Origin of the sequence: uncultured Cellulomonas sp. (genome assembly GCF_963527515.1) — a bacterium.
GTDB lineage: Bacteria > Actinomycetota > Actinomycetes > Actinomycetales > Cellulomonadaceae > Cellulomonas.
In genome coordinates, this window is sequence record NZ_CAURTV010000010.1 from 1 (window position 1) to 55418 (window position 55418).

Below are 55418 nucleotides of genomic sequence, written 5' to 3' on the forward strand. Positions count from 1 at the left end.
CCGGTGGCCGTGGCGTCGTCGGCCAGCTGCGCGGCGATGTCCGCGGTGCCGGCGCGCCCGCCGGTGACCAGCGAGGTGAGCAGCTCCCAGCGCAGGTCGGTGTCGATCGAGAGCCCGTCGAGCGTGGCGTGGCCGTCGAGCAGGTCACGGACCGCGTCCAGCTGCTCGGTGGTGGCGGCCCGGCCGGCGAACGCCTTGACCAGCTGCAGCTGCGTGTCAGACCCCGCCTCGGCGGCGCGGGCCAGGGCCAGCAGGCGGTCGGCCGCGGCGATCTCGGTGGCGGACCGGTGCTCGGGTGCCACGTACAGGTCGAGCGCGGTGGACAGCTGGCGCAGCAGGACCAGCACCACGGAGGAGTCGGTCTCGTGCGCGATGTTGAGCAGCACCAGGTCGACGAAGTCCCTGGCCGGCGTCTCGCCGTCGCGCGTGGCGTCCCACGCGGCGGTCCACACGAGCGTGCGGGGCAGCGAGTCGTCGAACTTGCCCAGGTGCTCGATCGACGCGGCGAGCGACTGCTCGTCGAGCCGGACCTTGGCGTACGCGAGGTCGTCGTCGTTGACCAGGATCAAGGCGGGGCGCTGCACGCCGACCAGCTCGGGCACCTCCGTGCGCGGGCCGTCGATGTCGAGCTCGACGTGCACGGTCCGGACCAGGCGGCCGGTCGTGGCGTCGACGTCGTACCCGCCGATCGCCAGGCGGTGGGGGCGCTGCACGGGGTGCTCCTCGGGCACCTCCTGCAGGACCGCGAAGGCCGTGATGACGCCGGCGTCGTCGACCTCCAGAGACGGGCGCAGCAGCGTGACGCCGGCCTGCTCCAGCCACAGGCCGGACCACGCGGACAGGTCCCGGCCGCTGGTGGTCTCCAGTTCGGTGAGGAAGTCGCGCAGCTCGGTGTTGCCCCAGGCGTTCTTGGCGAAGTAGGCGCGCACCCCGTCGAAGAACTTCTCCTGGCCCACCCAGGACACCAGCTGCTTGAGCACGCTCGCGCCCTTGGCGTAGGTGATCCCGTCGAAGTTGACCTCGACGTCCTCCAGGTCGCGCATGTCCGCGACGATCGGGTGCGTGGACGGCAGCTGGTCCTGCCGGTAGGCCCAGTTCTTCTCCAGCGAGGAGAACGTGGTCCAGGCGCTGGTCCAGCGGGTGGCCTGGGCGGTCGCGAGGGTCGACATGTACTCGGCGAACGACTCGTTCAGCCACAGGTCGTCCCACCAGCGCATGGTCACCAGGTCCCCGAACCACATGTGCGCCAGCTCGTGCAGGATCGTCACCGCGCGGCGCTCGATGGTGGCCTCGGGGACCTTGGAGCGGAACACGTAGGACTCGAGGAACGTCACCGCGCCGGCGTTCTCCATCGCGCCCGCGTTGAACTCCGGGACGAACAGCTGGTCGTACTTGGCGAACGGGTACGGGACGGCGAACGCGCGCTCGTAGAAGTCGAACCCGGCGCGCGTGATGTCGACGATGTTGTCGGTGTCCAGGTGCTCGGCAAGGGAGCCGCGGCAGTACACGCCCAGGGGGATGGTGCGTCCGTCCTGGCTGGTGAGCTCGCGGTGCTCCGCGTGGTACGGCCCGGCGATGACCGCCGTGATGTACGAGGAGATCCGCGGCGTCGTCTCGAACGTCCAGGTCGCGGTGCCCTTGTCGACGCCGCCGTTGCGGTTCACGCCGTCCTCGACGACCTCCGGTGCGCCGACCTGCGGGTAGTTGGACACCACCGTCCAGTGCGCGGGGGCGGTCACGGTGAACGTGAAGGTGGCCTTGAGGTCCGGCTGCTCGAACACGGCGAACACGCGGCGGGAGTCGGCGACCTCGAACTGCGAGTACAGGTAGACCTCGTCGTCGACGGGGTCGACGAACCGGTGCAGCCCCTCGCCGGTGTTCATGTACGCGGCGTCCGCGACGACCACCAGCTCGTTGCTCGCCGCCAGGTCGTCCAGGCGGATGCGGGAGTCGGCCACCACGTCGGCGACGTCCAGGGGGCGTCCGTTGAGCGTGACCTCGTGCACGGTCGGCGCGACCAGGTCGATGAACGTGCTCGCACCCGGGGTCGCCGCGAACCGTGCCACGGTGCGGGAGGCGAAGGTCGTCGGACCGGTGGTCAGGTCGAGGGTGACCTCGTACGACTCGGTGCGGACGACGCCGGCACGCTCGCGCGCCTCGGCACGGGTGAGGTTCTCTCCAGGCACGCAGGTACTCCTCGGGACGCGATCGGTCGGGCTCTTTACCGGGGTCGATCATCGCACGCAGGTGCGTGCGGCCTAGGGTCGATCCGTGCACGCGACCTACGACGCCGTCATCGTCGGCGGGGGCCACAACGGCCTCACCGCCGCCGCCTACCTCGCGCGCGCCGGCCGGTCGGTGCTCCTGCTGGAACGCGCGGACCACCTGGGTGGCGCGACCCTGTCCGCACGGGTGTTCCCGGGCGTGGACGCGAACGTGTCCCGCTACTCCTACCTGGTCTCGCTCCTGCCCCGGCAGGTTCGCGACGAGCTCGGCCTCGACCTCCGGCTCCGCCGTCGACGGGTGTCGTCCTGGACGCCGACCGCGGACGGCGGCGGTCTGCTGGTGGACACCGCCGACGACGCCGCCACCGCAGAGTCCTTCGCGTCCGTCGGCGCCGCCGCGGACCTCCCGGCGTGGCGTGCGTTCGGCGCCCGCACCGGCGCGCTCGCGGCCCGGCTCTTCCCGACGGTCACCGAGCCGCTGCTGTCCGCCGCAGATGCCCGGCGGCTGCTCGGCGAGGACGACTGGCGCGACGTGGTCGAGCGGCCCGTCGGTGAGCTGGTGGAGGCGACGTTCGGCTCGGACCTGGTCCGCGGGATCGTGCTGACCGACGCCCTGATCGGGACGTTCGCCCGCGCGCACGAACCGGGTGGGCGGCCCAACCGCTGCTGGCTCTATCACGTCATCGGCGGCGGCACGGGGGACTGGGACGTGCCCGTGGGCGGCATGGGCGCGGTGGCCGGTGCCCTCGAGGCCGCGGCGCGTGCGGGGGGTGCGGAGCTGGTGACCTCGGCGGGGGTCACGGCGGTCGATCCCGGCGGCGGAGGTCCCGCCGAGGTGGTGTGGACCGAGGCCGACGGCGCCGAGCACCGCGTGGGTGCCCGTCACGTGCTCGCCGCCTGCGCGCCCGCGGTCCTCGACCGGCTGCTCGGGCGCGACCCGGGGCCGGCTCCGGAGGGGTCGCAGCTCAAGCTCAACATGCTGCTGACCCGGCTGCCGCGGCTCCGCTCGGGGATCGACCCCCGGGTGGCGTTCGCCGGGACGTTCCACGTGCACGAGTCGGCCACGGAGCTGGAGGCGGCGTACCAGCAGGCGGCGGCCGGTCGGGTCCCCGACCTCCCGCCGGTCGAGACGTACTGCCACTCGTTGACCGACGACTCCATCCTCGGCCCGGTCCTGCGGGCGAGCGGTCACCACACGCTGACCGCGTTCGGCCTGCACATGCCGGCGCGCCTGTTCACCGCCGACCCGGACGGCGCCCGGGAGGCGGCGCTCGCCGCCACGCTGCGGTCGATCGACAGCGTGCTGGCCGAGCCGCTCGCGGACTGCCTGGCGCGCGACCAGGACGGCGCGCCGTGCCTCGAGGTGCGCAGCCCCGTCGACCTGGAGTCCGAGGTGGGGCTGCCGGGCGGCCACATCTTCCACCGCGACCTCGCGTGGCCCTGGGCGGAGCGTGACGACGAGGTCGGCACCTGGGGGGTCGAGACCGCCGACCGTCGCGTGCTGCTCGCCGGTGCCGGCGCCCGCCGCGGCGGAGGGGTCAGCGGCATCCCCGGCAGGTCGGCCGCGATGGCGGTGCTGGGGACGACCTGAGGAGTCGCCGAGGAATACCGCGGCGTGTCCGTATGGTTGCGCGAGGCATCGACCATCCCGGAGGACACCTGTGACGAGCACGCCCACCACCCGCCCCGTCGTCGACCTCTGGTTCGACCCCGCGTGCCCCTGGGCGTGGATGACGTCACGCTGGATGGACGAGGTGAGCGCGACCCGTGACGTCGAGGTGCGGTGGCACGTGATGAGCCTGTCCGTGCTCAACGAGAAGCGCGAGCTGCCGGACAGCTACCGCGAGCTGATGGACGACTCCTGGGCGGCCGTGCGCGTGATCGTCGCCGCGGCGCGCGACCACGGTGACGCGGTCGTCAAGCCGCTGTACGACGCCATGGGCACCCGTCGCCACCCCGGCGGCCGCCGCGACACCGCCGCGATCATCGCCGAGTCGCTGGCCGAGGTGGGCCTGCCCGCCGAGCTGGCGGAGGTGGGTGGCACGGAGGAGGTGGACGCCCTGCTGCGCGAGTCGCACGGCGAGGCGATCACGCTGGTCGGCGACGACGTCGGCACCCCCGTGGTCGCGATCGACGGCGTGGGCTTCTTCGGCCCGGTCGTCACGCCCGCACCCACCGGCGACGCGGCGGGACGGCTCTTCGACGGGCTCGTGCTGGTGACCTCGGTGCCCGGCTTCTACGAGCTCAAGCGATCCCGGACGGCCGGCCCCTCCTTCTGACCGCGGGGACGCCGCGATTGGCTCGTCCGGTTCGTCCCGTGTGATCCTGGACGGCGACCCCGCCCGGACCGGGTGGGCGACGACACCACGGGACGGACGGAGCAGCATGGAATCGGCGCGCACCATCCGGCTCCTCGTGATCGTCGACGCGCTGCTCGTCGCCATCCTGGCGGTGCTCGCCATCGTGTTCGTCGTCAACGGCGCTGGCGCAGGCCGTACGCCTGACGGCGCGTCGGCCGGGCCCTCCGCCAGCAGCGCTCCGACGTCGAGCTCGTCGGCGACGTCCACCGAGCCGGTCACGTTCGCGTCGCCCACCGGCAACATCTCCTGCACCATGTCGGTCGACGGCGTCACCTGCAGCATCGCCAGCTACACCTACGCGCCGCCGGTCGTGGCGGGGTGCGCGGAGACGACCGGGCACGTGCTCGTCCTCAACCCGGACGGCGTCGCCTTCGACTGCGAGAGCGGTCCGCCTCCCGCGGTGGCCGGGGAGGACGTGCCCGTGCTGGAGTACGGGCAGTCCACCAGCGTGGGCGACTACTCGTGCCGGAGCGCCACCGACGGCGTGCAGTGCACCGACGGGTCAGGGACCGGCTTCCGGCTGGCCCGCGCCAGCTGGACCGAGCTGCCCGCCTGAGGGCGGGCAGCCCGAACCATTACCCCGCGTCACCAGATGCGCACGCGGTCCTCGGGGTCGAGGTACAGGGCGTCGCCCGGCTGCACGTCGAACGCCGCGTAGAACTCGTCCACGTTGCGCACGACGCCGTTGCAGCGGAACTCGTTGGGCGAGTGCGGGTCCGTCGCGAGGCGGCGGATCATCTCCTCGTCGCGTCCCTTCGCCTGCCACACCTGCGCCCAGCCCAGCAGCACGCGCTGCGCGCCGGTGAGCCCGTCGATCACCGGCGCCTCCTCCAGCGGCGTGCCCAGCGCGATCCGGTAGGCCGTGAACGCGATCGACAGGCCGCCCAGGTCGCCGATGTTCTCGCCGATCGTCAGCTCGCCGTTCACCCGGTGCGACCCGTCCAGCTGCACCGGGGAGAACGCGTCGTACTGGTCGATCAGCGCCTTGGTGCGGGTCTCGAACTCCGCACGGTCGTCGGACGTCCACCAGTCCTCCAGACGCCCGTCGCCGTCGTACTTGGACCCCTGGTCGTCGAAGCCGTGCCCGATCTCGTGCCCGATCACCGAGCCGATCCCGCCGTAGTTGACGGCGTCGTCCGCCTCGGCGTCGAAGAACGGCGGCTGCAGGATGGCCGCGGGGAAGACGATCTCGTTCATGCCGGGGTTGTAGTAGGCGTTGACGGTCTGCGGCGTCATGAACCACTCGTCGCGGTCGAGAGGCTTGCCGATCTTGCCCAGCTCGTGGTCCTGCTCGAACGCGTAGGCGCGGCGGACGTTGCCCAGCAGGTCGTCCGCAGAGACCTCCAGCGCCGAGTAGTCCCGCCAGCGGGCGGGGTAGCCGATCTTCGGGGTGAACGCGTCGAGCTTGGCCAGCGCCTTGGCGCGCGTCTGCTCCCCCATCCACTCCAGCTGCGAGATGGACTCGCGGTAGGCGGCGACGAGGTTGCCGACAAGCTCCTCCATCCGCGCCTTGTGCGCCGGCGGGAAGTGCCGCTCGACGTAGACCTTGCCGACCGCCTCGCCCAGCACGCCCTGGACCAGGGAGACGCCGCGCTTCCAGCGGTCGCGCAGCTCCTGGGCCCCGGTGAGCGTCCGGCCGTAGAAGTCGAAGTTCGCCTCGACGAGCTCCTGGGAGAGGTAGGGCGCCCGGTCCGAGACCACGTGGTACGTGAGCCACGCCTTCCAGTCCTCGAGCGGCTCGCTTGTCCACAGGGCCGCGAACGCCTCCGCGAACGACGGCTCGCGCACCACGAGCCGGTCGAACGACCCCGCTGGCGCGCCGAGCGCCAGCACCCACGCGTCCCAGTCGAACCCGGGCGCACGCTGCACCAGCTCGGCGAGGGTCAGCGCGTTGTAGGTGAGGTCGGCGTCGCGGTCGGTGACGACGTCCCAGTGCCCGGCGGCGAGCTTCGTCTCGAGTGCCACGACGCGGTCGGCCAGACCGGCGGCCTGCACCTCGTCCGCGGCGACCCCCGCGAGGGCCAGCATGCGTGCGACGTGCGGCCGGTAGGCGGCCAGCACGGCGGCGTGCTGCGGCTCGCGGTAGTAGGCCTCGTCCGGCAGGCCCAGCCCGCCCTGGACCAGGTGCACCACGTACCGGGTCGGCTCCTTGGCGTCGTTGTCCACGTAGACCCCGACCGCGCCGCCCGCTCCCGTGCGCTGCAGCGCACCGAGGGCACCGGTGAGCTCCGCCTGGGTGGTGGCCGCGTCGATGAGGGCCAGGTCCGTGCGCAGCGGGGCGACGCCCGCCGCCTCGACGGCTGCCGTGTCCATGAACGACGCGTAGACCGCGCCGACCTTGGCCTCCACGGGGTCCGTCGCGGTGCCTGCCGCGGCCGACGCCCCCGCGTCGGTGATGATGTCCCGGACCTGCTCCTCCGCCTGGTCGTGCAGGGCGCGGAACGAGCCGTCCATCGCCCGGTCGGCGGGGATCTCGTGCGACGCGATCCACCGTCCGTTCACGTAGGCGTAGAGGTCGTCCTGAGGGCGGACGTCGGGGTCGAGGGCGGTCAGGTCGATGCCACTGCGCGTCATGCGCCTCAGCCTACGGACGCGTGGAGCCGCCACCACTCCGGTTATGCCGAGGGCGGACCGGGTGCGGCAGGATGACCCCATGCGCATCCACGTCGCCTCCGACCACGCCGGCTACGAGCTCAAGGTCGCGCTCGTCGAGCATCTCCGGACCGCCGGCCACGACGTCGTGGACCACGGCGCGGACACCTACGACGCCCTCGACGACTATCCGCCGTTCTGCTTCGCCGCGGGCGAGGCGGTCGTCGCCGACCCCGGCTCGCTCGGCGTCGTGATCGGCGGGTCGGGCAACGGCGAGCAGATCGCCGCCAACAAGGTCACCGGGGTGCGCGCCGCGCTCGCGTGGAACCTGGCCACCGCGCAGCTCGGGCGCCAGCACAACGACGCCAACGTGGTCGCGATCGGCGCCCGCCAGCACTCGCTCGACGAGGCCCTCGCGCTGGTGGACGCGTTCGTGGCCGAGCCGTTCAGCCACGACCCGCGCCACCAGCGCCGGATCGACCTGCTCGCGGCCTACGAGGCCTCCCGCTAGCTCACCAGACGTAGGTGCACATCGGGGCCACGGGCCACAGGAACGCCGCCGACGCCGTGTGAGCCGCCCCGGGCGTCTTTTCGTGGACCAGGCCCGCGCGGGCCTGCGCGACGAAGGAGCGCCCGCCGAGGTAGGCGGCGCCGAGCTCGCGGACGTCGAGCCGCAGGTCCGCCGGGTCCTGCGTCCGCGTGACCTGCGCCGGGTAGGCGCCGTCCGCCTGACGGTCGCCTGTCGTCAGCCGCCACCGGCCGGCGTTGTCCGGCAGTCGCGCGTCGGTGACCTCGAGGACCACGTCCGCGGGCGCCGCGTACCGGCGACCGGCCAGCGCGACGGGCAGGTCCAGCAGCCGGACCCACAGGTTGTCGTTGACCTTGGGCACCACGGCGCGCGGGTTCTCCAGCAGGAGCAGCACGGTGTCGTCGACGGGGAGCATGGGGCCCTCGACGGTCGCCGTGAGGTCGAGGTCGAGCAGGAAGGACCACAGCCGGTGCGTCGCGGCGGCATCGATGGCGACCGCCTCGCGGACGTGGACCGTGCCCGCGGGTCCGCCTTCCGCCCAGCTCTCCTTGCGCCGGAACAGCGCGTACGCGAGGGCCTCGCCAGAAGCGTCGTGGACGGTCGCGATGCGCAGCGGCTCGCCGCCGTCGCGCCAGGCGGGCGGGTCGACGAGCACCCGCGTGCGCCACACCTCGGAGTCCCGCGTGGTCCAGCCGGGGCGTCCGGCGCCGGCGGCGCGGTGCAGCCGGTCCACCAGCGCGCTGTGCCGAGAGACGTCGACGGTCGCGAGCCGGACCGTGAGCTCGGCCGACCCGGGCACGTCCCGCAGCGCCGCACCCCGGGCGATCTTCACCCGGACGTCGTCGGCGGCGGACCCGTAGCCGTAGCGGCCGTAGATCACGTGCTCGGCGGCGAACAGTGCCGAGATCGGCTCTCCGCGTCCGAGAGACCGCGTGAAGTGGGAGTCGATCATGGCGGTGAGCAGGCCGCGGCGTCGCTGGTCGGGCCGCGTGCCCACCCACGTCAGCCCCGAGCACGCGATGCTCGCGCCCGGCACCGGCATCGTGTGCGCGTACGACGCGTGCACCGCGGCGAGCGCCCCGTCTCCGTCCTCGACCGCCTGCGCCCGGTCCCACTCGAACGTGATCGGCACCAGGGCGTCCGTCTCCGGGGTGGTGTCGAAGGCGAACGCGAGCCGGTCGACCTCGAGGAACTCGTCCTTGCGGGTCTCGGGCACGTCGACGAGGCGGTAACTGTCGGGCAGGGGGCTCATGGGCCCATCGTGGTCCAGCCGTCCCCGTCCGAGCACCTCTATTCCGGTGGCTGATCTCCCGCTCGCGCCCGTGGCCTGCGGATACGCTCGCCCGTGTGCGGGGGTCGGGATGGGTGCCGGAGCGGGGGCTGTTCACGCGCGCCTCGCACGCGCTGCGCTGGTGGAGCGCGCGGTCGCAGCTGGTGCTGGGGGCCGCGTTCGTCATGTGCGCGCTCGTGCTGGCCTTCGGCATCGACCGGGAGCCCGAGTGGGTGCCGCCGGCCGCGTTCCTGCTGGTCGTGGTGGTGGCGGTCTTCGTCCTGCGGCTCCGCTCGCTCGTGGTGCTGGGAGCGGTCGTGGTGGGCTGCTCGTGGTTCCTCTGGTGGCGCGGCGCGCCGACCCTGATCCCCGGGGTCCTCCTGGTCGTGACCGTCGCGGTCGCCGCCAGCATCGCGTTCGTGCGCGAGCGAGAGCGGCTGGGCCTGCAGGGCGCGCCGGGCGACCTCATGCTCGTCGACCTGCGCGACCGGCTGGCCGCGCACGGGCGCGTGCCGCGCCTGCCCCCGGGGTGGCGGGTGGACGTGGAGATCCGCGCCGCCCACGCCGACGGGTTCTCCGGGGACTTCATGGTCGCGGGCACCCGGGCGGGCGGGTCCACCCTCGAGATGGTGCTCGTCGACGTGTCCGGCAAGGGCCTGGAGGCCGGTGTGCGCTCGCTCCAGCTCTCGGGTGCGTTCGGGGGGCTGCTCACCGCCCTGCCGCGCACCGGCTTCCTGACCGCGGCCAACACCTACCTGCTGGCCCAGGCCTGGGAGGAGGGGTTCGCCACCGCGATCCACCTGGTGGTCGATCTGTCGTCCGGCGACTTCTGGGTGTCCTCCGCCGGCCACCCGCCCGCGGTGCACCTGCATGCCGGATCCGGTCGCCTGGACCTGCTCGACTCCATCGGCAGCCCCGCGCTCGGGGTGGTGGACGACCTGCACGTGACCAGCCGCGCGGGCCGGCTGGAGCGCGGGGACGCCCTCATGCTCTACACCGACGGGCTGATCGAGGCGCGCGGCGGCGACCTGGACCAGGGGATCGACCGGCTGATGGGCGTGGCGGACCGGGTCCTGAGCCCGGGCCACGGTTCGGCGGCGGCGGTGCTGGCGGGCGTCCGTGCGGGCGACGACGACGACCGGGCGGTCGTCCTGGTGCGTCGGGACTGACCTGGTCAGTCGCCGGGGAACCAGATGGCCCGACGCAGGGCGACCCGGGTCCCGTCCGCCGACAGGGGAGTGCCCTCGTCGGCCAGCAGCGCGAGTGCGCGGGTGGCGTGCCGGGCGGGCGGGCTGCCCGCCGCGTTGACCACCCGCCACCAGGGCACCCCGGACCCGGCCCGGCTCATGACCTGGCCGACCTGTCGTGGACCGCCCCGCCGGACCCCGTCGCGCGCCTCCAGCAGGTCGCCGACCACCTCCGCGACGGTGCCGTAGGTCATGGCCCGCCCCGCGGGGATGGCAGCCACGAGGTCGAGCACGGCCTCGGCGTAGTCGTCGTCCACCGGCCGACGCTCAGCCCAGCGCGCGCTTCGAGCTGATGACCCCCGTGTCGAAGCCGGCCAGGTGCAGGCCGCCGTGGAACCGGGCGTGCTCGATCTTCACGCAGCGGTCCATCACGACCGTGAGCCCCGCCTCCTCGCCGCGCCGCGCGACCTCCTCGTGCCACGAGCCCAGCTGCAGCCAGAGCGCCTTCGCGCCCACGGCGATCGTCTCGTCGAGCACCGTCGGCAGGTCGTCGTGGCGCCGGAAGACGTCCACCAGGTCCGGCACCACCGGCAGCGACGCGAGCGACGGGTACACCGGCCGGCCGAGGATCTCGTCGGCGCGCGGGTTGACGAAGTACACGTCGTACGGCGAGCTGGACAACAGGTAGGTGGCGACGAAGTAGCTCGCACGCGACGGGTTGTTCGAGGCGCCGACGATCGCGATGGACGTCGTGCGGTGCAGGAGGGCGAGGCGCTCCGGGGCGCTCGGTCCCTGCCAGGTGCGCGCGGTCATGCGGCCACCCCCGTCCGGGTGCGACCGGTGGCGGCCGTGAGGGCCTGGTCGAGGTCCCAGAGGATGTCCTCGCCGTCCTCGAGCCCGACGCTGATCCGCACGAGGTCGGCCGGCACGCCTGCCGCCGCCAGCTGCTCGGCGTTCAGCTGCTGGTGCGTGGTGGACCCCGGGTGGATGACGAGCGTGCGGGCGTCGCCGACGTTGGCCAGGTGGCTGGCCAGCTGCAGGTTCTCGATGAATGCGCGGCCCAGGGCGCGACCGTCCTGGTCGCCCGTCGCGCGCAGGCCGAACGCGAACACGGCGCCAGGGCCGAGCGGCAGGTAGTGGTTCGCGCGCTCATGGTGCGGGTGGCTGGGGAGCCCGGCCCAGTTGACGTACGACACCCGCGGGTCGGCCTCGAGCCACTCGGCGACCAGCCGGGTGTTCACGAGGTGCGCGTCCAGCCGCTGGGGGAGCGTCTCCACGCCCTGCAGCAGGTTGAACGCGGACTGCGGCGAGAGGGCAGGTCCGATGTCGCGCAGCTGCTCGGAGCGGAGCTTGGTGAGGAACCCGTACTCGCCGAAGTTCTCCCACCAGCGGACCCCGCCGTAGGACGCGACGGGCTCGGTCATCTGCGGGAACCGGCCGGAGCCCCAGTCGAACCGCCCGGACTCGACGACGATGCCGCCGAGCGTCGTGCCGTGGCCGCCGAGGAACTTGGTCACCGAGTGGATGACGATGTCCGCGCCGTGCTCGATCGGACGGACCAGGTAGGGCGTGGCCAGCGTCGCGTCGACGACGAAGGGGATGCCGGCGGCGTGCGCCACCTCGGCCAGCCCCGCCAGGTCGGCGATCTCCCCGGACGGGTTGGCGATGACCTCCGCGTACAGCACCTTGGTCTCGGGCCGGATCGCCGCGGCGTAGTCGGCGGGGTCGGTACCGGGCACGAACGTGGTGTCGACCCCGAACCGGCGCAGCGTCACGTCCAGGGCGGTCACGGTGCCGCCGTACAGCTGCGACGAGGCGACGATGTGGTCCCCGGCGCCGACCAGCGCGGCGAAGGTGATGAACTCCGCGGACATGCCCGATGCCGTGGCGACCGCGCCGATCCCGCCCTCGAGCGAGGCGATCCGCTCCTCCAGCGCGGCGACCGTGGGGTTGCCGATGCGGGAGTAGATGTTCCCGTACTTCTGCAGCGCGAACAGGTTCGCGGCGTCGGCGGTGTCCTGGAACACGAACGACGTCGTCTGGTAGATCGGCACCGCGCGGGCACCGGTGGTCGCGTCGGGGATCCCGCCGGCGTGCAGCGCCCGCGTGCGGAAGCCGAAGCGGTGGTCGGGGCTGGTCATGCGGACTCCTCGGCGGGCGTGTTGCGGGCGGTCGGCAGCACGGTACGCCGTGCGGCCAGGGCGGCGATCTCGTCGACCGCCCAGGGGTTCTGCAACGAGGTGACGTCGCCGAGGGGCGAACCGTCGAGGATCTGTGCGAGCAGCCGGCGCAGGATCTTGCCCGACCGCGTCTTGGGCAGGTCAGGCACCAGCAGCACGTGCTTCGGTCTGGCGACGGGTCCGATCTCGCGGGCCACCTGAGCGCGCAGCTCCTCGCGGAGCACGTCGGTGGCGGCCAGCCACGCGTCGAGGTCGTCCACCGGCCCCGGAGCGACCGCGGGCACGACGAAGGCTGCGACGGCCTGCCCGGTGAGGTCGTCGTGCACACCCGCGACGCCGGCCTCGCCGACCGCGGGGTGGGCGACGAGCGCGGACTCGATCTCGATCGTCGACAGCCGGTGACCCGACACGTTCACCACGTCGTCGAGCCGGCCGAGCAGCCAGATGTCCTTGTCGGCGTCGTAGGACGCGCCGTCGCCCGCCAGGAAGTACCCGCCGTGCTCGCCGTGCCCGGCGAACCGCCGCCAGTAGGCGTCGAGGTAGCGCTGGGGGTCGCCCCAGATCGTGCGGGCCATGCCGGGCCACGGGCGGTCGACGACGAGCAGCCCGCCCTCGCCCGGACCCACCTCGACGCCGGCGTCGTCGACGACCTTCGCCGAGATGCCCGGCAGGGGTCGCGTCGCCGACCCGGGCTTGAGCACCGTGCTCCCGGGCAGCGGCGCGATCATCGCGGCGCCGGTCTCCGACTGCCACCACGTGTCGACCACCGGAGCGGTCCCCGCACCGAACGTGCGGCGGAACCACACCCAGGCCTCGGGGTTGATCGCCTCGCCGACCGTGCCCAGCAGCCGGATGCTCGACAGGTCGTGCCCGCCGGGCAGCTCGTCGCCGAACCAGGTCATGAACGTCCGGATGAGGGTCGGCGCCGTGTAGTACGTGGTCACGCCGTAGCGCTCGATGATCTCCAGGTGGCGCTCGCGGTGCGGGCTGTCCGGCGTGCCCTCGTAGATGACCTGCGTGAGCCCGTTGGCCAGCGGGCCGTAGATCTCGTAGGTGTGGGCGGTGACCCAGGCGAGGTCCGCGGTGCACCAGTGGACGTCGTCGGGCTTGGCGTCGAAGTGCGTCCAGTGGGCCCAGGCGGCGTGCGTGAGGTAGCCGCCGGACGTGTGCACCAGACCCTTGGGCCGCCCGGTGGTGCCGGAGGTGTAGATGATGAACAGCGGGTGCTCGGCGTCGAAGGCCTGCGCCTCGTGCACGTCCGGGGCGGTGTCGACGACGTCGTGCCACCAGACGTCGCGGCCGTCGGTCCACGGCACGTCCTGCCCCGTCCGGCGCACGACGAGCACGTGCTCCACGTGGTCCAGCCCCGCGACCGCCTCGTCGGCGGCGGACTTCACCTCGACGGCCTGCCCCCGGCGGTGCTGCCCGTCGCTGGTGACTAGCAGCTTGGCGCCCGTGTCCTGCACCCGGAACCGCACGGCCTCCGCCGAGAAGCCCCCGAACACCAGGGAGTGCACGGCACCGATGCGGGCGATCGCGAGCGTGACGATCACGGTCTCGGCCAGCACCGGCAGGTACACCACCACGCGGTCGCCGGGGCCGATGCCCAGGGCGGTCAGGGCGTGGGCCGCCCGGGACACCTCGCGCTGCAGGTCCGCGTAGGTGAGCGTGCGGCGGTCGCCGGGCTCGCCCTCGACGTGCAGCGCGACCTTGTCCCCGCGGCCGGCCGCCACGTGCCGGTCCACGCAGTTGACGGCCACGTTGAGCCGCCCGCCGACGAACCACTGCGCCTCCGGGACGGTCAGTCCGCCCCCGCCGTCGTCGACGGGCGGAGACCAGACCAGTGGTGTGTGCCACGGGGTCGCCCAGTCGAGCCGGTGCGCGGCGTCCTCCCAGAACGCGATCGGGTCGGCCTCGGCGCGGTCGAACGCCTCGGGTCCGACGTTCGCGTGGAACTCGGTGGGCGGGTCGTAGGTGCGGTCCTCGGACTGCAGGGTGGAGATCGTGGAGGTCATGCCCATCTCTTCAGCAGGTACTTCTCGGCCAGCCCGATGAGGCTGTCGGTCAGCTTGCCCAGCAGGGCCAGCAGGATGATCGCGAGGATGATCCGGTCGACGCGCCCGTTGTTGCCGGAGTCCATGAGCAGGAAGCCCAGGCCCATGGAGGACGCGATGAGCTCGGCGGCGACGAGGAACAGCCACGACTGCGCGAGCGCGAGCCGCAGCCCGGACACCACCGAGGGCAGCACCGCGGGCAGCTGGACGGTCGAGAACAGCCGGATGCCGCGCAGCCCGTACGCGCGGCCGACCTCGACCAGGTGCGGGTCGACGTGCCGCAGGGCGGCCGCGACGGTCGTGTAGACGGGGAAGAACGCGCCGATGGCGACGAGCGTGATCTTGGAGTCCTCGCCGAGCTTGAGCCAGAGGAAGATCAGCGGGACCCAGGCGAGCGACGGGACGGCGCGGACGGCGCCGAGCGTGGGAGCGAGCAGGGCGTCGCCGAGGCGCGACAGCCCCACGACCGCGCCGAGCAGCAGCCCGAGGGCGCTGCCGATGGCGAACCCGATGAGGACGCGCTGCGTGGAGATCGCGACGTAGGGCACGAGCAGGTTGCGCTCGGCCAGGTGGACGGCGGCGTTCCACACCGATGCCGGGCTGGGCAGCTGGTAGGGCGCGACGATCCCCGCGCTGGTGACCCACTGCCAGAGCGCCAGGAGCGCCAGCGGAAGCAGCAGCCCGAGGACCGTCCGCGTGCCGCGCCGGGCGAGCGTGCGACGGGAGGGGCGCAGGGTGTCGGGCGTGGCCGGCGGGACCCGATCGTGGATCACGCCCGACGTGCCGGCGACGGAGACGGCACCCGTGGCGACGGTCTCGGACATCTCAGCTCCTGGGGTCGGAGGACCGCCGCCCCGGGGAGTGCCCGGGGCGGCGGCGTGGATCAGGACGGGTCGGCGTTCTCGGCGAACGACGGCTCGAACAGCTCGTCGAGCGCCTTGTCGACGGCGGCCTGGGTGGGGACGTCACCGTTCGCGACGAAGATCGGGCCGACGACCGCGAGCACCTTGCGCTGCGCGTCTCCGGGGACCGGGTCGAGCTTCAGCGTGGTGCGCTCGGAGATGACGGTCGTCGCCACTGCGGGGTCGATGCCGGCAACCTCGGCGAGGATCGACGCGACCTCCTCGGGGTTCTCCTGCGCCCACGCCCGCGCCCTCTCGTACGTGTCGACGACCACCTGCGCCAGGTCGGGGCTCGTGCCCAGGAACGCCTCGGTCGCGTTGAGGAACCCATAGGTGTTGAAGTCGACGTTCCGGTAGAGCAGCGTCGAGCCTGCGGTCGCCTCGCTGGCGGCCATCAGCGGGTCCAGCCCGGCCCACGCCGCGACCGAGCCGTTCTCCAGAGCCGCCTTGCCGTCCGCGTGCTGCAGGTTCTGCACCTCCACCTGGTCGAGCGGCACCCCGGCCTCCTCGAGCGACTGCAGCAGGAAGAAGTACGGGTCCGTGCCCTTGGTGGCGGCCACGGACTTCCCGGCCAGCTGGCTGACGTCGGTGATGTCCGAGCCCTGCGGCACGACGATCGCCGACCACTCCGGCTGGGAGTAGATGTCGATGGCCTTGATGGGGGAGCCGTTGGCGCGGGCGAGCAGCGCCGCCGAGCCGGCGGTCGAGCCGACGTCGACCGCGCCGGCGCGCAGCGCCTCGTTCGCCTTGTTCGACCCGGCCGACTGGATCCAGTTGACCGTGACGTCCTCGCCCAAGGCCTCCTCGAGCCAGCCCTGGTCCTTGATGACGAGGCTGAGCGGGTTGTACGTGGCGAAGTCGATGTTGAGCGTGTCGGCGCTCCACTCGACGGGGGCGTCGCCCGACGCGGTGGTGTCGGGCTCGGGTGCGGCGGCGGGCGTGTCCTCGCCGGCTACACAACCGGTGAGCGCCAGGGCGGTCGCGAGTGCAACTGCGGTGACGGACACGGCGGTGCGGATGCTCATCGTCTCTCCTGAGGTGGGTGGTGCTGGGGGGACTAGATGGAGTGGTGCAGGTCGCGGTCGGCGGGGCCGACGTGGTGCGTGGGGACGCCGAGGCCCTCGAGCAGCTCGGCGCGCAGCTCGGCGAAGGTGGAGTCGGCGCGGTCGCGCGGGCGGGTGCCCGGGACCTGGATGACGCGGGCGATGCTGGCCTCGCCGGCGGCCGGGGCGCGCAGCAGCACCACGCGGTCGGCCAGGTAGAGCGCCTCTTCGACGTCGTGCGTGACCAGCAGCACGGTGGTCGGCTCGGCGGCGTGGATCTCCAGCAGCAGCTCCTGCATGCGCAGCCGGGTCAGCGCGTCGAGCGCGCCGAACGGCTCGTCCAGCAGAAGCACCCCGGGGTTGCGGGCCAGCGCGCGGGCCAGCGACGCCCGCTGCGCCATGCCGCCGGACACCTGACGCGGTCGGAGCCCCGCCGACTCCGCCAGTCCCACCAGGGCGAGGAGCTCCGCCACGCGGCCGGCGCCCTCGGCGCGACCCGTGCCGGGCGGCAGACCCAGCGCGATGTTCTGCGTCAGCGTCCGCCACGGCAGCAGCCGCGGCTCCTGGAACGCCACGGCGGTGCGCGGGTCGGTGCCGCGCACGGGGGAGCCGTCGATGAGGATCGCGCCCTCGTCCGGGGTGTCCAGGCCGCTGACCTGGCGCAGGAGCGTCGACTTGCCGCAGCCGGAGGGACCGACGAGCGCGACGATCTCGCCGGCGGCGAGCTCGAGGTCGACCCCGGCCAGCACGGTGCGCGCGCCGGTGGGGGTGTCGAAGGTGCGACGGACACCGCGCAGGGTCACCGGGTGGGCGACGTGCGGGGGAGCCGCGGTGGAGGCGGTCATGAGGGTCGTCCTGGGGGATCGGGCGCGGCCGATCGGGACGGGCTGGGGGAGCCGGTCGGCCGCGCGAGGGGCGGGCACCGGCGGGGCCTCGGCTCAGGCCGAGGGGGAGACGCGGGGAGGCGTCAGGAGCCGGTGCGCTGCTGGGAACAGCAGGCGGGCCGACAACACATCAAGGAGGACGGGCGAGCAGTCATGGCGGTCCGTCCCTCCGTCGATCGTCGAGTGTGGAGGTCGGGGATTCTCATATGTTGAGACCGTCCATCCACCACGTGGGCACGACAGTAGCGGTTCCCGACGGCTGTCGGCAACGGACGTCCATCGACGTCGCGAGAACGGCCACCGCCAAACGTGGCGTCGGCGGCGAGATCGTGGGTTCGGCATCAGTTCGTGGGTGCGTTCACCCGATCTCGCGTCAAACCCACGATGTGACCATGCACCGCCCGCGGCGCCGGAGGGAGCGTCGCGGGCGGCTGTCTGGCGGGTCAGGCGGAGGGTCGCAGCGCCTCGGCGATCGCCGGGAGGGTGCGGGGGTCGGCCTGGACCAGCATCGTCGTGATCGCCGTGGACTCCCACGCGGAGAGCTGAGCGCGGACGTCGTCGACGGTGCCGACCAGCGCGATGTCCCGCACCAGCTCCAGCGGCACCGCGGCGGTCGCCCGCGCGCGGTCCCCGGCCAGGTAGTGCGCCTGGATCTCGTCGCAGGCCTCGGTGTACCCCAGCCGGTCGAGGACGGCCCGGTGGTAGTTCGCGCCCTTCGCGCCCATGCCGCCGGCGTACAGCGCGATGAACGGCCGGACGCTGTCCGCCGCGGACTCGACGTCGGTCCCGAGCACGACCGGGACGGTGGCGACGACCTCGAACGCCTCGATGGGGCTCAGTCCTGCGTCGCGCCGGGCGAAGCCGTCCGCCAGCAGGGCGCGGTACTCGCCGTCCATGCGCGGGGAGTAGAAGAGCGGCAGCCACCCGTCGGCGATCTCCGCCGACATCGCGATGTTCTTGGGGCCCTCGGCCGCCAGGTGGATGGGCAGGTCCGCACGCAGCGGGTGCACCGTCGAGCGCAGCGCCTTGCCCAGCCCCGCGCCCTCGCCCGCCGGCAGCGGCAGCCGGTAGAACTGCCCGTCGAACGTCACGGGAGCCTCGCGGGCGAGCACCTGGCGGACGATCGACACGTACTCGCGGGTGCGGGCCAGAGGCCGGGGATACGGCTGGCCGTACCAGCCCTCCACCACCTGGGGGCCGGACGCGCCGAGCCCGAGGATGAACCGCCCGCCGGAGAGGTGGTCGAGCGTGAGAGCGGCCATGGCCGCTGCGGTGGGCGTGCGGGCGGAGATCTGGGCGATCGCGGTGCCGAGCCGGACGCGCGAGGTACGAGCACCCCACCACGCGAGCGGGGTCAGGGCGTCGGAGCCGTACGCCTCGGCCGTCCAGACGGAGTCGAACCCGAGCTGCTCGGCGCCGAGGACAGCCTCCTGAGCACCCGGCGGGGGACCTGCCGACCAGTAGCCCGTGTGGTACCCCAGCCGCATGGTCAGTCCTCCTGGTCCGGCGTCGCCGTCGACGCCCGCGCCAGGCTACCTGCTACCGCTGGTATCGCGAGTCGCGTCGCGCTGGTCGCCTGCCGGTCGGGGCGCCGGGAGACAGAAGGATCCGGCCCGATCCGGACCGGATCCTTCTAGTTCGTGCGGTGCCGACGCGCGGTGTCAGATGTAGATCGCCGGGTCGTCGATCTCGACGTCGAACGGCGCCGCCGCCGTCCGCAGCCGGATCGTGGCGGGCACCCCGACCGCGATCGCACCGGCCGGCACGTCGTGGATGACGACCGCGTTGGCGCCGATCTGTGCGCCGTCACCGATCCACACCGGACCGAGGATCTTGGCGCCGGCCCCGACCACCACGTTGTCGCCGACCGTCGGGTGCCGCTTGCCGTGCCGCATGGACTTGCCGCCCAGCGTGGAGCCGTGGAACAGGACCACGTCGTCGCCCACCTCGGCGGTCTCCCCGATGACGACGCCCATCCCGTGGTCGATGAACAGCCGGCGCCCGAGGCGCGCGCCGGGGTGGATCTCGATGCCGGTGGCCGCCCGCGCGAGCTGGGAGATCAGTCGCGCGGGCAGCCGCAGGCCGGGACGGTGCCACATCCGGTGCGCCAGCCGGTACACCCACACCGCGTGCACCCCGGGGTACCCGAGGGCGACCTCGGCGAGCGACCGGGCCGCGGGGTCGCGGTTCCGGGCGGCCTCGAGGTCCTCCCGCAGGGTGGCGAGGAAGTGCAGGTGGTCGGACACAGGTGCCTTCGTCCTGTCGGAGGGGTGCGGCGGGCTCGGGACGGTCAGTCGACCAGGTCCGCGTACAGCACGGTGGACAGGTAGCGCTCGCCGAACGACGGGATGATCGCGACGATGAGCTTGCCGGCGTTCTCCGGACGCTGGGCCAGGAGGGTGGCGGCGTGGAGGGCGGCGCCGGAGGAGATGCCGACCAGCAGGCCCTCCTCGGCGGCGGCGCGACGGGCGACCTTGACGGCCGTCTCGGCGTCCACGTCGATGATCTCGTCGTAGACCGTGGTGTCCAGGATCTCGGGGACGAAGTTCGCACCGATGCCCTGGATCTTGTGCGGGCCGGGCGCGCCACCGTTGAGGATGGGCGACTCGGCCGGCTCGACGCCGACGATCTTCACGCCGGGCTTGCGGGCCTTGAGCACCTGGCCGACGCCCGTGATGGTGCCGCCGGTGCCGATGCCGGCGACGAGGATGTCGATCTCGCCGTCGGTGTCCGCCCAGATCTCCTCGGCGGTGGTCGTGCGGTGGATCTCGGGGTTGGCCTCGTTGGCGAACTGCCGCGCCAGGATGGCTCCCGGCCGCTCGGCGACGATCTCGTCCGCCCGGTTGACTGCCCCGCGCATGCCCTCGGAGCCCGGCGTGAGGATGAGCTCGGCGCCGAACGCGCGAAGCAGGAGCTTGCGCTCCTTGGACATGGTCTCCGGCATGGTCAGGACGACCTTGTACCCGCGGGCAGCGCCGACGAACGCGAGCGCGATGCCGGTGTTGCCGCTGGTGGCCTCGACGATCGTGCCGCCGGGCTTCAGCTCACCGGAGGCCTCGGCCGCGTTGATGATCGCCACGCCGATGCGGTCCTTGACCGAGTTGGCGGGGTTGTAGAACTCGAGCTTGCCGACGACGGTCGCGGGGGCACCGTCGGTGATCTTGTTGATGCGGACGAGCGGGGTGTTGCCGATGAGCGCCGTCGCGTCGTCGTAGATGCGTGCCATGGTTCCTCTTCGGTCGCGGCTGCCGGACGGCAGCGGGTGGGGGACTAGCGGGTCCCGACGGCGCGCGGGCACGGTCGGGTGGCCCGGAGCAGCAGGGGAGGTCCGGGCCGGGTGCGGGGCGAGCGCTGGCGCGGGAGATGGTCCCCGGTCAGGGGTTCCTCGCGCGTAGGAGCAGCCAGCGCTCTACAGACAGCGACAACAGGGCAGCGCCACGCGGGCGCGGCCGAGGACGGCGGGAGCGGCAAGGTGCACGCGCATCGCTTCGTCCTCCGAGACCGGTCGGTCGGTTGCTGCCCGCGAGCGCGGGACCGCAATCGGCCACGACGCTAGCGTCAACGCAGGGGGCGCGCAAAGCCTCCCCACCTGACGGACGCGTCAGCTCAGGCCCACGGCGTCCAGCCAGGCCTCCGCGAGCAGCCCGTGGCCCGCCGGCGTGGGGTGCACACCGTCGAAGGCCCAGGTCTCAGGCCCCGTCCGGGCGGCCGCCGCGGCGAACAGCCCGTCGGCCGGCACCAGCACCGCCCGGCGCTCCGCGGCGAGCCGGCGCACGACCGCGATCCGCGGGTCCAGGTCCTCGCGCCAGGTGCCCTGGTCGGCACGCACCGGTAGAAGGAACGGCTCGATGAGGACCAGGCGCTCGACGCCGTCGAGGACCGCCCGCAGGTTGTCCTCGTACTCGGCGGTCGACGTCGGCGTGCCGTGGTCGTACCGCCGCCAGGTGTCGTTGATCCCGATGAGCACAGAGACCACGGTCGGCTCCAGGGCGAGGGCGTCCTCGTCCCACCGGGCGCGCAGCATGCCGGACGTGTCGCCACCCACCCCGCGGTTGAGGAACGTGAGCTCGAGGTCCGGCCGACGCGCGCCTGCCAGCGCGGCGACGATCCCGGCGTACCCGTGACCGAGGCTGGTCGGGTCCGACCGGTCCCGCCCCCAGTCGGTCACGGAGTCGCCGGTGAGCAGGATGCGGTCGCGGGGGGCCAGGAACGTCACGGGGGAACGGTAGCGGCGCCCTACGACGAGGCGACCGCGTTGACCATCCAGTCGACCCCGAACCTGTCGGTGCACATGCCGAACGTGTCGCCCCACGGCGCCGGCTCGAACGGCACGGTGACGGTCCCGCCCTCGGAGAGCTTGTCCCAGTAGCCCTGCAGCTCCACCTTGTCCTCCCCGCTCAACGACACCGAGATGAAGCTGGCGCTCGGGCGCTCCTGGCCGTTCGGGGTGTCGGCGGCCATGAGGATCATCCCGCCCGGCGTGGTGAGGTTGGCGTGCATGAGCTTGTCCGCCTCGGCGGGGTCCTCGCTGACGTGGAACTCGCCGAACGTGCTCATGGTCAGCTCCCCGCCGAGCACGGTCCGGTAGAACTCCATCGCCTCGCGGGCGTCGTCCCGGAAGCTGAGGTACGGGTTCAGGTGGGTCGCCACGGTGGTCTCCTTCGTCGGTGTCCAATATCGCCCACCTTGTCACCGCCCACCGACACGCCACAGGATCGGGTGCCATGGACCGGTTCGAGGTCGCCCACCGGCGCCTGCACAACCAGCACCTGTCCGGGCCGGCGCTGCCCGACGCGGTGGCCGTGGTCCGCCACCTCGGCGCCTCGCAGGCGCAGGAGTACGCGATGGCGCGGTGGTCCCTCGGTCAGCGGTCGGCGGGAGCGGACGATGCCGCGGTGCGCGCCGCGCTGGACTCGGGCACCGTCCTGCGCACCCACGTCCTGCGGGCCACCTGGCACTTCGTCGGCCCCCAGGACATCCGCTGGATGCTGGCCCTCACGGGACCCCGGGTGCGTCAGGCGAGCCGCTACTACGAGCGGCAGGCCGAGATCGACCAGGCGCTCGCGGACCGGGCGGCGGTGGTCATGGCCGGGGCGCTCCAGGGCGGGGTCCACCTCACGCGTGCCGAGCTGCAGGACGTGCTCGCCCGCGCGGGGATCGACGCCGGCGGCCTGCGGCTGGCCTACCTCGTCATGGCGGCCGAGCTGGCCGGCGTGGTGGTGAGCGGCGTGCCGCGCGGCGCCCAGCGCACGTACGCGCTCCTTGACGAGCGGGTGCCGCCGACCGCGCCGCTCGACCCTGACGAGGCGCTGGCGGAGCTGACCCGCCGGTACTTCGTCAGCCACGGGCCGGCCACCGTGAAGGACTTCTCCTGGTGGTCCAGCCTCACGCTGACCCAGGTCCGTCGGGGGATCGCGATGCTGGCGGACGAGCTCACCTCCGTCGATGTCGACGGGCTCACCTGCTGGTTCCAGCCGAGCGACGCGCCGCCGCGGGACCCGTCGCCCACGGTGCACGTGCTGCAGGGCTACGACGAGTACGGCGTCGCGTACACCGAGGGTCGGTCGGCGGCGAACGTCGCGGGACTCTCGATCGCCCCCGCGGACACGAACCAGGTGATCCAGCCGCTCGTGCTCGACAGCCAGGTCGTCGGCTGGTGGCGGCGGGTGGTGGGTCGCGACGAGATCGTCGCCGAACTGCACCTCGCCGTCCGGCTGGACGACGCTCAGCAGGACGCGGTGCGGATGGCGTTCGACCGTCTCTCGACGTTCGTCGGAGCTCCTGTCCGGGTGGAACTAGACAGGTGACCAGGAACCGTGTACTGTTCCATCTTGGATCTCCCGGTCTGCGTGGTGGTGTCAGCATCCCACCACGAAGGATCGGCCCGGATGTGGAACGCGTCGCTATGAGAGCGACGGACGGCCATGGTCCGGGTGGCTGATCTTCGACAGCCCCCAATGGCGCTGGGGGCGGTTCAAGCCGCGCGCAACAAGGACAAGCGGGCGCGGTGGGCGAAGGCCAACAGGTGCTGACAGACATGCGGCCCCGGTGCGGCCCGCGACGAGAGTCGCGGTGCAGCACCGGGGCCGTTGTCGTCTCCTCGGGGGTCGCCCGGGCCTTTCGTCACGCGTGTCCCGCTTCCCACGGGCGGACGATGAGGAGTGTCGCCGGACCCGCGAAGGAGAGACATGCAGACCACGTACGCCGAGGGATGGCTCCGCCTGGAGAAGAACGACCGGCGGCAGCACTTCTTCCGTGACGGGATGAGCGTGTGCGGCCGGTTCGTCATCCCGACGACCCGCTTCCCGGAGGACGACGGCCCGGACCGCGGCGAGTGCCCCGGCTGCCGGCACATCTTCGACGCGGAGCGCGGCCAGACCGACTACTGAGCTGGCTCTGGACCACGGCTACTTGATCGCGCCCTGGGTCACCCCCGCCATCACCCAGCGCTGCGTGAACAGGTACACGATGATCGCGGGCGCCATCGCCATGAGATAGGACGCGAACGCGACGTTGTAGTTGCTGCTGAACTGCGTCTGGAAGACGCTCTGCAGCACGGGGAGCGTCTGCAGGGTGGAGTCGGCCGTGATCAGCGACGGCATCATGAAGTCGTTCCACGAGGCGAGGAACGCGAAGATCGCGACGGTCGCGCTCATCGGCGCCATCATCGGGAAGACGATGCGCCGGAACACCACCCACGTCGTCGCGCCGTCGAGCCGCGCGCTCTCCTCCAGCTCCTCGGGAAGGCCGCGGATGAAGGCCGTGAACAGCAGGACGCTGAACGACAGCTGGAACATCACGTGCAGCAGAGCCACCCCGACGGGGTTGGCGAGCCCCACGATCCCGGTGAGCTTGACCTGGGACAGCGCCAGGACGGGGAACGGCAGGAACATCGCGGCGAGCAGGTAGAAGAAGGACCACCGGAAGAACGCCCGGTCCCAGTTGCGTGCGATGGCGTACGCCGCGAACGACGCGAGCACGACGGTGCCGACGACGGTGACCGCGGTGACGAACACCGAGATGGCGAAGCCACGGGGGAAGTTGGTCAGCCTCCACGCCTCCACGAACCCGTCGACGCTGAACGGCGACGGCAGTGAGAACACCTGTCCGTCGACCGACTGGGTGGTGGTCTTGAAGGCCATCGTGAGGGTCGCGTAGAGCGGCGCGAACACGGCGAGCGTGCACACGAGGAGGGCGATGGTCACCTTCCAGCTCGGACGCTCCTCGACTCCCCGGCCTGCGAAGCGGCGGCGGCGCCGGACGGGGACCTGGGCGGGCGTCGTGGTCGTCAACGTCTGGGCAGTCATCAGAACGCATTCCTTCCGCGGGTGAGGCGCAGCTGGATGACGGCGAGCACGACGGCGATCAGGAAGAAGATCGTCGCGTTGGCCATCTGGTAGGCGTAGTCGCCGCCGGTGAACCCGGAGAAGATCGTCATGGCGACGCTGCGGGTCGCCGTGCCCGGACCGCCGTTGGTCAGGCCGACGATGATGTCGTAGGCGTTCAGGAAGTTCTTGAACCCGATGACCATGTTGATCACGACGTACCCCGCGACCAGCGGCAGGGTGATGGAGAAGAGTCGCCGGCGGGCGGAGGCGCCGTCCATCGCCGCCGCCTCGTACACCTCGCCCGGGATGGACAGGATCCCGGCGATGTAGATCAGCAGGGCGCTGGGGATCGCCTGCCACGCCGTGACGATCACGATCGTCACCCAGGCGAGGTCGGGGTCGGCGAGCAGGCTCTGCTCGAGCGCGGTGATGCCCACGGCCTGCCCGAGCTGCGGGACGGAGTTGGAGAACAGGAAGTTGAACACGTAGGCGATGACGATGCCCGAGATCACCATGGGAAGCACGAAGACGGCACGGAGGGCGATCTTCGCCCGGATCCTGGCGGTCAGGCCGACGGCGAGCAGGAACGCGACGATGTTGACCAGCACCACGGTGACCAGGGCGAACCCGACGGTGAACAGGTAGGAGCTGCGGATCGCCGGGTCGGAGAACAGCGCCACGTAGTTGGTCAGGCCGGTGAACTCGAACTCACCGAAGCCCGCCGAGTCGGTGAAGCTGAGCGTGATGCCCATGATCGCCGGCAGGGTGATGGACAGCGTGAAGAGGACCAGGGTGGGGAGCAGGAACAGGTAGAACGTCCGCGAGACCCGGGGTCGAGCCGTGGTGGTCGCCGGTCGGGCCGCGGCGTCCCGGCTCGCTGGTCGGGTGGGTGCTGCTGTGGCCATGAGATGCCTCCGTTCGTGGTGCGGGTCGACGGCCTCAGGAACGGAAGGCCAGGCGCCGCCAGTCGGCGTCGAGCGTCTTCAGGACCGGCTCCGGGTCGGCGCCGGCGGCGAGGGACTGCGTGTAGTTCTGCAGCGGGATCGACTGCGGCACCAGCTGGGAGGCGCCCAGGTAGAAGGCTGCGCGGTCGTAGTACTCCTTCAGCTCGACCAGCGTCTCGTTGGTCACCGGGGCCGCGTCCTTGGTCACGCCGAAGCCCAGGGCGTGGGCGTTGTAGGCGTCGATCACGTCCGGCTGCATGAGGAACGACAGGAACTCCCGCGCCGCCGCCTTCTTGGTGGAGCCTTCGGGGATCCACAGGGCGAGGTCGATGTTGACCCGCACCTTGCGGTCCGCGGGGTCGTCCGTCACGGGCAGGGGGAACGCACCGACGTCGAGGTCCGGGTTCGACTTGGCGATCTCGCCGATCGCCCAGGGCCCCTGCAGGTACATGGCGGCCTCGCCGTTGGCGAACGCGACGTTCCCGTCCCCGTAGCCGCGGCTCGCGGCGTTGTCGTTCGAGTAGGGCACGAGCTCCTGCATGCGCTGGACGGGCTCGAGGAACTGCTTCTCGAAGGACGCCGGCGAGCCGGCGTCGACGTCGGTGCCTTGCCGCTTGAGCTGGTTGAAGAACTCGGTGGTGTCGAGCATGCCGCCGACCGAGTAGTCGAAGTGGCCCTGGGCGATCGTCCACGGGTCCTTGAAGGTGCTGTACAGCGGTGTGACACCGGCGGCCGCGAGCGCGTCGCACACGGCGATGAACTCGTCCCACGTGGTCGGGACCGTCAGGCCCTGCTGGGCGAAGATCTCACGGTTGTAGAGCACCGCTGCCGCCATGAGGGAGTACGGGATCACGCTGGTGCGGTCCGGGTAGGAGGCCGTGACGTCGATCAGGGGCTGCAGCTCGTCGAGGACGCGGCCGGCCTCCGGCATGTCGCCGAGGTCGCTGAGCGCCCCGCGCTCGACGTAGCGGGAGATCTCGAAGTTGTAGTTGAGGCAGCCGATGTCGGGCGGCGACTCCCGCACGAACGTCCCGGCGAGGTTGGACGTGGCGTCGTGCCGCACCCGCACCCGGGACTGGGTCTGGTGGAACTGCTCGATGAGCTCGTCGAAGTAGCCGATCACCTCGGGCTTCGACTGGTAGAAGACGATCTCGGTCGTCCCCGATCCTCCTGAGCCGGTGCTGCACGACGCGAGCGCCAGGCCCGCGCCTGCGACCCCGACCCCACGCAGGAAGGCTCGTCGGCTCAGCTCCGTCGACAGGGCTGTCTGCGATGTCATGCCTTCGCCTCCGTTGGTGAAGTCACGGACGGCAGGGCTGCCGCCTCCGTCGGACGGCGCCGGAGCGCTCGCCCGCATCTCGTCAGAAGTCGGTCGGCCGCTCCTGCTGCAGCCAGACGGTCGTCTCCGCGGGCACTTCTTGCCCGTCGACGGGCGAGCTGGCCGCGACCACCTGCCCGGCGGGCAGCGGTACCGGCGAGCGCCCGAAGTTCGTGACCGACGTCCAGCCGCCGGGTCGCGTGAAGGCGACGACCGCCGCAGGCGTGGGCGTGAGCCAGTCCAGCGTCTCACCGGTCTGCAGACGGCGCCGCTCGGCGAGGGCGCGCCGGTAGAAGCTCAGCGTGGAGCCCTCGTCGGCCGCCTGCGTCTCGACGGCGAAGCGGGCGAAGTCGGCGGGGACGGGCAGGTGGGCGAGCCGGTCGCCGAAGCCGAGCGTCGGCCCGTGCGTGGCCCAGGGCAGCGGCACCCGACAGCCGTCGCGGCCCTTCTGCACACCGCGGGAGCGGACGAACGTGGGGTCCTGGAGGGCGTCCGCCGGCAGGTCCGCCACCTCCGGCAGCCCCAGCTCCTCGCCCTGGTAGAGGTACGCGGAGCCGGGCAGGGCGAGAGTGAGCAGGGTCGCGGCGCGCGCCCGGCGACGACCGCGCTCCTCGTCGGCGTGCGGTTCGGCGCCGTTGTGCAGGAGCCACGCGTTCAGGTCGGTGCCCTCGGGCAGCGCGTAGCGGGTGGCGTGCCGCACCACGTCGTGGTTGGACAGCACCCAGGTGGAGGACGCCCCGGACTCGCGGGCGAGCGCGAGGTTCTTGTCGATGATCGAGGCGAAGGTCGCCGCGTCCCACGGCGCCTCGAGCAGGTCGAAGTTGAAGGCTTGGCCCAGCCCGTCGGGGGAGGCGTAGCGGGAGCGCCGGTGGGCCGGGACCCACGCCTCCGCGACCGCGGTGCGCGGAGGGTCGTACTGGTTGAACAGCCGGCGCCACTCCCGGTAGATGTCGTGGACCTCGTCCCGGTCCTGCAGGGGGTGGGCGCCGCCCCAGATGTCTGCCTCGAGGTCCGCCTGGCTGGCGAGCGGCTCGCTCAGGTCCTTGGCGAGCGCGTGCGCGACGTCGATGCGGAACCCGTCGACGCCACGGTCGGCCCAGAACTTCAGGGTCGTGAGGAAGTCCTGGCGCACCTCGTCGTCGGCCCAGTTGAGGTCGGGCTGCTCGGGGGCGAACAGGTGCAGGTACCACTCGCCGTCTCCGACGGGCTCCCAGGCGGGGCCGCCGAACGTCGAGGTCCAGTCGCTGGGCGGGAGCTCGCCGTGCTCGCCGCGTCCGGGCCGGAAGATGTACCGCTCACGCGCTCGGGAGCCCGCGGGCGCGGCGAGCGCCTCCTGGAACCACACGTGCCGGTCGGACGTGTGGTTCGGGACGATGTCGACGATGAGCCGGATGCCGGCGCTGTGCAGGGCGGCGCGCAGTGCGTCGAACTCCTCCAGCGTCCCGATCCGCGGGTCGACCGCCCGGTAGTCGTCGACGTCGTAGCCGCCGTCGGCCAGCGCCGAGGGGTAGAACGGGCTCATCCACACGGCGTCGACGCCGAGGTCGCTCAGGTATCCGACCTTGCTCGCGATGCCGCGCAGGTCCCCGATGCCGTCACCGTTCGAGTCGGCGAAGCTGCGCGGGTAGATCTGGTAGACGACTGCCTGCCGCCACCACGCCGCGTCCTGCTGCGGCAGTCCCGCAGCAGCGTCGTCGAGCTCCGACAGAGCTGGCACCGCGTCCCCCTGCATTGATGTAGGACCTAAATTTAAGTCTCCGCACTAGAGTGGCGCTGTCGACCGAGGAGGTCAAGAGGTGGCTCGGGTCCCTGTGTCGTCGCGGCACCTGCGCCACGCCAGTGCGCGACTCGTCCTCGACCACCTCTGGGACGAGGACGACGTCACCGGCTCCGCGCTGATCGAGGCCACCGGGCTCTCCCGGGCGACCGTGCACGACGTCTGCGACGAGCTGATCCAGCAGGGCTGGGTCACGGAGCTGGAGAGCCTGCGCGTCGGGGGCCAGCGCAACGGTCGGCCCGCCCGTCGCTACTCCTTCGACGCCCGCGCGGGCGTGGTCGTCGGCGTCGACGCCGGTCAGCACCGGATCAGCGCGACGGCGAGCGACCTGCGCGGGGTCACGCTCGCCCGCACGGTGCTGCCCGTGTCCCCGCGTGACGACACGGCCGCCCGGCGGCTCGCCCTGATCGAGGAGGGCACGCTCGCCGCCCTGGCGGACGCCGGTGCACCGGACCGCAGCGTGCTGGCCGTCGCCGTCGGCGTGCCCGCGCCCGTGGACCGGGACGGCCGGACGTCGTTCCAGGACAACCCGTTCTGGGAGCTCATGAACCCGGACATCGCCGTCCACCTGAACGAACGGCACGGGTGGACCACGCTCACCGACAACGACGCGAACCTCGCGGCGGTGGCCGAGGACTGGCAGGGGCACGGCCGAGGGGTGCGGTGCCACGTCACGCTGCTCGCCGGTGAGCGCTTCGGTGCAGGCGTCGTCGACGACGGCCGGCTGCTCCGAGGCGCCCACGGCGGCGTGGGGGAGATGCGCTACCTGGACGTCGTCGAGGGCGTCGGGTCGGCCACCGGCATCGCGGCGCTGGTGCGGGAGGACGCCCGCGCCCAGCTGCGCCGCCTCGACGGGCGCACCGGCTCGTCGCTCCAGGAGCTCGATCCCGTGACCCTGGACGCGGCCGACGTCTTCGCGGCGGCGCTCGAGGAGGACCCGCTCGCCGTCAGCGTGGTCGAGCACGTGGCGGCGCGCCTGGCGCGGATCGTCGCGACGTTCGCCAGCATCTACGACCCGGAGCGCGTCATCGTCGCGGGTGCCGTCGCCGAGTCCACCGGGCCGCTGCTCGAGCTGGTGCGGCACGAGCTCGACCGGTACGTCGATCCCCCCGGCATCGAGGTGCTCGCCTCCGTGCTGGGTCGCGACGTCGTCACCGTCGGAGCCGTCAAGCGGGCCCTCGACCACGTCCGTGAGCACGCGCTGGAGATCGTGCCCGCCGACCTTCGCTGACCGGACACCACGCGTGGACGGCCTGGGGGACGTTCGGCTCTCGTGGGACCTGGCGGTGGCCGGTTCGATGTCCTGCATGACGACCCCGATCACCCTGCGCATCGACCGGCTCGCCGCGCTGCTCAACGCGGAGCTCGCCGACGACCCGGTGTACGACGGCGTCGAGCTGCAGTGGTTCGACGACGAGGTGCACGGCACCGGCATGCTGGCGTTCCTGTCGAGGCGCGAGGACCGCACGGTCGACTACTACCTCCAACCCGGCCTGCGCCTCGACCGTCGCGGCTACGAGATCGGCGGCGGCACGCGGTCGTGGAACGTCACACCGTTCGAGGTGGCGCGGCTGGCGGTCGCGCAGGACGGCGTCGATGCCGAGGTCCGCTTCACCGACGTCGACGGCCGCCTGGTCGAGGTCCGTGTCGACGACCGGGACGGGGTGCCCCGGCGCCGCGCGCGCCTGCTGGCGCCGGTGAGCGCGGGGATCGTGCGGCCGACCTCGCTGCTGCTCGTCTCGATGAACGCGTTCGACCTCGTGCGGGTCACCGCGACGCCGCCGTCCGTCCGCATCGACGGACGGTCCGCCGCGCTCGGGCAGCTGCCGGGCGCGCGGGTGCACCGCCGGCACCTGATCAAGTACGCGGCGTCCGTCGTGGTCGTCGAGCTCAACCCCGACGTCCCCGAGCAGCCGACGGTCGCGGCCGCGTGCGGCGACCACACCGCCGAGGCCCGGCTGGTGCCCCCGATCGACCTGCGCGCGATGGCCGACGGAGCCCGCGCGGAGGGCCGTTGGCACGTGACGGTCGACGGTGCCCGCGTCACGGGAGGCCGATGGTCCGCGCAGCGGGACCACGACGAGGTCCACGTGGACCTGGACAGCCTCGAGCGCTGGCGGCCAGGTCCGCTGCCGTGGCTGATGCGGCTCGTGACGACCGTCGTGCCGGTGTTTCGCCGCTGGCCGACGACCTACGCCTGGCACGGGACCGTCCCGCTCGCAGGACCGGCGTCGGTGACCGGTCGCTGGCGACGCACCGGTGGCCACGACGGGCAGTCCTACCGGCGGGCCACCGGCTCCTAGTCCCTGCCCGGCGGGCGCCTGGCCGTCGTGCGATGGTTGCGCGCTGACTCCTCCGGGGTCCTTCACGATCGCCGGGTGGCTCGAACCGTCCGCCAGCGCCGCCGGTGACACCTTCGACTACGTGGCCTCAGCCCACCGGCTCACGGCCTCGCTCACCGACGCCACCGGGCACGACCTCGGCGCCGCCATGGTGGCGACGCTCACGGTGAACGCGCTGCGCAACGCCCGGCGGCGCGGCGCCGGCCTGGTCGAGCAGGCGCACGCCGCCAACGCATCCAGGACGACGCGGCGCTGCTGCTGCTCGAGTGGCACGGCGGCACCACCGGCCGCTCCACCCGCCGCGGGGCGGACCGCGAGGAGCCGTAGTGCGACAGACCTACCAGGTCAGCGTGCCCTCTCCGCGGAGCACCTGGTGGTCGGACAGCCACAGGGCTGTCGTCACACCCCGGTAGTCCGCGGCCCACCGGGAGGCTGTGAAGAAGACGTAGTCGCACTTGCTCGTGCCGCAGGTCGGTGCGTTGTACGTTCCGTCGCCTCCGGGACGACGCTGGTCCGCCTCCACCATCACTCCCGTCCCGGTCTGGCAGGGCGTCGTCGACGTGCCGCCGAACCCGGCCGAGTAGAGCGGCCGCAACGCGACCGCCGCGGTGCAGCTCCGCACGTCGACGTTGGTGTCCACCCCGAGGAGCGCGGCGCCGCCGCTTGCCGCGTGCGTCGCGAGCCGGCTGCCGGCGGCGGCGGCCTGGTCGGTGTGGGCCGCACCGTAGACGGAGAAGTGCGAGCTGCACACGCGGAACGCGGCACCGATGACGACGTCCCCGCACAGCAGGTACCGCCGCTCGGTCTCGCCGAGCGGGTTCGGCAGCAGGGTCGTGGTCACGTTGGTGGGTGCCGGGGCGCGGGCCAGCAGCGCGATCCCCCAGCTCCGTGCGCCCGGCGCGCAGCGGTCGTCGCCGATCCCCACGGTCTGGAAGAACGCGCCGTGCCAGGTGGAGCCGAGCCGCTGGAGCAGCCGGTCGAAGGTGTAGCGGCACACCTCCTGCAGGGTGACGACGTTGCTTCCGGCGAACAGCACGCTGCTGGCGACGACGTCCGCGCGCTGGGCGGCGGTGGCGTCGCAGTCGGGATCGCGTCCGTACTGGTCGCACGCGTTGAACTCGAAGACCTTGGTCCGCAGCGTCGCGGCGTGGGCCGCGGACTGGGCCGCCAGGGTCCCGACCAGCAGCCCGAGCACCACCAGCAGCGACGTCACGTATCCCCGGCGGGAGCGTCGGGCGCTCATGGCAGGGCACACCGTGGGATGTCCAGCCGGTCGGCGCCCACCAGGCCCAGGTCGCCCCCGACCGCGGCCTGCGATGTCGCGACGAAGCGTCCGCTCGCGGCGCGCGACCACGTGCGGGCGACGGGGGAGGAGTCGGGACCGTTGTCGAGCATCGTCACCCGAGAGCCGTCGGCGGCCGAGTACACCAGGTCACCGCGGACGCCCCGCAGCACCACCGTCGACCGCCCCGTCGCGACGTCGATCTCGGCGACCCTGTCCCGCGGCGTGCCGGACGGGGTCGGCGCGCGTCCCTCGACGGTCAGCAGCCTCGTGCCGTCGGTCGACCAGTCCAGCGAGAGCAGGGCCGTGGTCGCGTCCACCCGGTGGACCGTCGTGCTCTCACCGGTCGCCGCACCCACCACCCGGATCTCCTGGGACGCGTCGGGCAGCGTCGCGACGAACGCCAGCCGCTGCCCGTCCGGGCTCCAGGCGAGCTCACGCGTCGCCACCACGGCCGTCTCTGTGCGGAGCGCCGCCGCAGGGGCGAGGTGGCGCGGGGGCGCGACGACGGGCAGGTCCACGAGGGCGGGTGCCGACGAGCCGGCCTCCGGCTGTTCCCCGGCGGTGAAGACGGTCAGCCCGAGCCGGGAGCCGTCCGGGTCGGGTGCCACGGCACCGACGTCCGGCGCCTCCAGCACGACCGACTGCCGCCCGGTGGCCAGGGCGATCGCCACCACCCGGTCGGCAGAGGGCGTGCGCTCCACCGAGGACACGTCCGCGCGGGACCGTGACGCATAGACGGTTGCCGCATCCGCGGCGATGCCGAACTCGTAGGAGCCGAGGTCCGTGGTCACCGGTGACACGGAGCCGTCCGACCGCACCCCGTAGATGTCGGACGACGGTGAGGACCCGGGACCTTCCACCCGCTCGCCCTCCGCGGTGAAGCCTCGGAACACGGCGACGAACGGCTGGTCGCCGCACGGGACGAGCCGCGCGAACGGTGCGCCGTCGACCCGCTGCGCATCCACAGGATCGGCGTCGCGGCTGGACGCCGACGCCGACACGAGCACCGCGATCCCGAGGATCGCCACGCCTGTGCGGGCATGCCGAGCTCCGGTGGTGGATGTCATGTCGGGCCCCCGCCGTCAGTCCGCTCCCGACACTAGGTCGCAGCGGCGCCACCCGACAAGGTCGCCGGACGAGATCCTGAGGCGGTGGGCGCCCGGAGGCACCAGCGCGTGATCCGCTTGTCCCGGTCTGCGCGCTCCGGCGCAGCGTGGCGACGTGCCGGAACCCCCCGGTCGAGGACCGGGGGGTTCCGGGAGGGACGTGGTGCGGAGTGCTGTCAGAGGCGGGTCACCAGCTCTCGCCCGCTTCTCGCAGTGCGGGGATGTAACCGTAGGGAAGGACCCCCGTGAGCTCGGTGTGGGCGCCCTCGACCTCGAGCTGGAGCGTCGGGGCGAGCGTGCCGCCGTAGACGGGGTCCCCCCCGCCGGCGCGCGGGATGGTGTCGATGAAGCTCTCGACGAGGAAGTTCGGCATCACGAAGTGCGCGGCACCGTGACCGGCCGGCACGGAACACGGTCGACTCCCACGTGCGCGAGGTGTTCCGGAAGCTCGAGGTCACATCCCGGCGGCAGCTCGGCGGTCGGATCGCCACGCACTGACCACGGCCGCTCTCTCAGCTCAGGGTGAAATCCGCGTGCGCACCGAATGTTCGCCTTGCGGAAACTCGGTCGAAACAACAGCCGTGTCACTCTCGAAAGGCACCTAGAGGCCGCGGTTCGAGCTGGCCCCCGGCCTCGGGGTGCTCGAGACCCACCGCGGAGCTGAGGCAACCATGGATCGACCACACGACGTGCTCGTGATCGGCGAGGCACTGATCGACGTCCACGACGACGGGATGACGATTCGCGAACGCGTCGGGGGCAGTGCGGGCAACATCGCCGTCGGCCTGGCCCGGCTCGGCCGGGACACCTTGCTGCACACGGCGATCGGACGCGACGAGCGCGGTGAGGACATCACCGCCTACCTGACCGCTTCCGGCGTCGAGCTCTCGGACTCCTCCGTCACCCAGGACGTCTCCTCGGTGGCCAGGGCGGTCCTCCGCGTCGACGGATCGGCGCGTCACGACTTCCGGATCCACTGGGAGCCTGCCGCCGTCCCCGGCACCACGACCGCGCGCTGCGTCCACGCCGGGTCGGTGGCGGCATACCTGGAGCCCGGCGCCGGCACGGTGCTGGACCTGGCGACACGCTCCTACGGCCGGTCCCTGATCACGTTCGACCCGAAGATCGAGCCCGCCCTGGTCCGTTCCCGGGAGGACGCTCGGCGCAGGACGCTGGAGTTTGTCGCGCTCGCCGGGATCGTCAAGGCGAGTGAGAAGGACTTGCAGTTCCTCTACCCGGGCGAGGACCCGGTCGAGGTGCTGCGCGACTGGGTGGCCCGTGGGCCGGACCTCGCCGTACTGACCCGGGGACCGCGTGGCGCCACCGCGGTGACCGCCCGGGCCGTCGTGGATGTGCCGGGGATCCCGGTCCTCTACGCGGAGTCAGGCGTCGGCGGGGGAGACGCGTTCATGTCGACGCTCATCGACAGCGCGCTGACCCTCGGTGCGGACACGAGCATGCGCTGGCTGCGCGCCGGCGCGCCGGTCGTCGAGCAGGTCCTGGCGCGCTCCGTGCAGGCGGCTGCCCTCACCGTCGCTCGGGCGGGTGCGGTACCCCCGACCGCCGACCAGCTCGCGTCCGTCGGCGCCTAGCTCGGCCGCTGAGAGAGCGGGCGAACGAGCGACGGCCCCGCTCGAGTCGATGTCGAGCCGCCAGAGGCGGTGCCGAGCCGGTCCAGAGCACCGTTGCCCGGTTCCTGCAGTGCAGGTGCATCGTCATCGCCACCAGGACCTGACTCGGAACCGAACGACGGGTCACGGCGGGGTGCCGGACGTCGCGTCCGGTGGTTACACCAGCTGGAGGCGAGACCATGTCCTGACGGTGGCGGCCCAGGCGCCGACGCCGACGGCAACCACCAGCGCGAGCCCGACCGTGCTGACCGCTGCGGCAGCCTCGGCGCCACCGGCCCCCATCAGCAACGAGGGGACCGCCCACGGGAACCAGGACCCGCCGCCGAGCAGGACGACGACCTGGCTCGTCATGATCACGCCGAGCAGGGCGCCGACCGCCGGCAGGTACCCCCTGCCCACGGTGGCCACCCACGCGAAGGGCAGAGCGAGCCACGCGCTCGCGACACCGGAGAGCACGCCAGCACCCAGGGTCCGCAGCGCGTTTGGGTCGGGTGGGCCCATGCCGACGACGACGCCTCCGACGAGAGCCATGAGCGCTGCCACGACGGCAGTCACCGAGGAGGCGAGCAGCACCGAGCCGAGCTTGGCGGCGGCGATGCGGGACGCCGGCGTGGGGAGGGCGAGCAGCTGGGCGAGCGTCCGGTCGGAGAACTCCCGGCCGCACGCCCACGCCGCGACGACGCCGGTGCCCAACAGCCAGAGCACGGGGACCACCTGGCCGAATGCGCCGCTGACAGCGACCCATCCGGTGCCCTCGACCATCGTCGCAACCTTGGCGCCGGCGAGAGAGCCGCCGGCGGCACCCTGCTGCGCGAGAGTCGCGGCGCCGACCGAGAAGAAGGCCGCGACGGCGGCCATCGTGGCGAACGCGGTGCGAGTCACCGGCGAACGTCGCACCTTCAGCATCTCCACTGCCCATGCCCGGCTCATCGTGAGCCTCCACCCGGTGCGTGCTTCCGGACGAGCGGCGGCGCCACATGCGTCTCGACGTCGATCCCGTCGGCTCGTGCGGCCATCGCGAACAGCTGCACCTCCAGGTCTGTCCCGTGCGGATCGAGCGAGCCGACCACCCGCCCGCGGTGGAGCACCGTGATCCGGTCTGCGATGCGGGCGAGCTCGTCGAGATGGTGGCTGGACACGAGCACAGCGCATCCCTGGGTCCGGGCGCTCTCCAGGACGAGGCTCCGGACGGCGAGCACACCCGCAGGATCCATCGCATTGGTCGGCTCGTCGAGCACCAGCACCTGCGGCCGGTGCACGATGGCCGCCGCCAGCCCGAGCCGTTGACGATTGCCCAGGGACAGGCCACCGGCCCGCCGGGCGACGAGGTCGGAGATCCCCACCGCGGCCGCCGCCTCCGCCACGGCGTCGAGCACCAGCCCGCGAGGCACGGCCCGCAGCAGAGCAGCGGCGCGAAGGTTCTCCTCCACGGTGAGCTCGGCATAGGCGGCGGGCTGGTCGATGAGGTGCCCGACCACCGAACCGGTCGTTGCGGACCCGGCACTCAGCGTGATCTGCCCGGCATCGGGACGCAGGACGCCGACGAGCATGCGCAGCAGGGTGGTCTTGCCCGAGCCGTTCAACCCGACGAGGGCGTGCACCTCACCGGCGCCGACCTCCAGGTCGACGCCGTCGACAGCCGTCACTCGGCCGAACCGGCGCACGAGGCCCGTGGCCCGCAGCGACGTCATGGCTGGGGAGCCAGCACTTCGAGGGCCGCCGCGAGCGCATCGGCAAGTCGCGAGCCCTCGGCTGAAGACGAGGAGCCCCAGTGCAGGAGACCTGACGTCATCGCACCGAGGACGGCCCCGACCGACGCCTCCGCGACCCCCCGCTCCACCTCCTGCGCGACGAGTACCGCGACGACGGCATCCTGCGTCGTCGCCATGTTCTCCCAGATCCGTGCACGCAGCGCGGGGACCCCGGTCGCGAGCCGCAGCCGCTGCCGCGACTCTGCGTCGAACTCGTCGGACCGCAGACCCTCGAGTGAGCTGAGCAGGCCGAGTCGCACGCGCTCCAGCGCAGGGAGACCCCGCGGCTGCGCGGCGACCGCCTCTGCCAGAAGGGGGTCGTACGGGTCGTCGAGGACCACGTCCTCCTTCGTGGGGAAGTTCCGGAAGAACGTCATGTGGGACACGCCGGCGGCCGCCGCAATCTCCGCGACGGTCGTCCGCTCGTAGCCCTGCTCCTCGAAGAGCCGCAGAGCGTGCGCCTGGAGGGATCGGCGCGTGTCCAGAGCGCGTGATGAGGCACGGGATGCGCGGCCTGATGTCATTGTGTCATGTTAGTGAGTAACTAACAGTTCCGCAATAGCGCCGTGAGAGACCGGTTCCCGCGCAGCGGTGGACGGTATGCCCGTCACCGTCGCCGTCATCCGACCGTCATCTCGCCCGCGGTCACGCCGTGCCAGGGTGAACGCGTGGGACCACGCGCGCCAGGCACCGCCGCACCAGCGCGGACAGCACCGGTGGTCGTGACGCGACGAGCGGTGCTCGCGGTCGCACTGTGGCTGGTGGGGCTCGGCGCTCTCTGGGTTGCGGGACTCGCCTTGGCAGCCCGCGGTGCGGTCGTCACCTACGGGAGCGCTCCGCCGTTCATCGGCTACCTGCACGGTCGCGTGTCGGTCGTTACCGTCCTCGCCGTGGTCGTGGCCGGGCTCGTCGTCCTGCAGGGACCTCGCTTCGCGCGCACCGCAGGCTGGCGCCTCGTTCTCCTCGCCGGGTGGGCAGCGTCGACCGCGTTCGCCGTGCTCCTGGCGGCGACCGACGGCTTCGCCGCGATCGCTGCACCGCTCACCGACGAGAACGACTACCTGGCGGTCGTGCCGTTGGTGGCCCAAGACCCGGGTGAGTTCCTGCGCACCTTCACCGATCGCGCTCTGACCTACCCGGTGCACGTGCGTGGCCACCCGCCTGGCCTGCCGCTGCTGCTCGGCGGGCTCGACCGCCTGGGGCTGGGCGGCGAGTGGTGGATGGCGGCGCTGGTCCTGGTGGTGGGGACGAGCTCGGTCGTGGCGGTGGGTGTCACGGTGCGGGCTCTCGCGGGCGCGCCCGGTGAGGAGACGGTGCGTCGCGCGCTGCCGGCCGCCGTGCTCGCACCGGCAGCGGTGTGGCTGGCGACGTCGGCCGACGCGTTGTTCGCCGGTGTCCTGGCCTGGGGTGTCGCCCTGCTCGCCATCGCCTCCACCCGGGACGGGCGCTCATGGCCCTGGACGATCGCCGCGGGGCTTGTCCTGGGTCTGTGCCCGGTCCTGTCCTACGGGTTGCTGCCGATGGGCGCGCTCGCCCTGGTCGTCGGGATCGTCACGGGGCGATGGGCTCCCACCGTCGTGGCCGGCGCCGTGGTGCTGGCCTCCGCGACCGCCTGGGGCGCAGCAGGGTTCTGGCTGCCCGACGGCATCGCGGTGACCCACGTCGCATCCACGCTGGGCCGCGCCGCGGACCGGCCGTACCTGTACTTCCTGGTCGCCGATCTCGTCCTGCTCGGGGCTCTCGTCGGCCCCGCCGGCGTCGGCGGACTCGCGGGTGTGCGTCTCCTGCCGCGGGCCGTCCAGCTCCTCGTAGTCGTGGCTCTGGGTGCGGCGCTGGTCGGTGCGCTGTCCGGCGTGGAGCGTGGTGAGGTGGAGCGCATCTGGCTGCCACTGGCGTGCTGGGTGCTTCCGGTGGCCGCCACGCTCGCGGACAGACGGGGATGGCTCGTCGCGCAGGCGACCGCGACGATCGCGCTGCAGATCGTGCTGGTCTCGCCCTGGTGACGCGGACCGTCACGTAGCCGTCATCGCCTGGCTAGCTGCGGGCGAGCATGGCCGACCTAGGGTCGAAGCGTGGCCCGCACCCGGCTGAGAGACCTCCGGCGGCAGCCGCCCGACCAGGCGGACTTCCGGTCCCCGGTGCACGACGCGCGCGTCGTGGCCAGGGTCGGACTCCTGCTGGCCACGGCGATCGGCACGGCGTTCGTCACGGGGCTGCTGTCCCACCTGCACCAGCATCCCGTCGCCTGGTTCCCCTTGTCGCCGTCGCCCGTCTGGGGCTTCCGGTTGAGCCAGGGCCTGCACGTCGCTGCGGGTCTGGCCGCATTGCCGCTGCTGCTCGCCAAGCTCTACGCCGCCTACCCGGCTCTGTTCCAGCGCCCGCGGCTGCGCGGACCGCTGCACGTGCTCGAGCGGGGGTCGGTGGCCGTCCTCGTCGCCACGGCGATCTTCCAGCTGGTCACCGGGCTCCTGAACATCTTCCAGTGGTACCCGTGGTCGTTCTCTTTCGTGCGGGTGCACTTCGCCGTCGCCTGGGTGCTGGTGGGGTCGATCGTCATCCACGTCGCGGTCAAGCTGCCGACCATCGCTGCTGCGCTGCGTCGTCCGGTCGGTGAGGAGGCCGCGGGGGAGCACGGCGGGCCGACGCGGCGCGGCTTCCTGGCGGGCGTCGCGGTGACCGTCCTCGGTCTGACGGCCCTGACCGTGGGGCAGACGGTGACGCCGCTGTCCGGGGCAGCGGTTCTCTCGCCCCGCCGGGCCGGCGTGGGCGTGCAGGGCGTGCCCGTGAACCGCACGGCGCGGAGTGCGGGCGTGCTCGACCGCGCGACCGATCCCGCGTGGCGGCTCAGCGTCCGTGGCCCGCGCGGGACCGTCCGCCTCTCCCGGGCCGACCTGGAGGCGATGCCCCAGGTCGCGGTCGTCCTCCCGATCGCCTGCGTGGAGGGCTGGAGCACGACCGCGACCTGGCAGGGCGTCCGGGTCGTCGATCTCGTCGCCGCGGTGAGCGACGGCGTCGACGCAGACATCCGGTTCGTGAGCCTGCAGGAGGCCGGCTCGTACAACGAGTCCGTGCTGCCCGGTGCCTACGCCCGGCATCCCGACAGCGTCGTCGCCCTCCGGCTCGGCGGCGAGCCGCTGGACGTCGACCACGGGTATCCCGCACGGTTGATCGCGCCGAACCGGCCGGGCGTCCTGCAGACCAAGTGGCTCGACCGGATCGAGGTCGTGGAGGCGTGACCGAGACCTGGACCACCGGGCGCCTCGTCCTGCTGGGCGCCGGGATCGTGCTGGTCGGCGTCGGCGTCGTCGTGGGACTGACGTCGGTGCCGCAGGGCCAGTGGCCGTCCGTGCTGTTCTGGCTGGCGGGTGGGGTCGCGGTGCACGACGCGGTGCTGGCACCGGCGGCGGTGGTCCTCGGCACACTCGTCCTTCCGCGGGTGCCGGTGGGCTGGCGTCCGGCGCTGCGGGCCGGGGCCCTCGGCGCGGTGGTCCTGGCGATCTTCGCCGTCGTCATCGTCGTGGCCGCCGGCATGCGCCGTGACCCGTCCGTGGTCCCCGTGCCGCTGACGACCTCTCTCGTCGTCGCGACGTCGGCCCTGGTCCTCGCCGTCCTGACGGGCGTGGCCGTCGGCACGGCCTGGGGTCGGCCCAGAGGACGCGGACCAGCGGACCCCGACCTCCTGCCGCCCGAGGACGCCGACTGACCGACCCCTCAGAGCACCCGCAGCGCGACGACAGTCCGACCCTGCAGGTGCCACTGCTCCAGCACCGCGAACCCGCACCGCGGAGCGAGCCGGACGAGCGCGTGCACGCCCGTCCGCGCCCACGGCATCGGGCGACTCGTCCGACCGTCGGCACGGCGCAGGGTCAGCGGCGAGGTGTCATCGGCGTCGTCGTCGACGTCCGTCTCCACCAGGACCAGGCCCCGGGCGGCGAGCAACGTGCGGCACCGGTCGAGCAGCGCCGCCGGGTCGCCGCCGATCCCGATGTTGCCGTCCGCGAGCAGGACCGTTCCCCAGCGCCCTTCGGCCGGGACCTCGTGCTCGACGGCACGCCGCAGGACCGTCGCCCCGCGGAAGCGCGCGTGCTGGACTGCGCGGGCGGAGATGTCGATCCCGAGGGCCGGGATGCCGCGTGCGTTCAGGGCGGCGACGAGCCGGCCCGGGCCGCAGCCGACGTCGAGGACGGGGGCCTCGCACCGCGCCAGCATCAGGTCGTCGATGGCGTCCGGCTCGTCCGTCCAGCGCGCCACGGCGAGCGCGACGATGCCGCCCGATCCGAGGGCGACGACCGGCTCGCCGTCGAGCGCCGCCTCGTAGACGGTCATCGGGTGGGGGCGCATCAGAGCGGCGCCTGGTCGTCGGCGAGGCGGCGCCACGCCGCCGCGAACCGCGTCCCGGGAGCGTCGAGCGCGACCGCGCGCGCGTCGGCGGGCACGTCGACGTCCCGGAGCCGGGGGAGGAGCCGCACTCGGAGCCCGAGGTCCCGCAGCCGCCTCAGCTGGACGGCTCCGGTCCGGTCCGTCGACATCGGGACATCGTCGAAGACGCGGTCGTCCGCCTCCCGCAACCCGATGGCCCAGTAGCCCCCGTCGTCGGTCAGCCCGAGCACGGCGTCGGCGTCGGCGAAGTCGGCGGCTCCGAGGTGCGCGCTGAGCTGCGGTGTGTCCATCCCGACCAGCAGGGCGGGGGAGTGCCCCGTGCGTCCGAGCACCCCGCGAAAGGCGGCCGCCAGCCGGACGCCGAGGCCGCCCTGCGGCTGCGCCACCACGTCGAAACCCGGGGGCAGCCACGGGCCGGGATCTCCTTCCAGGGCGACGACCCTGTGGGTCGCCGCGGTGGAGGACATCGCAGCGAGGGTGTCCTCGAGCGCGGCCTGGGCCAGCGTCGCCGCGTCGTGCGGGCTGAACGCGCTGTGCAACCTCGTCTTGACCCGTCCGGCGACGGGCGCCTTGGCCAGCAGCACGACGGCCCGCGGAGGCTCGGCAGGGACGGTCACGACGCCAGGACCGCAGACATGTCGCGCACCGCGCGGACCACGCCCAGCGGCGTGCCGGTCACTTTGGAGCGACCCGTCCGGGGTCCGTAGTCGACGTCGACCTCGGCGATCCGCCAGCCGTCGTCGGCCGCGCGGACGACCATCTCCAGCGGGTAGCCCGAGCGCCGGTCGTGCAGATCGAGCTTCAGCAGCGCCGCCCGGCGGGCTGCTCGCATCGGCCCGAGGTCCGCCAGACGCAGCCCGGTGCGGCGTTCCAGCCGGCGGACCAGGACCCTGTTCGCGGCGCGCAGGTGCCAGGGCCAGGCGGCCGCTGACGTGGGCCGGCGCCGTCCCAGGGCGAGGTCGGCCCCCTCACGCAGCGGGTCAAGGACCCGGTCCAGCTGGCGCGGGTCGAGGCTGCCGTCGGCGTCCATGAACGCGACCACGTCTGCGGACGCGGCGAGCAGGCCGGCGTGACAGGCCGCTCCGAAGCCACGGCGGTCCTCGCGCACGACAAGGGCGCCGAGCTTGCGCGCGACCGCGGCTGTGTCGTCGGTCGACCCGTTGTCGACGACGATCGCGCGCAGACCCGATGGCACCCGCGGAAGGAACCAAGCGAGCGCGGCCGCCTCATCGAGGCACGGCAGCACCAGATCCACCGTCGGGTCGCCACCAGTCATCCGTCCACGCTAGGTGGGGTCCCTCGACCACCGGGGCCCGGCCGGGATGACCGTTCGATGACGGATCCGGTCCGCAGGGCGTCCCTCGCCGGTTCTCGTCCGTCGCACGTCGGGCCGCGGACTAGCGTGGCAACCATGCCCAGTGTGCTGGTGGTCGACGACGAGGAGCTCGTGGCGCGCAGCGTGGCCGCGTACCTGGAGGCAGACGGCGTCCGGGCCAGCGTGGCAGGCGACGCGCGCGAGGGCGAGCGCCTCTGGCGGGAGACCCGGCCCGACGCCGTCGTGCTCGACGTGCGGCTTCCCGGAGCCTCGGGGCTCGACCTGCTGCGCCGGATGCGGTCCGACGCCGACCGGACCCCGGTGGTCCTGCTCTCGGGTCTTGGCAGCGTGGACGACCGGATCATCGGACTCGAGTTCGGTGCCGACGACTACCTCACCAAGCCGTTCAGCCCGCGCGAGCTCGTCCTGCGCGTGCACGCGCTCCTGCGCCGCGGTGACATCCATCCGGGGGACGGACTGCGATCGGTCACCGTCGGGCCGCTGACGCTGGAGCCCTCCACCCGTTCGGCGTCGTTGGCCGGGGCGGAGCAGGTGCTGGCACCGCGCGAGTTCGACCTGCTGCTCTTCCTCGCTCAGCACCCAGGGTCGACGTTCGGCACGCGTGAGCTGCTGCGTCGGGTCTGGGGCTGGGACTTCGGCGACGACTCGACCGTCGTGGTGCACGTCCGACGACTCCGCCGGAAGTTCGAGCCCGACCCGTCCGAGCCGATCCTGCTCACGACCGTGCGGGGAACGGGCTACCGGCTCGGCACGGCCGACGAGCTGACGGCGTCGCTCGCCCAGGCGTCGCGATGAGCCGCGACCTCTGGTTCATCGCCGGGATGACCGCACTCTGCGCGGTCGGTGTCGGGGTCGTCGGCGCGCTCGTCGTCAACCGGGTGCGCCGCGTGTCCCTCGTCGCAGCGATGGTGGTGACGGCTGTCGTCCCGGTCGCCGTCGTCGCGCTGGCGATCTGGGTGAACGTCGGGGCGATGTTCCTCTCGGAGCACGACGCGGCGGTCGCGCGACTGGTCCTGGGGCTCTCCTCACTGCCCGCGGTCGTGCTGGCGGTCCTGCTCGGGCGCTTCGTCCTGGCCGACGTCCGGGCGGTCGGCGCCCAGGCGCGCGGTCTCGCGGCAGAGCCGGGGCTGCCGGCGACATCCCCTGTGACGGCCGAGCTCGCGGAGCTGTCGTCCGAGCTGGCGAGAACTCGGGTGCGCCTCGAGGCCTCGCGGGAGCGGGAACGCGCCCTGGAGTCCGCTCGCAGACAGGTCGTGGCCTTCGTCAGCCACGACCTGAAGTCACCGCTGTCCGGCGTCGGCGCGACGATCGACGGGCTGAAGGACGGCGTGATCACGGACACCGACACCGCCTACCTCGGCATCGGGGCCGCCGTGGAGCGGATGGGGCGGATGATCGACGACCTCACCGACCTGTCGCGCCCCGACGGGCCGGCACCCTCCCGGCCACCGCAGACCGTCGAGCTGAGCACGGTCCTGACCGACGTGCTCGCCCACTCGGCACCCGCGGCAAAGGCCCAGGACGTCTCCCTGATCGTCGACGTCCAGCCCGGGCTCGAGGTCGTGGGGATCCCCGACGAGCTCGCCCGGGTCCTCGACAACCTCGTCGGCAATGCCGTGCGGAGCAGCGGGCGGGGCGGCACCGTGCGCGTCGCCGGCTACCGGCACGACGGGCAGGTGCGCGTCGCCGTGGAGGACACGTGCGGGGGCATCCCGGACGAGGAGCGCGCGCACGTGTTCGAGGAGGGGTTCCAGGGCGGTGGCGCCCATGGAGCACGGCGCCGGGAGACGGGGTCGACCGGGCTCGGGCTGGCCATCGTCGGGACCGTCGTCGCGGCGCACGGTGGCCGGGTCGACGTAGAGCCCACCGACGCAGGGTGCTTGTTCGAGGTCCGCCTCCCGGCTCCGGGACCGACGAGCGCCGCAGTGCTCCAGGACTGAGTGCAGCCGGTCAGCAGGTCGGCAGACCGGCGCGGAGACCGATCTGCGCCGACCAGCCCAGCACCTGCGCGGCCTGGTCCGACGAGGCGGTCACGTGCCTGACGTCACCGATCCGGAACTCTCCGGTGACGACCGGAGCAGGGCCGTCGAGGGTCTCCGCCAGCGCCTCCGCCAGTCCTCCGACGGTCGTCACGGCACCGGAGCCGACGTTGAGCGGGATGACGAGCCCGGGACCGGCGTCCGCCGTCGTGGCCGCGACGACGGCCCGAGCGACGTCGTCCACGTGCACGAAGTCCCGGCGCTGGGCGCCGTCCTCGAACACGCGCGGCGCCCGGCCCGCGGCGAGCGCCGACCGGAACAGGGAGGCCACCCCGGCGTACGGCGTGTCGCGGGGCATCCCGGGGCCGTAGACGTTGTGGAACCGGAGCGCGAACGCGCCACCGGACATCTCCCTGGCCCAGGCGCGGAGCAGGTGCTCCCCGTGCACCTTCGTCGCGGCATAGACGTTGCGCGGATCGAGCGGTGCATCCTCGGTCACCACCGCGGGAACCAGCACGGCGTCGCACCGCGGGCAGCGGGGATCGAAGACGCCCGCCTCGAGGTCCGACAGTCGACGGGGCCCCGGAGCGACGCGGCCGTGCTCCGGGCAGTCGTAGGCGCCCTCTCCGTACACCACCATCGAGCTGGCGAACACGACGCGACCGACGTCGGCACGGTGCGTCGCGCGCAGGACGGTGGCCGTGCCGAGGTCGTTGGAGGAGACGTAGTCGACGATGTCGTCGACGTCGACACCGAGGCCCACCTTCGCCGCGAGGTGCACGACGACGTCCGCACCGGTGACGGCCGGTGCGAGCGTGTCCTCGTCCCGCACGTCGCCCACCACCAGGCGCGCCCCCGACAACCCCCCGTCGGCGCGCACCAGATCGACGACCGTGACGTCATGGCCGTCCGCCACGAGCCGCGCGACCGTGGGTCGGCCGATGAACCCGGCTCCGCCGGTGACGAGGATGCGCACCCGCCCAGCATGCCCCGGGCTCCGAGACCCGGTGCATGACGGGAGGCTGACGGATCGGGCGGGGCCAGCCGCCACGATGGGCCACCCGCTACGGTCGATCGCATGGCAAGCAGCGCGTCGCCCGTCGGCATCATCGGAGGCTCCGGCCTCTACAGCCTCCTCGACGACGCGGAGCGGGTGCCGGTGAGCACACCGTTCGGGTACCCCAGCGACCCGCCGCTGGTCGGCCGGCTCGGGACCCGTCAGGTCGTGTTTCTCCCGCGTCACGGTGCGGACCACCGGTTCCCCCCGCACCGCGTGAACTACCGGGCCAACCTGTGGGCGATGCGCGCACTCGGGGTGCGCCGCATCCTGGCGCCCTCGGCGGTGGGCGCCCTGCGTCCCGACCTCGCGCCCGGCACGCTCGTCGTGCCGGACCAGGTGGTCGACGCCACCTGGGGACGGGCGTCCACGTTCTACGACGACGTCGGGACGGTCGTGCACGTCGGGCTCGCGGACCCCTACTGTGCCCAAGGTCGCCGCGCGGTCGCCGCACTACCCGATCCCGTCATGCCGGTGGTCGACGGCGGCACGATGGTCGTGATCCAGGGCCCTCGCTTCTCCACGCGTGCCGAGTCACGCAGGAACGCCGCGGCCGGTGGGGATGTCGTCGGGATGACCGGCATGCCCGAGGCGGCACTCGCCCGCGAGCTGGCCCTCTGCTACACCAGCCTCGCCGTCGTGACCGACGCCGACGCCGGGATCGAGGCGTCCGATGCTGTGTCGCACCAGGCGGTCCTGGCGGAGTTCGCGCGCAGCGTCGACCGGCTGCGGATGCTTCTCCAGCAGCTCGTCGATGCACTGCCGCACGAGGACGAGTGCACGTGCCGGCATACCCTCGACGGATTGACCCTGCCCTTCGCACTTCCGTGACTGGCGTGCTGACGTGGGCGGCGGTCGATTGTCGGCGTGGTGGTCGTGGCTGACCAGTACGAGGTCAATGGTCCGACGAGCACTGTCGGCCCCCGATTCGTGTCACGCGCATGTGCTGCTCCTCGAATCGGGGGCCGGCAGCGGTTGATCGCGGTCTAGGTCGACGGCACGGAACTCGTGCGGGCGTGCGCGAGCGCCCAGTCCAGGGCGTGGTCGGCGACTTCCTCCCAGCCCGGCTCGGCGCAGATCCAGTGCGAGCGGCCGGGGAACTCGTGGTACTCGGTGACGGCGGGGGACTTGGAGTAGTGCTTGGCGTTCGACCTGTTCACCGACGGCGGCATGATGTGGTCCTTCTCGCCGCCGATGAACAGCAGCGGAGCGCGGTCGGCGTCGTAGTCCACCCACGTCTCCTGCTTGCCGGGCTTGAAGTTCGCGATCAGGCCGTAGGCCCACACCCAGTTGCCCGGGGCGGGGATGGCGAACTCCTGCCAGACCGCGTCGGACTCCTCGCGCGAGAGGGTGTTGGCGAACGCGTAGTGGAACTCTTCGGGCGTGAACCCGACGGCCCGGTGGAAGTTGGCCGGGTTCTTCAGCGCCGGGAACAGCGACTTGATCTGCGACGGCGGGCTCACGTGCACGCCCTCGGTCGGGGCGGAGTCGAGGACGACTCCGGCCGCTCCGAGGCCCCGGGCGAGCAGCAGCTGCGTCAGCGTGCCACCGAACGAGTGGCCCATGATGATCGGCGGCTCGGGCAGAGCCTCGATCTGCGCGGCGATGTGGTCGACCGTCTCCGGCACCGTCAGGTTCGCGATCAGGTCGAGGTTCTCGCGCAGGGCTTCGACCTCGATCTCGAAGCCGGGGTAGCCGGGCACGAGCACGGTGTGACCGGCTGCCTCGAAGCGGTCCTTCCAGCCGCGCCAGCTGCGCGGGGTCATCCACAGGCCGTGCACGAGAACGATGGTGGTCATGGTTCGGTCCTCTCTCAGGAGTTCACTGCGTCGGAGTTCACTGCGTCGATGAAGGTGAGCAGATCGGCGTGCAGGCGGTCACGGGCCGTCTCGGGCAGGCCGTGGGCGCCGCCCTCGTACACGGTCAAGGTCGCGCCGCCGATGGCCGCGGCGGATCGCTTGCCGCCGACGTCGAAGGGCACGATCTGGTCGTCGGAGCCGTGGATCACGAGGGTCGGGACGTCGACCTTCTCCAGGTCGGGTCGGAAGTCGGTGGCCGAGAACGCGGCAATGCACTCGTAGGCCCCGCGGTGGCCGCTGGCCATCGACTGGAGCCAGAACGCGTCCCGGACGCCTTGGGAGACGTCGTGGTTGCCCGTGCTCGGCGAGGAACAGGGCGGCGGCGTCCCAGGCGTCCGCGTTCAGTGGCCACCCGTGGCTGAGGATCACCGGCGTGCCGCTGTTCCCCCAGTCCTTGTAGAAGATCTGCGCGCCGTCCTCGGCGATGGCGTAGGGCATGAGCACCTCCTGGATGTGCGTCGTGGTCGGCTCCGCGGTTGCGACCCGCGTCAGCTCAGTGCTCGATAGGCGCTGAGGATCACCTCGGCGACGGCCTCCGGCTGGGAGATCGCGATGGCGTGGGATCCGTCGATCTCCGTGATGGTCGCGCCGGCGCGTTCGGCCATGGACAGGACGAGGTCGCTGCCCGCGGTGGTGTCGGCGGTGGCGACCGCTGCCCAGACGGGGAGGCTCTGCCACGCGGGTGTTCCGGTCTCCTCGGTGAAGGACCCGACCGCGACCGGGCGTTGCGACTGGCCGAACACGTCGGACTGGAACGGGGGCAGGTCGGCGGCGAAGACGGCATGGAAACGTGCCGGGTCGATCACCACCTCGTCGGCTGTCGCGTCGCCAGGTCCCACGGGGTACTGGGTCTGGACGAGCGCGGTGGTCAGCACGCTGTCGACCGAACCGCGGATGCGGTCGACGAGCCTCTCGCCTTCGTCGGGTGCGAATGCTGCGATGTACACGAGGCCGACGACGTTGGGTGTCGAGGCGCACGCATTGGTGATCACGGCGCCGCCGTACGAGTGGCCGACGGCCAACACCGGGCCGGGGATCTGGTTGATCACGCTGGCGACGTAGGTGGCGTCGCCGTGCAGTCCCCGCAACGGGTTCGCGATCGCGGTGACCTTGGTGCCGGCCTCGATGAGGAGCTCGGTGGTGGGAGCCCAGCTTCCGGCATCGGCGAATGCGCCGTGGACGAGCACGATCGCGAGCGGGTGCTGCGACATGAGTGCTCCCTGGGCGGTAGGGGCGGAGCCGACGGAGCGTTGCGTCGGCCCGGATCTGGCTGCGGACTCCGACGTGTCCATGCTGGTGACGCGGCTGTCGTCTGCCCGGCTCAGGTCGGTGTGAGACCTGCTGTGGGCAGTCAGAGACAAGTGAGGGGGTGCATCTGCCTCCCGGAACGCGCGAGGATGCCCTCGGATCGCTCTTCCGTGGGGCCTGTGAAGACGGAAAGGGGCGGGGCGGCATGGTGGTGCTGCTGGACACTCGGACCGTCGCGCCGACAGATCGTCTGCCGGCGATCTCGGCGGTTCTGGAGGGCACCACCGCTCCGTGCGAGGTCCGCTACGACGACAACCCGGAGCGTGTCTTCACGCGTATCGAGGCGTGGCGGCTGGGCAGCCTGGACGTGTGGCGCAACGAGGCCTCCGGGATGCGGATGACGCGCGAGACCCGCCACCTGCGGGCGGACCCGGACGGCCGGGTCGCCATCGCCGTCCAGGAGGCCGGTCAGTCGTTGATCAACTACGACGACGCCGACCCGGACGTTCGCGCGGGTATCGGCGGTCTGATCTGCGTCGACCTGACGAAGCCGTACGACTACGCGTGGCGGGGAATGGGATCGGCCTTCTGCATCTCGGTGACTGCGGACCAGGTCGGGCTGCCGGCCCATGTCGTCCGCACCGCCTCGCGCCAGCTTCGAACCAGCCCGCTCTACGGCCTGTTTCAACGGCACCTGCTCGGCCTGGCGCACAACACCGACGCGGTCGCCGCCGATCCGGCCGCCACAGGGGTGGCCAGCGCCTCGGTCGACCTCTTGCGTGCTCTGCTGGCGTCCGCCGCGCACGACGTCACGTTCGAACGGAGCACGATAGCGGCGACGCTGCTGGTCCAGGTTCGTGCGTACGTTCAGCAGCACCTGCGTGAAGCGGACCTGACTCCCGGCACGATCGCGCGGGCGCACAACATCTCCCAGCGGCACCTGTTCAGGGTGTGCGCCGCGGCAGATTTCAGCCTGGAACAGTGGATCATCGGCCGACGTCTGGTCGGCGCGCACGACGACCTGGCTCAAGCCTCGAACCTGATGGTCCCCGTCTCTTCGATCGCTCGCCGCTGGGGATTCCGCGACCCGGCGCACTTCACGCGTCGGTTCAAGGCGACCTACGGGCTCACCCCGCGAGAGTGGCGCCGCATCGCGCTCTCGGAGTCAGCCGACGCCTGACCGCACCGTGCATGGGAGCGGACGACGGGAATCGAACCCGCGTAGCCAGTTTGGAAGACTGGGGCTCTACCATTGAGCTACGTCCGCACAGGTCCGGCTGCTCATGCACAGCCCGGACCGCGGCACCCAGGGTACCGGGTGCGTGGGGGCGCAACGTGCACCTCGTCGGCCTCCCGGGGCCAGTGAGGTGCGCCGGGATGTGGCGCAGGTTGGTAGCGCGTCCGCTTTGGGAGCGGAAGGTCGTGGGTTCGAATCCCGCCATCCCGACCGTGCGAGTGGGATGTATCAGGTCGAATCGCCCAGGGTCTTGTCCAGGGTCTGTTTCCCCGACATCCCTGGGAGATCCCCACCATGAGCAGGATCCTGTTCGCCCTCACCCCCGTCACCGGTCACGTGCGCCCTGCGCTGCCGCTGGCCCGTGCCCTCGTCGCCGAGGGCCATGAGGTGGTCGTGTACGCCGGCACCAAGTTCGCCGAGGGCGTGCTGGCGACCGGCGCCAAGCACGCCCCGATCGTGCAGGGTCGCGACCTCGACGACGCCGAGCTCGACGCCTGGTCGCATGCCCACGGCGCGCCCGCCCCCGGCATCAAGCGACTCCAGTGGGACGTGCTGCACCACTTCGTCGGCACGGTCCCGGGCTTCCTGGCCGACCTGGACGAGATCGTCGCGGCAGAGCGGCCGGACGTCCTGGTCACGGACAACGGGTTCGTGGCCGGCGCCATCACGGCTCGTCGCCACCGGCTGCCCTCGGTCCTGTTCTCGGTGTCGCCCCTGGCGATCTCGAGCAAGGACACCGCGCCGTTCGGGCTCGGCCTGCAGCCTCCGCGCACGGGACTCGACGGCCTGCGGTACGCCGTGCTCGGCTGGTTCATCGAGCGGGTGCTGTTCCGGGAGGCGCAGAAGGCGGCGGAGCGCGTGGTCACCGATGCCGGCCAGCCGGTGCCCGAGGGGTTCTTCCTCGACTGGGTGCAGACGTCGGCCACCCGCGTGCTGCACACGTCCGTGCCGGGGTTCGAGTACCCGCGCAGCGACCTGCCTGAGAACGTCGAGCTCGTCGGGCCGTTCCTGCCCGCGGGCGTCGACCGCTTCGAGCCGCCCGTGTGGTGGGACGACGTGGTCGAGGCTCGGCGCACGGGTCGCCCGGTCGTCCTGGTCACGCAGGGGACCGTCGCCACCGACCCGGAGCGGCTGATCTGGCCGGCGATCGAGGCCCTCGCGGACGAGGACGTGCTCGTCGTCGCGACGACCGAGCCTGCGGGGTACCCGGAGAACGTGCGCGCGACGCCGTTCGTCCCGTTCGACCGGCTCCTGCCGATGGTGGACGTGATGATCACCAACGGCGGGTTCGGCGGCGTCCAGCAGGCGCTCGCCTCGGGGGTGCCCGTGCTCGTCGCCGGCCGGACCGAGGACAAGGCCGAGGTGGGCGCGCGGGTCACGTGGTCCGGCGTCGGCCTGGCGCTCCCGACCGACAGGGTCACCGACGCGACCACCTCGGAGGCGGTCCGGCACGGCGTGCGCCGGTTGCTCGACAACCCGTCGTTCGCACGGCGCGCGGGGGAGCTCGCAGCCGAGTACGCGGAGCACGACGGCGTGGGCCGGGCCGTGTCGGTGATCACCGAGGTCGCCGGCCTGGGCCGGTGACGCAGTGGGCGGTCCCACATCCGCCCGGCTTGGGACCGCCGCCCGCGGTGGCGTAAGGTCGAGGGTCGCCAGCGTGCGGTCGTCGGCCTGCTTCTCGGGCGTGCGACGGCGCGCGGCCCGCAAGCACCGGAGATCGCCGGAGTCGCCGGCGCCCGCCCCGATCAGTTGGAGACCATCGAAGTGAAGAGCGCCGTCGAGACCCTGGAGCCCACCAAGGTCAAGCTGACCGTCGAGGTGACCTACGACGAGCTCAAGCCGAGCATCGAGCACGCGTACGAGCACATCGCTCAGGACGTCGTCGTCCCCGGCTTCCGCAAGGGCAAGGTCCCGCCGCGCATCATCGACCAGCGCATCGGCCGCCCCGCCGTCCTGGAGCACGCGATCAACGAGGGCCTGTCCGGCTTCTACGCCGAGGCCGTCCGCGAGAACAAGCTGCGCCCGCTGGGTCAGCCCGAGGTCGAGGTCACCAAGGTCCCCGGCCTGACCGCCGCGCCTGCGGGCGAGGAGGGTGAGCTGCACTTCACCGCCGAGGTCGAGGTCCGCCCCGAGATCACCGTCCCGGCGCTCGACGGCATCGCCGTCACGGTCGACGACGTCGAGGTCTCCGACGAGGACGTGGCCGCCCGCCTGGACGCCCTGCGCGAGCGCTTCGGCACGCTGGTCGGCGTCGACCGCCCCGCCGCCGAGGGTGACTTCGTGGTCATCGACCTCACCGCGACCATCGGCGACGAGCCGGTCGACAACGTGTCCGGCGTCAGCTACCAGATCGGCTCGGGCAACATGCTCGAGGGTCTCGACGAGGCGCTCACGGGCCTGTCGGCCGGCGAGGCGACCACGTTCGAGACGGCCCTCGCGGGCGGCGACCACGCCGGCGAGACCGCGCAGGTCAACGTCACCGCCACGACGGTCAAGGAGCGCCAGCTCCCCGACGCCGACGACGACTTCGCCCAGCTGGCCAGCGAGTTCGACACGCTCGAGGAGCTCACGGCGGACCTGCGCACGCAGGCGTCCAGCATCAAGGCGTCGAACCAGGCCGTCCAGGCCCGCGACCTGCTGCTCGAGCAGCTGCTCGCCGCCACCGAGATCCCCGTCCCGTCGGGCGTCGTCGAGGCCGAGGTGCACCGCCACCTCGAGGGCGAGGGCCGGCTCGAGGACGACGAGCACCGTGCCGAGGTCGGCGAGCAGGCCACCACGGCCCTGCGCAACCAGATCCTGCTGGACACGCTCGCCGAGCAGCTGGAGATCAAGGTCGGCCAGAACGAGCTGCTCGACTACCTGGTGAACGCGTCGCGCCAGTACGGCATGGACCCGAACACGTTCATCCAGACCATCGACCAGCAGGGCCAGATCCCGACGATGGTCGCCGAGGTCGCCCGCTCGAAGGCGCTCGCCGTCGCGCTGCGTCGCGTCGCCGTCACCGACGCCTCCGGCAAGGCCGTCGACCTCTCCGAGTTCATCGGCTCCGACGCCGAGGACGCAGCGGACGCAGCGGAGGCTGCTGAGTCCGGCTCGGCCCCGTCCGACGCCGCGTCCGACATCTCGGCGTTCGACGTGTTCGACGACGCCGAGCCCGCCGAGGACGCCAAGGCCTGACGTACCACCCGAAGGCCCCGCACCCCGGTCGGTGCGGGGCCTTCTGCGTGCCGGCGCGTGGGCTCTGCCGTCAGCGAAAACGCTCGTTGCGGGGCCATGGACCGGTGCGACCGCGCGTTAGGGTCACTGCATCGCACGGGTCCCCGACAGGGGAGGACCGCGCGGTGCTGGACAGACGTCACCGTCAGATGAGGGAGCCTTCGTGAACGAGCTAGTGCCGATGATGGCCAGGGCGGACGGCCCGGCCTTCGGCCTCAATGACTCCATCTACAACCGACTGCTCCGCGAGCGCATCATCTGGCTCGGCTCCGAGGTGCGCGACGAGAACGCCAACGCCATCTGCGCGCAGATGATGCTGCTGGCGGCGGAGGACCCGGACAAGGACATCTGGCTGTACATCAACTCGCCGGGTGGCTCGATCACCGCGGGCATGGCGATCTACGACACCATGCAGTACATCCAGCCGGACGTCGCGACGATCGCGATGGGCATGGCCGCCTCGATGGGCCAGTTCCTGCTCTCGTCGGGCGCGCAGGGCAAGCGCTACGCCCTCCCGCACGCCCGCGTGATGATGCACCAGCCCTCGGGCGGCATCGGGGGCACCGCCACCGACGTGCGGATCAACGCCCAGCTGATCCTCCACATGAAGAACGTGCTCGCCGAGCTCACCGCGGCCCAGACGGGCAAGAGCGTCGACCAGATCAACGCCGACGCCGACCGTGACCGCTGGTTCACCGCCCCCGAGGCCCTCGAGTACGGCTTCGTGGACAAGGTCGTCACCAAGGCCGACTCGGTCGCCGGAGGCGGCGGCACGGCCTGACGTCCGGCCCGCGACCGTCGACCCACTGAAATCTTGAGGAGAAGCTCATGAGCATGGAGTCCCAGTTCATGGCGCGCGCCGGGATGCTGGCCGGACCGGGTGGCCTCGCGCCGACCTCGCCGGCCGCCCGGTACGTGCTGCCGCAGTTCGAGGAGCGCACGGCCTACGGCTTCAAGCGCCAGGACCCGTACACCAAGCTGTTCGAGGACCGCATCATCTTCCTCGGCGTGCAGGTGGACGACGCCTCGGCCGATGACGTCATGGCCCAGCTGCTGGTGCTGGAGAGCACCGACCCGGACCGCGACATCATCCTGTACATCAACTCGCCCGGCGGCTCGTTCACGGCCCTCACGGCGATCTACGACACGATGCAGTACATCAAGCCGCACATCCAGACGGTCTGCCTCGGGCAGGCCGCCTCGGCCGCGGCGGTGCTGCTCGCGGCCGGTTCGCCCGGCAAGCGCCTGGCGCTGCCCAACGCGCGGGTGCTCATCCACCAGCCGGCGATGGAGGGTGGCGGCTACGCGCAGGCGTCCGACATCGAGATCCACGCCAACGAGCTGATCCGGATGCGCGAGTGGCTCGAGCTCACCATCGCGCATCACACGGGGCGGGACATCGAGCTGGTCCGCAAGGACATCGAGCGGGACAAGATCCTCACCGCCCAGGCCGCCCTGGAGTACGGGATCGTGGACCAGGTGCTGGCCAGCCGCAAGGGCGTCATCCCGACGACGGTCCAGACCAAGTAGCGCCCAGGGAAGCCGGGTCCGCGCCGTGCGGACCCGGCTTCGCTGCGGGGCGGGCGGGTGACGCCAGTGACATCCGGTGCTGACGCGTGCCGTGTGTTCGGCTGACATCCCGGCCCCGGTGGTGTGCAATGGGGGAGGACGCGCGCCCTGCGGGGTGACGCACGTACGACGCACCGCCCGACGGGCGGAGGGCGACACGAGGAAGGGGATCGACGTGGCTCGTATCGGGGACGGGGCCGATCTCCTCAAGTGCTCGTTCTGCGGGAAGTCGCAGAAGCAGGTCAAGAAACTGATCGCGGGCCCGGGCGTCTACATCTGCGACGAGTGCATCGAGCTGTGCAACGAGATCATCGAGGAAGAGCTGGCGGAGGCCACCGAGGTCGGTCTGGTCGACCTGCCGAAGCCGAAGGAGATCTTCGAGTTCCTCGAGCAGTACATCATCGGTCAGGAGTCCGCCAAGCGGGCGCTGTCGGTGGCGGTGTACAACCACTACAAGCGCGTCCAGGCCGGTGAGGCGCGCACGTCCACGACGGACGACCACATCGAGATCGCGAAGTCGAACATCCTGCTCGTCGGCCCCACGGGCACGGGCAAGACCTACCTCGCCCAGACGCTGGCCCGCATGCTGAACGTCCCCTTCGCCATCGCGGACGCCACGGCCCTCACGGAGGCCGGCTACGTGGGCGAGGACGTCGAGAACATCCTGCTCAAGCTCATCCAGGCCGCCGACTACGACGTCAAGAAGGCCGAGTCGGGCATCATCTACATCGACGAGATCGACAAGATCGCCCGCAAGAGCGAGAACCCGTCGATCACGCGCGACGTCTCGGGCGAGGGCGTCCAGCAGGCGCTGCTGAAGATCATCGAG

At 72.3% G+C, this 55418-nt stretch carries 55 protein-coding genes and 2 tRNA genes (1 of these 57 running past the window's edge); 23 read left to right on the forward strand and 34 right to left on the reverse strand.

From position 1 onward, the window contains the following. On the reverse strand, window positions 1–2186 hold a 2186-nt coding region (gene pepN, locus RYN42_RS04710), incomplete at its 3' end, for an aminopeptidase N (RefSeq protein ID WP_315094163.1). A gap of 85 nt (window positions 2187–2271) precedes the next feature. Between pepN and RYN42_RS04715 the strand changes: the two genes are divergently transcribed. The 3 genes from RYN42_RS04715 (at window position 2272) to RYN42_RS04725 (ending at window position 5141) form a co-directional block, all read left to right on the forward strand. After that, window positions 2272–3816, forward strand: coding sequence for an NAD(P)/FAD-dependent oxidoreductase (locus tag RYN42_RS04715; RefSeq protein ID WP_315094164.1), 1545 nt, complete (start codon window positions 2272–2274; stop codon window positions 3814–3816). 70 nt (window positions 3817–3886) lie between these two features. Then, a complete protein-coding gene (locus RYN42_RS04720) occupies window positions 3887–4504 on the forward strand; it encodes a DsbA family protein (protein ID WP_315094166.1) in 618 nt (205 codons plus the stop codon). Window positions 4505–4610: 106 nt separating this feature from the next. Continuing rightward, window positions 4611–5141 (forward strand): DUF6636 domain-containing protein, encoded by a 531-nt coding sequence (locus tag RYN42_RS04725; RefSeq protein ID WP_315094167.1) that lies wholly within the window; start codon window positions 4611–4613, stop codon window positions 5139–5141. Window positions 5142–5170: 29 nt separating this feature from the next. Here RYN42_RS04725 and RYN42_RS04730 read toward each other — a convergent pair whose 3' ends face one another. After that, window positions 5171–7159, reverse strand: coding sequence for a M13 family metallopeptidase (locus tag RYN42_RS04730; RefSeq protein WP_315094169.1), 1989 nt, complete (start codon window positions 7157–7159; stop codon window positions 5171–5173). 79 nt (window positions 7160–7238) lie between these two features. Between RYN42_RS04730 and RYN42_RS04735 the strand changes: the two genes are divergently transcribed. Next, window positions 7239–7688 (forward strand): ribose-5-phosphate isomerase, encoded by a 450-nt coding sequence (locus RYN42_RS04735; RefSeq protein WP_315094171.1) that lies wholly within the window; start codon window positions 7239–7241, stop codon window positions 7686–7688. A gap of 1 nt (window position 7689) precedes the next feature. Here the strand turns inward: RYN42_RS04735 and RYN42_RS04740 are convergent, their stop codons facing one another. Beyond that, on the reverse strand, window positions 7690–8958 hold the full coding sequence (locus tag RYN42_RS04740; RefSeq protein WP_315094172.1) for a GNAT family N-acetyltransferase: 1269 nt from the start codon (window positions 8956–8958) through the stop codon (window positions 7690–7692). A gap of 95 nt (window positions 8959–9053) precedes the next feature. On the opposite strand from RYN42_RS04740, the gene RYN42_RS04745 reads away from it, so the two are divergent. Beyond that, a complete protein-coding gene (locus tag RYN42_RS04745) occupies window positions 9054–10145 on the forward strand; it encodes a PP2C family protein-serine/threonine phosphatase (RefSeq protein ID WP_315094174.1) in 1092 nt (363 codons plus the stop codon). A gap of 5 nt (window positions 10146–10150) precedes the next feature. Here RYN42_RS04745 and RYN42_RS04750 read toward each other — a convergent pair whose 3' ends face one another. The 12 genes from RYN42_RS04750 to RYN42_RS04805 all read right to left on the reverse strand — a co-directional run bounded on the left by RYN42_RS04750 (window position 10151) and on the right by RYN42_RS04805 (window position 21876). Next, complete coding sequence (locus tag RYN42_RS04750; protein ID WP_315094176.1) at window positions 10151–10480, reverse strand: MGMT family protein; 330 nt, start codon at window positions 10478–10480, stop codon at window positions 10151–10153. A 10-nt stretch (window positions 10481–10490) separates the two neighbouring features. Next, window positions 10491–10976 (reverse strand): CoA-binding protein, encoded by a 486-nt coding sequence (locus RYN42_RS04755; protein WP_315094177.1) that lies wholly within the window; start codon window positions 10974–10976, stop codon window positions 10491–10493. Next, window positions 10973–12304, reverse strand: coding sequence for an O-acetylhomoserine aminocarboxypropyltransferase/cysteine synthase family protein (locus RYN42_RS04760; protein WP_315094178.1), 1332 nt, complete (start codon window positions 12302–12304; stop codon window positions 10973–10975). Before RYN42_RS04760 ends, RYN42_RS04755 begins: the two co-directional genes overlap by 4 nt. Beyond that, on the reverse strand, window positions 12301–14364 hold the full coding sequence (gene acs, locus RYN42_RS04765; RefSeq protein ID WP_315094180.1) for an acetate--CoA ligase: 2064 nt from the start codon (window positions 14362–14364) through the stop codon (window positions 12301–12303). Before acs ends, RYN42_RS04760 begins: the two co-directional genes overlap by 4 nt. Next, window positions 14355–15221, reverse strand: coding sequence for an ABC transporter permease (locus tag RYN42_RS04770; protein ID WP_315094182.1), 867 nt, complete (start codon window positions 15219–15221; stop codon window positions 14355–14357). Before RYN42_RS04770 ends, acs begins: the two co-directional genes overlap by 10 nt. Window positions 15222–15280: 59 nt before the next feature. Continuing rightward, window positions 15281–16324, reverse strand: a complete 1044-nt coding sequence (locus RYN42_RS04775) for an aliphatic sulfonate ABC transporter substrate-binding protein (protein WP_315094184.1) — start codon at window positions 16322–16324, stop codon at window positions 15281–15283. Between the two features lie 32 nt (window positions 16325–16356). After that, window positions 16357–17187 carry an ABC transporter ATP-binding protein gene (locus RYN42_RS04780; protein WP_315094186.1) on the reverse strand — a complete coding sequence of 277 codons (831 nt, stop codon included), beginning with the start codon at window positions 17185–17187 and terminating at the stop codon, window positions 16357–16359. Between the two features lie 482 nt (window positions 17188–17669). Then, window positions 17670–18713 (reverse strand): LLM class F420-dependent oxidoreductase, encoded by a 1044-nt coding sequence (locus RYN42_RS04785; protein WP_315094188.1) that lies wholly within the window; start codon window positions 18711–18713, stop codon window positions 17670–17672. Window positions 18714–18887: 174 nt separating this feature from the next. Continuing rightward, complete coding sequence (epsC, locus tag RYN42_RS04790) at window positions 18888–19472, reverse strand: serine O-acetyltransferase EpsC (RefSeq protein ID WP_315094190.1); 585 nt, start codon at window positions 19470–19472, stop codon at window positions 18888–18890. Between the two features lie 44 nt (window positions 19473–19516). Beyond that, the gene (cysK, locus tag RYN42_RS04795; protein ID WP_315094192.1) at window positions 19517–20452 is read right to left on the reverse strand and encodes a cysteine synthase A; all 936 of its coding nucleotides are present in this window, start codon (window positions 20450–20452) and stop codon (window positions 19517–19519) included. A gap of 375 nt (window positions 20453–20827) precedes the next feature. After that, a complete protein-coding gene (locus tag RYN42_RS04800; RefSeq protein ID WP_315094193.1) occupies window positions 20828–21442 on the reverse strand; it encodes an SGNH/GDSL hydrolase family protein in 615 nt (204 codons plus the stop codon). 20 nt (window positions 21443–21462) lie between these two features. Next, window positions 21463–21876 (reverse strand): VOC family protein, encoded by a 414-nt coding sequence (locus RYN42_RS04805; RefSeq protein ID WP_315094194.1) that lies wholly within the window; start codon window positions 21874–21876, stop codon window positions 21463–21465. Between the two features lie 74 nt (window positions 21877–21950). Here RYN42_RS04805 and RYN42_RS04810 point away from each other — a divergent pair, with 74 nt between their 5' ends. After that, window positions 21951–23033, forward strand: coding sequence for a winged helix DNA-binding domain-containing protein (locus RYN42_RS04810; protein ID WP_315094196.1), 1083 nt, complete (start codon window positions 21951–21953; stop codon window positions 23031–23033). Between the two features lie 381 nt (window positions 23034–23414). After that, window positions 23415–23615, forward strand: a complete 201-nt coding sequence (locus tag RYN42_RS04815; protein ID WP_315094198.1) for a hypothetical protein — start codon at window positions 23415–23417, stop codon at window positions 23613–23615. Between the two features lie 18 nt (window positions 23616–23633). Here RYN42_RS04815 and RYN42_RS04820 read toward each other — a convergent pair whose 3' ends face one another. The 4 genes from RYN42_RS04820 to RYN42_RS04835 all read right to left on the reverse strand — a co-directional run bounded on the left by RYN42_RS04820 (window position 23634) and on the right by RYN42_RS04835 (window position 28548). Then, window positions 23634–24533, reverse strand: coding sequence for a carbohydrate ABC transporter permease (locus RYN42_RS04820; protein WP_315094200.1), 900 nt, complete (start codon window positions 24531–24533; stop codon window positions 23634–23636). Then, a complete protein-coding gene (locus RYN42_RS04825) occupies window positions 24533–25459 on the reverse strand; it encodes a sugar ABC transporter permease (RefSeq protein ID WP_315094202.1) in 927 nt (308 codons plus the stop codon). Before RYN42_RS04825 ends, RYN42_RS04820 begins: the two co-directional genes overlap by 1 nt. 34 nt (window positions 25460–25493) lie before the next feature. Beyond that, window positions 25494–26777, reverse strand: coding sequence for a substrate-binding domain-containing protein (locus RYN42_RS04830; RefSeq protein WP_315094203.1), 1284 nt, complete (start codon window positions 26775–26777; stop codon window positions 25494–25496). A gap of 82 nt (window positions 26778–26859) precedes the next feature. Next, window positions 26860–28548, reverse strand: coding sequence for a glycoside hydrolase family 13 protein (locus RYN42_RS04835; protein ID WP_399552391.1), 1689 nt, complete (start codon window positions 28546–28548; stop codon window positions 26860–26862). 64 nt (window positions 28549–28612) lie between these two features. Here RYN42_RS04835 and RYN42_RS04840 point away from each other — a divergent pair, with 64 nt between their 5' ends. Then, window positions 28613–29824, forward strand: coding sequence for an ROK family transcriptional regulator (locus RYN42_RS04840; protein WP_315094206.1), 1212 nt, complete (start codon window positions 28613–28615; stop codon window positions 29822–29824). A gap of 76 nt (window positions 29825–29900) precedes the next feature. Beyond that, a complete protein-coding gene (locus RYN42_RS04845; protein ID WP_315094207.1) occupies window positions 29901–30896 on the forward strand; it encodes a hypothetical protein in 996 nt (331 codons plus the stop codon). A gap of 117 nt (window positions 30897–31013) precedes the next feature. Here the strand turns inward: RYN42_RS04845 and RYN42_RS04850 are convergent, their stop codons facing one another. From RYN42_RS04850 to RYN42_RS04865, 4 genes are all read right to left on the reverse strand, one after another. After that, window positions 31014–31208: a hypothetical protein gene (locus tag RYN42_RS04850; protein ID WP_315094209.1), complete on the reverse strand. Its 195-nt coding sequence runs from the start codon at window positions 31206–31208 to the stop codon at window positions 31014–31016. 64 nt (window positions 31209–31272) lie between these two features. Further along, window positions 31273–32178: an endonuclease/exonuclease/phosphatase family protein gene (locus tag RYN42_RS04855; RefSeq protein ID WP_315094210.1), complete on the reverse strand. Its 906-nt coding sequence runs from the start codon at window positions 32176–32178 to the stop codon at window positions 31273–31275. Next, window positions 32175–33287, reverse strand: a complete 1113-nt coding sequence (locus RYN42_RS04860; protein ID WP_315094212.1) for a hypothetical protein — start codon at window positions 33285–33287, stop codon at window positions 32175–32177. The genes RYN42_RS04855 and RYN42_RS04860 overlap by 4 nt, the downstream gene beginning before the upstream one ends. 226 nt (window positions 33288–33513) lie before the next feature. Then, on the reverse strand, window positions 33514–33732 hold the full coding sequence (locus tag RYN42_RS04865; RefSeq protein ID WP_315094213.1) for a glycoside hydrolase family 68 protein: 219 nt from the start codon (window positions 33730–33732) through the stop codon (window positions 33514–33516). A 265-nt stretch (window positions 33733–33997) separates the two neighbouring features. On the opposite strand from RYN42_RS04865, the gene RYN42_RS04870 reads away from it, so the two are divergent. Continuing rightward, window positions 33998–34918, forward strand: coding sequence for a PfkB family carbohydrate kinase (locus RYN42_RS04870; protein WP_315094215.1), 921 nt, complete (start codon window positions 33998–34000; stop codon window positions 34916–34918). A gap of 195 nt (window positions 34919–35113) precedes the next feature. Here the strand turns inward: RYN42_RS04870 and RYN42_RS04875 are convergent, their stop codons facing one another. The 3 genes from RYN42_RS04875 to RYN42_RS04885 are packed head-to-tail and all read right to left on the reverse strand — an operon-like array spanning window position 35114 to window position 37232. Further along, window positions 35114–35887, reverse strand: coding sequence for an ABC transporter permease (locus tag RYN42_RS04875; protein ID WP_315094217.1), 774 nt, complete (start codon window positions 35885–35887; stop codon window positions 35114–35116). Further along, a complete protein-coding gene (locus RYN42_RS04880) occupies window positions 35884–36648 on the reverse strand; it encodes an ABC transporter ATP-binding protein (RefSeq protein WP_315094219.1) in 765 nt (254 codons plus the stop codon). The genes RYN42_RS04875 and RYN42_RS04880 overlap by 4 nt, the downstream gene beginning before the upstream one ends. Further along, window positions 36645–37232, reverse strand: a complete 588-nt coding sequence (locus RYN42_RS04885; protein WP_315094220.1) for a helix-turn-helix domain-containing protein — start codon at window positions 37230–37232, stop codon at window positions 36645–36647. Before RYN42_RS04885 ends, RYN42_RS04880 begins: the two co-directional genes overlap by 4 nt. Window positions 37233–37430: 198 nt before the next feature. Between RYN42_RS04885 and RYN42_RS04890 the strand changes: the two genes are divergently transcribed. The 3 genes from RYN42_RS04890 (at window position 37431) to RYN42_RS04900 (ending at window position 40411) form a co-directional block, all read left to right on the forward strand. Continuing rightward, window positions 37431–38711, forward strand: a complete 1281-nt coding sequence (locus RYN42_RS04890) for a hypothetical protein (RefSeq protein ID WP_315094221.1) — start codon at window positions 37431–37433, stop codon at window positions 38709–38711. Between the two features lie 69 nt (window positions 38712–38780). Further along, entirely contained in the window at window positions 38781–39944 is a 1164-nt protein-coding gene (locus RYN42_RS04895; protein ID WP_315094222.1) for a molybdopterin-dependent oxidoreductase, read from the forward strand. Next, the gene (locus RYN42_RS04900; protein ID WP_315094223.1) at window positions 39941–40411 is read left to right on the forward strand and encodes a hypothetical protein; all 471 of its coding nucleotides are present in this window, start codon (window positions 39941–39943) and stop codon (window positions 40409–40411) included. The genes RYN42_RS04895 and RYN42_RS04900 overlap by 4 nt, the downstream gene beginning before the upstream one ends. Before the next feature lie 8 nt (window positions 40412–40419). Here RYN42_RS04900 and RYN42_RS04905 read toward each other — a convergent pair whose 3' ends face one another. The 3 genes from RYN42_RS04905 to RYN42_RS04915 are packed head-to-tail and all read right to left on the reverse strand — an operon-like array spanning window position 40420 to window position 42364. Further along, window positions 40420–41049, reverse strand: a complete 630-nt coding sequence (locus RYN42_RS04905; protein ID WP_315094225.1) for a class I SAM-dependent methyltransferase — start codon at window positions 41047–41049, stop codon at window positions 40420–40422. Continuing rightward, window positions 41049–41705 (reverse strand): TIGR04282 family arsenosugar biosynthesis glycosyltransferase, encoded by a 657-nt coding sequence (locus RYN42_RS04910; protein WP_315094226.1) that lies wholly within the window; start codon window positions 41703–41705, stop codon window positions 41049–41051. Before RYN42_RS04910 ends, RYN42_RS04905 begins: the two co-directional genes overlap by 1 nt. After that, entirely contained in the window at window positions 41702–42364 is a 663-nt protein-coding gene (locus RYN42_RS04915) for a glycosyltransferase family 2 protein (protein WP_315094228.1), read from the reverse strand. The genes RYN42_RS04910 and RYN42_RS04915 overlap by 4 nt, the downstream gene beginning before the upstream one ends. Before the next feature lie 135 nt (window positions 42365–42499). On the opposite strand from RYN42_RS04915, the gene RYN42_RS04920 reads away from it, so the two are divergent. Then, complete coding sequence (locus RYN42_RS04920) at window positions 42500–43219, forward strand: response regulator transcription factor (protein WP_315094230.1); 720 nt, start codon at window positions 42500–42502, stop codon at window positions 43217–43219. Beyond that, window positions 43216–44364: a HAMP domain-containing sensor histidine kinase gene (locus RYN42_RS04925; RefSeq protein ID WP_315094232.1), complete on the forward strand. Its 1149-nt coding sequence runs from the start codon at window positions 43216–43218 to the stop codon at window positions 44362–44364. The genes RYN42_RS04920 and RYN42_RS04925 overlap by 4 nt, the downstream gene beginning before the upstream one ends. A gap of 10 nt (window positions 44365–44374) precedes the next feature. Here the strand turns inward: RYN42_RS04925 and RYN42_RS04930 are convergent, their stop codons facing one another. Continuing rightward, the gene (locus tag RYN42_RS04930; RefSeq protein WP_315094234.1) at window positions 44375–45379 is read right to left on the reverse strand and encodes an NAD-dependent epimerase/dehydratase family protein; all 1005 of its coding nucleotides are present in this window, start codon (window positions 45377–45379) and stop codon (window positions 44375–44377) included. Window positions 45380–45481: 102 nt separating this feature from the next. Here RYN42_RS04930 and RYN42_RS04935 point away from each other — a divergent pair, with 102 nt between their 5' ends. Then, window positions 45482–46291 (forward strand): S-methyl-5'-thioadenosine phosphorylase, encoded by an 810-nt coding sequence (locus tag RYN42_RS04935; protein WP_315094235.1) that lies wholly within the window; start codon window positions 45482–45484, stop codon window positions 46289–46291. A gap of 155 nt (window positions 46292–46446) precedes the next feature. Here RYN42_RS04935 and RYN42_RS04940 read toward each other — a convergent pair whose 3' ends face one another. The 3 genes from RYN42_RS04940 to RYN42_RS04950 form a co-directional block, all read right to left on the reverse strand. Further along, the gene (locus RYN42_RS04940) at window positions 46447–47259 is read right to left on the reverse strand and encodes an alpha/beta hydrolase (protein ID WP_315094237.1); all 813 of its coding nucleotides are present in this window, start codon (window positions 47257–47259) and stop codon (window positions 46447–46449) included. A 14-nt stretch (window positions 47260–47273) separates the two neighbouring features. Further along, on the reverse strand, window positions 47274–47564 hold the full coding sequence (locus RYN42_RS04945; RefSeq protein WP_315094239.1) for an alpha/beta hydrolase: 291 nt from the start codon (window positions 47562–47564) through the stop codon (window positions 47274–47276). A 243-nt stretch (window positions 47565–47807) separates the two neighbouring features. Next, the gene (locus RYN42_RS04950; RefSeq protein ID WP_315094241.1) at window positions 47808–48530 is read right to left on the reverse strand and encodes an alpha/beta hydrolase; all 723 of its coding nucleotides are present in this window, start codon (window positions 48528–48530) and stop codon (window positions 47808–47810) included. A gap of 242 nt (window positions 48531–48772) precedes the next feature. Here RYN42_RS04950 and RYN42_RS04955 point away from each other — a divergent pair, with 242 nt between their 5' ends. Beyond that, complete coding sequence (locus RYN42_RS04955) at window positions 48773–49747, forward strand: helix-turn-helix domain-containing protein (protein ID WP_315094243.1); 975 nt, start codon at window positions 48773–48775, stop codon at window positions 49745–49747. 16 nt (window positions 49748–49763) lie between these two features. Here RYN42_RS04955 and RYN42_RS04960 read toward each other — a convergent pair. Continuing rightward, window positions 49764–49834, reverse strand: a tRNA-Gly gene (locus RYN42_RS04960). 106 nt (window positions 49835–49940) lie between these two features. Here RYN42_RS04960 and RYN42_RS04965 point away from each other — a divergent pair. The 6 genes from RYN42_RS04965 to clpX form a co-directional block, all read left to right on the forward strand. After that, window positions 49941–50014: transfer RNA gene (locus tag RYN42_RS04965), tRNA-Pro, on the forward strand. Window positions 50015–50098: 84 nt separating this feature from the next. Next, window positions 50099–51388 (forward strand): nucleotide disphospho-sugar-binding domain-containing protein, encoded by a 1290-nt coding sequence (locus RYN42_RS04970; protein ID WP_315094245.1) that lies wholly within the window; start codon window positions 50099–50101, stop codon window positions 51386–51388. A gap of 180 nt (window positions 51389–51568) precedes the next feature. Continuing rightward, window positions 51569–52981, forward strand: coding sequence for a trigger factor (gene tig, locus RYN42_RS04975; RefSeq protein ID WP_315094247.1), 1413 nt, complete (start codon window positions 51569–51571; stop codon window positions 52979–52981). 202 nt (window positions 52982–53183) lie between these two features. Further along, complete coding sequence (locus RYN42_RS04980) at window positions 53184–53801, forward strand: ATP-dependent Clp protease proteolytic subunit (protein WP_315094248.1); 618 nt, start codon at window positions 53184–53186, stop codon at window positions 53799–53801. 47 nt (window positions 53802–53848) lie between these two features. Then, window positions 53849–54550, forward strand: a complete 702-nt coding sequence (locus RYN42_RS04985) for an ATP-dependent Clp protease proteolytic subunit (RefSeq protein WP_315094249.1) — start codon at window positions 53849–53851, stop codon at window positions 54548–54550. Between the two features lie 214 nt (window positions 54551–54764). Further along, window positions 54765–55418: the 5' portion of an ATP-dependent Clp protease ATP-binding subunit ClpX gene (gene clpX, locus RYN42_RS04990; protein WP_315094251.1), read on the forward strand. Its footprint extends 627 nt past the window's final position; 654 of the gene's 1281 nt are visible here — the first part of the coding sequence; the start codon lies at window positions 54765–54767; its stop codon lies beyond the right edge, outside the window.

Excerpts from the sequence above, each read along its gene's own strand:
- RYN42_RS04725 (WP_315094167.1), top strand. The coding sequence starts at position 4,611 with ATGGAATCGGCGCGCACCATCCGGCTCCTCGTGATCGTCGACGCGCTG.
- RYN42_RS04730 (WP_315094169.1), bottom strand. The coding sequence starts at position 7,159 with ATGACGCGCAGTGGCATCGACCTGACCGCCCTCGACCCCGACGTCCGC.
- RYN42_RS04735 (WP_315094171.1), top strand. The coding sequence starts at position 7,239 with ATGCGCATCCACGTCGCCTCCGACCACGCCGGCTACGAGCTCAAGGTC.
- RYN42_RS04740 (WP_315094172.1), bottom strand. The coding sequence starts at position 8,958 with ATGAGCCCCCTGCCCGACAGTTACCGCCTCGTCGACGTGCCCGAGACC.
- RYN42_RS04755 (WP_315094177.1), bottom strand. The coding sequence starts at position 10,976 with ATGACCGCGCGCACCTGGCAGGGACCGAGCGCCCCGGAGCGCCTCGCC.
- RYN42_RS04760 (WP_315094178.1), bottom strand. The coding sequence starts at position 12,304 with ATGACCAGCCCCGACCACCGCTTCGGCTTCCGCACGCGGGCGCTGCAC.
- acs (WP_315094180.1), bottom strand. The coding sequence starts at position 14,364 with ATGGGCATGACCTCCACGATCTCCACCCTGCAGTCCGAGGACCGCACC.
- RYN42_RS04770 (WP_315094182.1), bottom strand. The coding sequence starts at position 15,221 with ATGTCCGAGACCGTCGCCACGGGTGCCGTCTCCGTCGCCGGCACGTCG.
- RYN42_RS04775 (WP_315094184.1), bottom strand. The coding sequence starts at position 16,324 with ATGAGCATCCGCACCGCCGTGTCCGTCACCGCAGTTGCACTCGCGACC.
- RYN42_RS04780 (WP_315094186.1), bottom strand. The coding sequence starts at position 17,187 with ATGACCGCCTCCACCGCGGCTCCCCCGCACGTCGCCCACCCGGTGACC.
- RYN42_RS04785 (WP_315094188.1), bottom strand. The coding sequence starts at position 18,713 with ATGCGGCTGGGGTACCACACGGGCTACTGGTCGGCAGGTCCCCCGCCG.
- cysK (WP_315094192.1), bottom strand. The coding sequence starts at position 20,452 with ATGGCACGCATCTACGACGACGCGACGGCGCTCATCGGCAACACCCCG.
- RYN42_RS04810 (WP_315094196.1), top strand. The coding sequence starts at position 21,951 with ATGGACCGGTTCGAGGTCGCCCACCGGCGCCTGCACAACCAGCACCTG.
- RYN42_RS04815 (WP_315094198.1), top strand. The coding sequence starts at position 23,415 with ATGCAGACCACGTACGCCGAGGGATGGCTCCGCCTGGAGAAGAACGAC.
- RYN42_RS04820 (WP_315094200.1), bottom strand. The coding sequence starts at position 24,533 with ATGACTGCCCAGACGTTGACGACCACGACGCCCGCCCAGGTCCCCGTC.
- RYN42_RS04825 (WP_315094202.1), bottom strand. The coding sequence starts at position 25,459 with ATGGCCACAGCAGCACCCACCCGACCAGCGAGCCGGGACGCCGCGGCC.
- RYN42_RS04830 (WP_315094203.1), bottom strand. The coding sequence starts at position 26,777 with ATGACATCGCAGACAGCCCTGTCGACGGAGCTGAGCCGACGAGCCTTC.
- RYN42_RS04835 (WP_399552391.1), bottom strand. The coding sequence starts at position 28,548 with ATGCAGGGGGACGCGGTGCCAGCTCTGTCGGAGCTCGACGACGCTGCT.
- RYN42_RS04845 (WP_315094207.1), top strand. The coding sequence starts at position 29,901 with ATGACGACCCCGATCACCCTGCGCATCGACCGGCTCGCCGCGCTGCTC.
- RYN42_RS04855 (WP_315094210.1), bottom strand. The coding sequence starts at position 32,178 with ATGAGCGCCCGACGCTCCCGCCGGGGATACGTGACGTCGCTGCTGGTG.
- RYN42_RS04860 (WP_315094212.1), bottom strand. The coding sequence starts at position 33,287 with ATGACATCCACCACCGGAGCTCGGCATGCCCGCACAGGCGTGGCGATC.
- RYN42_RS04870 (WP_315094215.1), top strand. The coding sequence starts at position 33,998 with ATGGATCGACCACACGACGTGCTCGTGATCGGCGAGGCACTGATCGAC.
- RYN42_RS04875 (WP_315094217.1), bottom strand. The coding sequence starts at position 35,887 with ATGAGCCGGGCATGGGCAGTGGAGATGCTGAAGGTGCGACGTTCGCCG.
- RYN42_RS04880 (WP_315094219.1), bottom strand. The coding sequence starts at position 36,648 with ATGACGTCGCTGCGGGCCACGGGCCTCGTGCGCCGGTTCGGCCGAGTG.
- RYN42_RS04885 (WP_315094220.1), bottom strand. The coding sequence starts at position 37,232 with ATGACATCAGGCCGCGCATCCCGTGCCTCATCACGCGCTCTGGACACG.
- RYN42_RS04905 (WP_315094225.1), bottom strand. The coding sequence starts at position 41,049 with ATGCGCCCCCACCCGATGACCGTCTACGAGGCGGCGCTCGACGGCGAG.
- RYN42_RS04915 (WP_315094228.1), bottom strand. The coding sequence starts at position 42,364 with ATGACTGGTGGCGACCCGACGGTGGATCTGGTGCTGCCGTGCCTCGAT.
- RYN42_RS04920 (WP_315094230.1), top strand. The coding sequence starts at position 42,500 with ATGCCCAGTGTGCTGGTGGTCGACGACGAGGAGCTCGTGGCGCGCAGC.
- RYN42_RS04925 (WP_315094232.1), top strand. The coding sequence starts at position 43,216 with ATGAGCCGCGACCTCTGGTTCATCGCCGGGATGACCGCACTCTGCGCG.
- RYN42_RS04935 (WP_315094235.1), top strand. The coding sequence starts at position 45,482 with ATGGCAAGCAGCGCGTCGCCCGTCGGCATCATCGGAGGCTCCGGCCTC.
- RYN42_RS04940 (WP_315094237.1), bottom strand. The coding sequence starts at position 47,259 with ATGACCACCATCGTTCTCGTGCACGGCCTGTGGATGACCCCGCGCAGC.
- RYN42_RS04945 (WP_315094239.1), bottom strand. The coding sequence starts at position 47,564 with ATGGCCAGCGGCCACCGCGGGGCCTACGAGTGCATTGCCGCGTTCTCG.
- RYN42_RS04950 (WP_315094241.1), bottom strand. The coding sequence starts at position 48,530 with ATGTCGCAGCACCCGCTCGCGATCGTGCTCGTCCACGGCGCATTCGCC.
- RYN42_RS04955 (WP_315094243.1), top strand. The coding sequence starts at position 48,773 with ATGGTGGTGCTGCTGGACACTCGGACCGTCGCGCCGACAGATCGTCTG.
- RYN42_RS04970 (WP_315094245.1), top strand. The coding sequence starts at position 50,099 with ATGAGCAGGATCCTGTTCGCCCTCACCCCCGTCACCGGTCACGTGCGC.
- RYN42_RS04985 (WP_315094249.1), top strand. The coding sequence starts at position 53,849 with ATGAGCATGGAGTCCCAGTTCATGGCGCGCGCCGGGATGCTGGCCGGA.